At 37.4% G+C, this 51,986-nt stretch carries 40 protein-coding genes, 4 rRNA genes and 2 pseudogenes (1 of these 46 running past the window's edge); 16 read left to right on the top strand and 30 right to left on the bottom strand.

Translation table 11 applies throughout. The features are described from left to right. Nucleotides 1-16 (bottom strand): 5S ribosomal RNA (rrf, locus tag FHY60_RS01050) (it extends 101 nt beyond the left edge of the window). Nucleotides 17-191: 175 nt separating this feature from the next. Here rrf (FHY60_RS01050) and cls point away from each other — a divergent pair. The 3 genes from cls to FHY60_RS01035 all read left to right on the top strand — a co-directional run bounded on the left by cls (nucleotide 192) and on the right by FHY60_RS01035 (nucleotide 3,854). Next, nucleotides 192-1,616 (top strand): cardiolipin synthase, encoded by a 1,425-nt coding sequence (gene cls / locus FHY60_RS01045; protein WP_139902342.1) that lies wholly within the window; start codon nucleotides 192-194, stop codon nucleotides 1,614-1,616. A 173-nt stretch (nucleotides 1,617-1,789) separates the two neighbouring features. Then, nucleotides 1,790-3,154 carry an MATE family efflux transporter gene (locus FHY60_RS01040; RefSeq protein ID WP_139902339.1) on the top strand — a complete coding sequence of 455 codons (1,365 nt, stop codon included), beginning with the start codon at nucleotides 1,790-1,792 and terminating at the stop codon, nucleotides 3,152-3,154. After that, nucleotides 3,135-3,854: an MBL fold metallo-hydrolase gene (locus tag FHY60_RS01035; RefSeq protein ID WP_139902336.1), complete on the top strand. Its 720-nt coding sequence runs from the start codon at nucleotides 3,135-3,137 to the stop codon at nucleotides 3,852-3,854. Before FHY60_RS01040 ends, FHY60_RS01035 begins: the two co-directional genes overlap by 20 nt. Before the next feature lie 376 nt (nucleotides 3,855-4,230). Here FHY60_RS01035 and FHY60_RS01030 read toward each other — a convergent pair whose 3' ends face one another. The 9 genes from FHY60_RS01030 to FHY60_RS00990 form a co-directional block, all read right to left on the bottom strand. Beyond that, the gene (locus FHY60_RS01030) at nucleotides 4,231-4,668 is read right to left on the bottom strand and encodes a VanZ family protein (RefSeq protein WP_139902333.1); all 438 of its coding nucleotides are present in this window, start codon (nucleotides 4,666-4,668) and stop codon (nucleotides 4,231-4,233) included. A 52-nt stretch (nucleotides 4,669-4,720) separates the two neighbouring features. Next, nucleotides 4,721-7,150, bottom strand: a complete 2,430-nt coding sequence (locus FHY60_RS01025) for a glycogen/starch/alpha-glucan phosphorylase (RefSeq protein ID WP_139902331.1) — start codon at nucleotides 7,148-7,150, stop codon at nucleotides 4,721-4,723. A gap of 86 nt (nucleotides 7,151-7,236) precedes the next feature. After that, on the bottom strand, nucleotides 7,237-8,670 hold the full coding sequence (glgA, locus tag FHY60_RS01020) for a glycogen synthase GlgA (protein ID WP_139902328.1): 1,434 nt from the start codon (nucleotides 8,668-8,670) through the stop codon (nucleotides 7,237-7,239). A gap of 79 nt (nucleotides 8,671-8,749) precedes the next feature. Next, nucleotides 8,750-9,859, bottom strand: coding sequence for a glucose-1-phosphate adenylyltransferase subunit GlgD (glgD, locus tag FHY60_RS01015; protein WP_139902325.1), 1,110 nt, complete (start codon nucleotides 9,857-9,859; stop codon nucleotides 8,750-8,752). Nucleotides 9,860-9,873: 14 nt separating this feature from the next. Continuing rightward, nucleotides 9,874-11,019: a glucose-1-phosphate adenylyltransferase gene (locus tag FHY60_RS01010; RefSeq protein ID WP_139902322.1), complete on the bottom strand. Its 1,146-nt coding sequence runs from the start codon at nucleotides 11,017-11,019 to the stop codon at nucleotides 9,874-9,876. Nucleotides 11,020-11,188: 169 nt separating this feature from the next. Beyond that, nucleotides 11,189-12,769 carry a bifunctional metallophosphatase/5'-nucleotidase gene (locus FHY60_RS01005; RefSeq protein WP_139902318.1) on the bottom strand — a complete coding sequence of 527 codons (1,581 nt, stop codon included), beginning with the start codon at nucleotides 12,767-12,769 and terminating at the stop codon, nucleotides 11,189-11,191. Nucleotides 12,770-12,913: 144 nt separating this feature from the next. After that, the gene (locus FHY60_RS01000) at nucleotides 12,914-13,549 is read right to left on the bottom strand and encodes a DedA family protein (RefSeq protein WP_139902315.1); all 636 of its coding nucleotides are present in this window, start codon (nucleotides 13,547-13,549) and stop codon (nucleotides 12,914-12,916) included. 174 nt (nucleotides 13,550-13,723) lie between these two features. Next, nucleotides 13,724-16,222, bottom strand: a complete 2,499-nt coding sequence (locus tag FHY60_RS00995) for a bifunctional diguanylate cyclase/phosphodiesterase (protein ID WP_139902312.1) — start codon at nucleotides 16,220-16,222, stop codon at nucleotides 13,724-13,726. Nucleotides 16,223-16,469: 247 nt separating this feature from the next. Beyond that, on the bottom strand, nucleotides 16,470-17,168 hold the full coding sequence (locus tag FHY60_RS00990) for a transposase (RefSeq protein WP_139902310.1): 699 nt from the start codon (nucleotides 17,166-17,168) through the stop codon (nucleotides 16,470-16,472). Nucleotides 17,169-17,317: 149 nt separating this feature from the next. Between FHY60_RS00990 and FHY60_RS00985 the strand changes: the two genes are divergently transcribed. Beyond that, nucleotides 17,318-17,833 carry an MATE family efflux transporter gene (locus FHY60_RS00985; RefSeq protein WP_341472552.1) on the top strand — a complete coding sequence of 172 codons (516 nt, stop codon included), beginning with the start codon at nucleotides 17,318-17,320 and terminating at the stop codon, nucleotides 17,831-17,833. A gap of 172 nt (nucleotides 17,834-18,005) precedes the next feature. Here FHY60_RS00985 and FHY60_RS00980 read toward each other — a convergent pair whose 3' ends face one another. The 7 genes from FHY60_RS00980 to FHY60_RS00950 form a co-directional block, all read right to left on the bottom strand. Further along, nucleotides 18,006-18,965: a carbohydrate kinase family protein gene (locus FHY60_RS00980; RefSeq protein WP_139902305.1), complete on the bottom strand. Its 960-nt coding sequence runs from the start codon at nucleotides 18,963-18,965 to the stop codon at nucleotides 18,006-18,008. 88 nt (nucleotides 18,966-19,053) lie between these two features. Continuing rightward, entirely contained in the window at nucleotides 19,054-20,496 is a 1,443-nt protein-coding gene (locus tag FHY60_RS00975) for a glycoside hydrolase family 32 protein (protein ID WP_139902303.1), read from the bottom strand. 16 nt (nucleotides 20,497-20,512) lie between these two features. Then, nucleotides 20,513-22,318, bottom strand: coding sequence for a methyl-accepting chemotaxis protein (locus tag FHY60_RS00970; protein WP_139902301.1), 1,806 nt, complete (start codon nucleotides 22,316-22,318; stop codon nucleotides 20,513-20,515). Nucleotides 22,319-22,362: 44 nt separating this feature from the next. Then, nucleotides 22,363-23,889, bottom strand: a complete 1,527-nt coding sequence (locus FHY60_RS00965) for a glycoside hydrolase family 32 protein (protein WP_139902300.1) — start codon at nucleotides 23,887-23,889, stop codon at nucleotides 22,363-22,365. 157 nt (nucleotides 23,890-24,046) lie between these two features. Continuing rightward, nucleotides 24,047-25,699: an ABC transporter substrate-binding protein gene (locus tag FHY60_RS00960; RefSeq protein WP_139902298.1), complete on the bottom strand. Its 1,653-nt coding sequence runs from the start codon at nucleotides 25,697-25,699 to the stop codon at nucleotides 24,047-24,049. A gap of 29 nt (nucleotides 25,700-25,728) precedes the next feature. After that, nucleotides 25,729-26,613, bottom strand: coding sequence for a carbohydrate ABC transporter permease (locus FHY60_RS00955; protein WP_139902296.1), 885 nt, complete (start codon nucleotides 26,611-26,613; stop codon nucleotides 25,729-25,731). 22 nt (nucleotides 26,614-26,635) lie between these two features. Continuing rightward, entirely contained in the window at nucleotides 26,636-27,580 is a 945-nt protein-coding gene (locus FHY60_RS00950) for an ABC transporter permease (RefSeq protein WP_139902295.1), read from the bottom strand. 657 nt (nucleotides 27,581-28,237) lie between these two features. On the opposite strand from FHY60_RS00950, the gene FHY60_RS00945 reads away from it, so the two are divergent. The 6 genes and pseudogenes from FHY60_RS00945 to FHY60_RS18650 all read left to right on the top strand — a co-directional run. Further along, on the top strand, nucleotides 28,238-29,284 hold the full coding sequence (locus FHY60_RS00945) for a LacI family DNA-binding transcriptional regulator (RefSeq protein WP_139902293.1): 1,047 nt from the start codon (nucleotides 28,238-28,240) through the stop codon (nucleotides 29,282-29,284). A 223-nt stretch (nucleotides 29,285-29,507) separates the two neighbouring features. Further along, nucleotides 29,508-29,792: pseudogene (locus tag FHY60_RS18655) on the top strand (transposase); the annotation flags it as partial. A gap of 117 nt (nucleotides 29,793-29,909) precedes the next feature. After that, on the top strand, nucleotides 29,910-30,218 hold the full coding sequence (gene tnpA / locus FHY60_RS00935) for an IS66 family insertion sequence element accessory protein TnpA (protein WP_139902291.1): 309 nt from the start codon (nucleotides 29,910-29,912) through the stop codon (nucleotides 30,216-30,218). After that, nucleotides 30,212-30,568 (top strand): IS66 family insertion sequence element accessory protein TnpB, encoded by a 357-nt coding sequence (gene tnpB, locus FHY60_RS00930; RefSeq protein WP_139902289.1) that lies wholly within the window; start codon nucleotides 30,212-30,214, stop codon nucleotides 30,566-30,568. Before tnpA ends, tnpB begins: the two co-directional genes overlap by 7 nt. Nucleotides 30,569-30,708: 140 nt before the next feature. Further along, nucleotides 30,709-32,343 carry an IS66 family transposase gene (gene tnpC / locus FHY60_RS00925; RefSeq protein WP_139902287.1) on the top strand — a complete coding sequence of 545 codons (1,635 nt, stop codon included), beginning with the start codon at nucleotides 30,709-30,711 and terminating at the stop codon, nucleotides 32,341-32,343. A 74-nt stretch (nucleotides 32,344-32,417) separates the two neighbouring features. After that, nucleotides 32,418-33,088: pseudogene (locus FHY60_RS18650) on the top strand (transposase); the annotation flags it as partial. 48 nt (nucleotides 33,089-33,136) lie between these two features. Here the strand turns inward: FHY60_RS18650 and FHY60_RS18390 are convergent. The 6 genes from FHY60_RS18390 to FHY60_RS00890 form a co-directional block, all read right to left on the bottom strand. Then, complete coding sequence (locus FHY60_RS18390; protein WP_279230385.1) at nucleotides 33,137-33,271, bottom strand: hypothetical protein; 135 nt, start codon at nucleotides 33,269-33,271, stop codon at nucleotides 33,137-33,139. Next, nucleotides 33,261-34,568, bottom strand: a complete 1,308-nt coding sequence (locus tag FHY60_RS00910; protein ID WP_139902280.1) for an IS91 family transposase — start codon at nucleotides 34,566-34,568, stop codon at nucleotides 33,261-33,263. The genes FHY60_RS18390 and FHY60_RS00910 overlap by 11 nt, the downstream gene beginning before the upstream one ends. A gap of 118 nt (nucleotides 34,569-34,686) precedes the next feature. Further along, nucleotides 34,687-34,803, bottom strand: a 5S ribosomal RNA gene (gene rrf / locus FHY60_RS00905). Between the two features lie 46 nt (nucleotides 34,804-34,849). Further along, nucleotides 34,850-37,800 (bottom strand): 23S ribosomal RNA (locus tag FHY60_RS00900). Nucleotides 37,801-38,288: 488 nt separating this feature from the next. Continuing rightward, nucleotides 38,289-39,789, bottom strand: a 16S ribosomal RNA gene (locus tag FHY60_RS00895). The 16S, 23S and 5S rRNA genes sit together here, the layout of an rRNA operon. A 536-nt stretch (nucleotides 39,790-40,325) precedes the next feature. Further along, nucleotides 40,326-41,255 (bottom strand): GNAT family N-acetyltransferase, encoded by a 930-nt coding sequence (locus tag FHY60_RS00890; protein ID WP_139902278.1) that lies wholly within the window; start codon nucleotides 41,253-41,255, stop codon nucleotides 40,326-40,328. A gap of 156 nt (nucleotides 41,256-41,411) precedes the next feature. Between FHY60_RS00890 and FHY60_RS00885 the strand changes: the two genes are divergently transcribed. After that, complete coding sequence (locus FHY60_RS00885; RefSeq protein ID WP_139902276.1) at nucleotides 41,412-42,608, top strand: class I SAM-dependent methyltransferase; 1,197 nt, start codon at nucleotides 41,412-41,414, stop codon at nucleotides 42,606-42,608. Between the two features lie 44 nt (nucleotides 42,609-42,652). Here FHY60_RS00885 and FHY60_RS00880 read toward each other — a convergent pair whose 3' ends face one another. Together FHY60_RS00880 and FHY60_RS00875 are read right to left on the bottom strand one after the other, a co-directional pair. After that, nucleotides 42,653-43,411 carry a tRNA threonylcarbamoyladenosine dehydratase gene (locus FHY60_RS00880; RefSeq protein WP_139902275.1) on the bottom strand — a complete coding sequence of 253 codons (759 nt, stop codon included), beginning with the start codon at nucleotides 43,409-43,411 and terminating at the stop codon, nucleotides 42,653-42,655. Nucleotides 43,412-43,472: 61 nt separating this feature from the next. Beyond that, on the bottom strand, nucleotides 43,473-43,952 hold the full coding sequence (locus tag FHY60_RS00875) for an S-ribosylhomocysteine lyase (RefSeq protein WP_139902273.1): 480 nt from the start codon (nucleotides 43,950-43,952) through the stop codon (nucleotides 43,473-43,475). A 278-nt stretch (nucleotides 43,953-44,230) separates the two neighbouring features. Between FHY60_RS00875 and FHY60_RS00870 the strand changes: the two genes are divergently transcribed. After that, a complete protein-coding gene (locus FHY60_RS00870; RefSeq protein WP_139902271.1) occupies nucleotides 44,231-45,094 on the top strand; it encodes a DNRLRE domain-containing protein in 864 nt (287 codons plus the stop codon). Nucleotides 45,095-45,134: 40 nt separating this feature from the next. Here FHY60_RS00870 and FHY60_RS00865 read toward each other — a convergent pair whose 3' ends face one another. Then, nucleotides 45,135-45,488: a DUF6385 domain-containing protein gene (locus FHY60_RS00865; RefSeq protein WP_139902269.1), complete on the bottom strand. Its 354-nt coding sequence runs from the start codon at nucleotides 45,486-45,488 to the stop codon at nucleotides 45,135-45,137. 199 nt (nucleotides 45,489-45,687) lie between these two features. Here FHY60_RS00865 and FHY60_RS00860 point away from each other — a divergent pair, with 199 nt between their 5' ends. The 3 genes from FHY60_RS00860 to FHY60_RS00850 all read left to right on the top strand — a co-directional run bounded on the left by FHY60_RS00860 (nucleotide 45,688) and on the right by FHY60_RS00850 (nucleotide 49,158). After that, on the top strand, nucleotides 45,688-46,455 hold the full coding sequence (locus tag FHY60_RS00860; RefSeq protein WP_139902267.1) for a hypothetical protein: 768 nt from the start codon (nucleotides 45,688-45,690) through the stop codon (nucleotides 46,453-46,455). Between the two features lie 59 nt (nucleotides 46,456-46,514). Beyond that, nucleotides 46,515-48,299 carry a tetratricopeptide repeat-containing glycosyltransferase family 2 protein gene (locus FHY60_RS00855; protein ID WP_139902266.1) on the top strand — a complete coding sequence of 595 codons (1,785 nt, stop codon included), beginning with the start codon at nucleotides 46,515-46,517 and terminating at the stop codon, nucleotides 48,297-48,299. A gap of 166 nt (nucleotides 48,300-48,465) precedes the next feature. After that, a complete protein-coding gene (locus FHY60_RS00850; protein ID WP_139902264.1) occupies nucleotides 48,466-49,158 on the top strand; it encodes a 5'-methylthioadenosine/adenosylhomocysteine nucleosidase in 693 nt (230 codons plus the stop codon). Nucleotides 49,159-49,178: 20 nt separating this feature from the next. On the opposite strand, the gene FHY60_RS17670 is transcribed toward FHY60_RS00850, so the two are convergent. Together FHY60_RS17670 and FHY60_RS00845 are read right to left on the bottom strand one after the other, a co-directional pair. Continuing rightward, nucleotides 49,179-49,316, bottom strand: coding sequence for a hypothetical protein (locus FHY60_RS17670; RefSeq protein ID WP_163216088.1), 138 nt, complete (start codon nucleotides 49,314-49,316; stop codon nucleotides 49,179-49,181). Between the two features lie 30 nt (nucleotides 49,317-49,346). Beyond that, nucleotides 49,347-49,697: a hypothetical protein gene (locus tag FHY60_RS00845; protein ID WP_139902262.1), complete on the bottom strand. Its 351-nt coding sequence runs from the start codon at nucleotides 49,695-49,697 to the stop codon at nucleotides 49,347-49,349. 150 nt (nucleotides 49,698-49,847) lie between these two features. Between FHY60_RS00845 and FHY60_RS00840 the strand changes: the two genes are divergently transcribed. After that, complete coding sequence (locus FHY60_RS00840; RefSeq protein ID WP_139902260.1) at nucleotides 49,848-50,504, top strand: hypothetical protein; 657 nt, start codon at nucleotides 49,848-49,850, stop codon at nucleotides 50,502-50,504. Nucleotides 50,505-50,859: 355 nt separating this feature from the next. Here FHY60_RS00840 and FHY60_RS00835 read toward each other — a convergent pair whose 3' ends face one another. Next, complete coding sequence (locus FHY60_RS00835) at nucleotides 50,860-51,204, bottom strand: hypothetical protein (RefSeq protein ID WP_139902258.1); 345 nt, start codon at nucleotides 51,202-51,204, stop codon at nucleotides 50,860-50,862. Then, nucleotides 51,173-51,694, bottom strand: a complete 522-nt coding sequence (locus tag FHY60_RS17665) for a hypothetical protein (protein ID WP_163216091.1) — start codon at nucleotides 51,692-51,694, stop codon at nucleotides 51,173-51,175. The genes FHY60_RS00835 and FHY60_RS17665 overlap by 32 nt, the downstream gene beginning before the upstream one ends. Between the last annotated feature and the right edge of the window lie 292 nt (nucleotides 51,695-51,986).

Raw genomic sequence — 51,986 nt, 5'->3', positions numbered from 1 at the left:
CGCTATCATCACCAGATATTTAACAGCACTATTGCGCTATTACATTTATTAATTATAGTGGTATAATGATTAACTGTCAATATTTTTTTAATAATTTTTTGTACTTTTTTATAATGGCTTTTGTATGATAAATTATTTATTGAGGACATAATAATTAAAGCAATGGTTTATTAGGTTAATGGAGGTTAATTATGCAATTTATACTAACCCTCTTCTTTGTTATCTATGTTTTATTGACTATTACATTGATAATGCTTGAAAAAAAGCAACCAGAAAAGACTATAGCATGGCTATTAGTTTTTATCCTTCTACCTCCTGTAGGCATATTCTTATATCTTTTTCTAGGCCGTAACTGGAAAGTTTACAAACTCCGTGAAAGTTTTTCTCCTGATGTTCAGGAACTCATATTTAATGCTATGCATCGTTTAGAAGGCATGGAGTACTTCCACTTGATTGAACTTCTTGCAAACAACAGTGAATCACCTCTATATGTAAACAATGAAATTACAGTTCTAAAGAATGGCGATGAAAAATTCCACCACCTGAAAGAAGAATTAAAAAAGGCTAAGCATCATATTCATTTGGAATATTATATAGTTAAAAGCGACACTATTGGAAATGAAATAAAGAACATACTGATAGAGAAGGCCAGGCAAGGTGTAAAGGTAAGATTCATAATGGACAGGGTGGGTGCTATAAATATTAAGAAGAGTTATTTAAGGGAATTGGCTGAAGCCGGCGTAGATGTTGTTCAATATTCGTATTTCCTTGCCCCTCTGCTGAAAACTATAAATACTCAAATTAACTTTAGGAACCATAGGAAGATTGTAGTTATAGATGGGGAGGTTGGATTTATCGGCGGAATAAATATCGGGGATGAATACCTTGGCAAAGGAAAGCTTGGTTTTTGGCGGGACACCCATCTTATGGTTAAAGGTGACTTTGTTCTTGGCTTACAGGCAGTATTTATTGATGACTATATCACATTAAAAGACGCAAAGAAAAAAGTATCATTTCATGGGGAAGATTTTAGAGACTACTTCAAGGCTGTAGACAGAGAAGGCGGGAAGATAATGCAGCTAATAAGAAGTGGTCCTGACTCAAAATATCACTCTATAGAGCAAGGTATACTGAAAATGATAAGCTTAGCAAAGGATCATATTTATATAACCTCACCTTACTTTGTTCCCTCAGAAAGTATTCAAGAAGCTTTAAAAATTGCTGCCCTGGGAGGAATAAACGTAAAGATATTATTCCCTGGCCGCTATGATCATCTTCTCGTATACTATGCTTCAAGAACTTATTTGGCCGAATTGTCCAAGTGCGGAGTTGAAGTTTACTTATATAAAGATGATGCTTTTATCCATTCAAAGGTGGTGACCATTGATGGTAAACTATGTACCGTTGGTACTGCCAATATGGATAGGAGAAGCTTTGAACTGAACTATGAAATAAATGCAGTAATATACGATACCGAAATCACTAAGCAGCTTGAGGGGCAATTTACGGAGGACTTAGCACAAAGCAGAAGAGTTCATATTGAGGAATGGGACAATATCTCCCGTCCCCTGAGGGTTTGGGAGTCCTTCTGTAGAATTTTTTCTTCACTGCTTTGAGAATTGTGATGAAAGATTTTCTCTCAATTCTCAAAGCTTTTATTATTCCTCATTACTATAAAATCTGCGGAGTTTTTCCTTCTAAAATTCCACATCCTTATTGTTATATAACCGAAAATAACTTATTATAAATACTGCAGATGTTTGTAACCTGGATAGACTTGAGGTGTAGTATGATTAAGAAAAGTATTGTAAAAGATGTGGCGTCTCTTGCCTTACCTGCAGTAGGTGAGATGATACTATATATGATGATTGGTGTTTTTGATACCATGATGGTTGGACAATACGGGGGAAATTTAGCAGTAAGCAGTGTAGGTTTAAGCGCTGAAATAATAAATACCTTTAGCAATATTTTTATTTCCGTTGGTATTTCCGTAGCCGTTACCTCTCTGGTGGCACGCCGTATTGGGGCAAAGGAGCACAGTAATGCGGAGGAATACGCCTCCTTAGGCTTTATGGCAGGGATTATACTGGCTCTTTGCATATCTGCCTTATTATTTGCCTTTAGCGGCAAGATACTTTCTCTTGCCGGTGCTACTGATGAAGTAATAGCTGTAGGAACTGTATATATGAAAATTGTTTCCTTAGGAATATTTTTCAATATGATGATGAATATTATGAATGCAATACTGAGGGGTTCCGGCAATACAAAGGTCCCTTTGCTGGCATCTCTTGTAATTAACTTTATCAACATATTTTTAGACTGGGTCCTGATATTCGGTAAATTCGGAATGCCGGAGCTGGGAATAAAGGGAGCAGCCATCGCTACTGCTATAGCTCATATCAGCGGCTTTATCTTTATTAGCCTATACATAAGAAGCAAGTCAGCTATAAGTATTCGTCTAAAATACATAAATGGCTTTAGTGTTCATAAGATAAAAGATCTGCTTAAGCTTGCTATTCCCTCTTCCATGCAGGAGGCAGCCTTTAGCATCAGCAGGCTCTTAAGTACCTTTATTATAATGAGAACCGGAACTATAGCCTTTGCTTCTAATCAAATTGCCAATACGGTGGAATCTGTTTCTTTCATGCCCGGTTGGGGAGTTGCTATTGCAGCAACCACACTGGTAGGTCATAAAATAGGAGAAAAGGATTATAAAAAAGCTAAGGATTATGCCAATACTTCAATCTTTATAGGCGTTGTTATAATGCTTCTTTGCTCCCTTATATTCCTGCTCTTCCCCGGCTTCCTGATCAGGCTGTTTATAGGTGAAAGTGAAAAGGAAGTAATCGGTCTTGGAACTCTTTGCCTGAAGGTTGCATCAATTGAACAGCCATTTCTTGCAGTTTCCATGATTGCCGGTGGTGCCTTAAAGGGCTCAGGGGATACAAAGACCCCCTTTATGGTATCTCTTATTTCCTGTTGGGCAATAAGACTACCACTAATGTATTATTTAATATATATCCTGCGCTTGTCTGTAGTATTTGTCTGGCTCATTACTGCAATTCAATGGTCTTTTGATGGTATTCTGCTATTTATCTTGTTTAAAAGAAAATTCAAAAAAGGAGAGGTAAGTCTTGAATCCACTAGCCACTAACGGGTTATTAAACTTTATTGGAACTGGAAGCGCCTTTAATTACAAGCTGGGCAATAACTCTGCCTATATAAAAAGAAAGGATGCTATGGTTTTAATTGATTGCGGCGGCACCGTGTTCCACAGAATTCGGACCTTAGACTTATTGAAAGATGTGAAGAAGCTCTATGTACTAATTACACACATGCATCCCGATCATGTGGGGTCTCTGGGGGACCTGATATTTTATACCTATTACATGAAACAGATGAAGACAACCCTTATCTATCCGGATCTAGGTACCTTGACCCAGTTTCTAAATTTACTGGGGGTGACCTCAGAATTCTATGATACCCAAATTATTAAAGATGGAGTTGGTCTGGTGAATTCATTTCTTGACCTAAAGCTTGAATATGTTGTTCAGCAACATACCTCTCCCCTTAATTGCTACGGATACTTAATTACCCTAGATAAGTACAAATTATTTTACAGCGGAGATTCCAGCAGTATACCTGACAGGGTACTTCAAAGCCTGTCAAACAATGAGATAGACTTTCTCTATCAAGATACCTGTAGCTACGATGGCCCAGATATCCCACATCTATCACTGAATAGGCTGTCCCACATAATAGAGCCGGGCCTGCGCAATAAGGTTTACTGTATGCATTTGGATGATTCCTTTGATCCAAATAAGGCTAAAAGCTTAGGCTTTAACGTAGTGTAGATTCTTATTTAAGTGAGCAATGAGTAATTACTAATTACTCAGGTTGTTGAAAAAGTGGCTGACGCATTAGCAATTTTTAATCGCTAATGCGACAGCCACTTCCATATAATGTTTATCAACAGTCTGGGCTATTTGATATAGCTCCTTTTATTATCCCCTGCTGTTTATTTTGAGGAGTTCTTTTTGAAGATGGAATGTATTTTGAGTTTAATATAAAGTCTTGCTTCCTACTCCTTCTTTTTCTCTTGCTAAAACCTTGCTAAGTCCTTGCAATACCTTGCTTTAAACCTTATTTCTCTTTCACCTTTATGCTACTATCCTAACGACCTTAAACCTACTCCGTCAGAAGTTTATTTGAATTTAGAAGAAGTTTATTTTATTTTGCGGAGCTTTTTTTGAAGGTGACAATATAAACCGTAGTAAGCGCCACCAGCCCACCAGTGGTATCTATAAGAACGTCCACCGCCTTACCTGATCTCCCAGGCACAAAGAGTTGATGAAACTCATCAGTGCAAGCATATAAAAACACTCCAACCAGCGAGTAAATTAAAGCCCTTGTTAGACTATACTTTTCATTAAACACATTGAAAAATAAAATATAAAGTATAAAATACTCAGTAAAATGCGCTGTCTTTCTAATTGCGAAATCCGTAAAAGCCCCAAAGGCCCCATTTAAGTCTATACCTAATAAATCAAATATATAAACGATAAATTCATTATTTTCATTAGAAACATCCGCCGGCTGCTGAGAAAATAAGAATATAATAATCATCCATGCAATCAGTAACAGTACTTTCATTTTCCTTTTATTCATGCTTTGCTCCCTTTCGTGTTGAGAATACATAAGCGGTAAAGCCAAGCTTTTTCTATAGAATTATAGTTGGTTTTGTATTCCAAATTCCCTTGCTATAGTGGATAATGGTATGGTCACTGGAGAATTCCCCGGAATTTGCTATATTGCAAATGCACATTTCCTGCCACTTTGCCTTATCCTTATACAGCTCATTTATTCTGTTTTGGGCATTTACATAGGAATCAAAGTCCTTTAGTACAAAATACTCATCATTTTGATATAGCAAGGAATCATATATCATCTTAAACTCATTATAGGATACGTTGAAACTTCCGTTTATAAGACTATCTACTATTCTGGTAAGTCTGATGTCATTTCTGTATACCTCCATAGCAGAGTATCCGCCATTTCTGTAGTAGTTCAATACTTCGTAGTCTTTCATACCAAAGATTACTATATTGTCATCTCCGACCTCATCCCTTATTTCTATGTTGGCCCCGTCAAGGGTAGCTATTGTTACAGCACCGTTCATCATGAACTTCATATTGCCGGTACCTGAAGCCTCCTTTGTGGTTGTTGAGATCTGCTCGCTGACATCTGCAGCAGGGATTATCTTTTCTGCCAGTGACACCCTGTAGTTTTCCAGAAATACTACCTTAAGTTTGCCTTTTATAGAAGTATCCTTATTAACCTTGTCTGCTACAGTATTAATAAGCTTTATTATCTGCTTTGCAAGATAGTAGCTTGGAGATGCCTTAGCCCCAAAGATAAAGGTTCTTGGCACTATATCCAAATCAGGATTTTCCTTTAGTCTATTGTAAAGGTCCATTATGTGGAATACATTTAAGAGCTGTCTCTTGTATGCATGTAGTCTCTTTACTTGAACGTCAAATATAGAGTTTGGATCTATGTCTACATCGTAGTGTTCCTTCACATAGTTGGAGAAATCCACCTTATTATCATACTTCACTTGACTGATCTTGCGCTGGAAGGAAGCATCCTTGGAAAAGCCCATCAATCTTCTGAGGTCTGTTGGCACGTATATCCACTTGTTTCCTATAGCACTGCTAATAACTGATGCCAGTCTTGGATTTGCTTGGATCAGCCATCTTCTATGGGTGATACCATTTGTCTTGTTATTAAATTTATTTGGATAGTACTGATAGAAATTAGCTAATTCCTGCTTTTTAAGAATTTCCGTATGAAGCTTGGCAACTCCATTTACAGAATGGCTTCCTACTATAGCTAAGTGTGCCATTCTAATATTTCCGTAGCCTATGATGGCCATATTTCTTATTCTTTCCTCATCACCGGGATATCTTGCAGAGAGTTCTTCCACAAATCGTCTGTTAATTTCTTCCACTATCATATAGATTCTTGGAAGTATATTTCTAAACATATCTATTGGCCACTTTTCCAAGGCTTCGGACATTATTGTGTGGTTAGTATAGGCCATTGTATTTGTAGTTATTCTCCAGGCTTCGTCCCAGGATAAACCCTCAGCATCAACCAATATTCTCATTAATTCAGCTACAGCCACTGCAGGATGAGTGTCATTGATGTGTATGGCAATATACTCGTCAAACCTTTGAATAGGCACTCCCAGCTTCTTGAATCTTCTTATTATACTCTGAATACCTGCACTTACAAAGAAGTACTGCTGCTTAAGTCTTAAAATTCTACCTTCTTCTCTTGAATCATCCGGATATAATACTTGGGAAATTGCCTCTACCCAGGACTTATACTCAACTGCCTTTGTGTATTCACCCTTACTGAAGGAGCTAAAGTCAAATTCTCTGCCTACGGGCTCAGCACTCCAAAGTCTTAAAGTGTTTACCGTATTATTATGGTAGCCTACTATTGGAATATCATAGGGTACAGCAATAATTGGCTCATAATTGCGGTGATGGAAGGTAAGCTTATTGTTCTCAAAGGATGTTTCTACATATCCCCCAAACCGAACTTCTACAGCCTTATCTTCTTTACGGGTTTCCCATACGTTCCCGTCTCTCAGCCAATTATCCGGAATTTCTACCTGATATCCGTCTACAATTTTCTGCTCGAATAGTCCGTAGTTATACCTTATACCACAGCCATGGCCGGGTATTCCCAAGGACGCCATAGAATCCAGGAAACAGGCGGCTAATCTTCCAAGTCCACCGTTACCCAGTCCAGCATCTACTTCAACTTCTTCTAATTCCCCTAGATCAATTCCTAAATCCTTTAAGGCCCTTTCGCATTCATCCTTTATACCAAGATTTATAAGATTGCTCATAAGCAATCTTCCGATCAAAAACTCCATAGAAAAGTAGTATACTTGCTTTTCTTTTTTCTCGGTATACTGCTTTCTGGTCTTCATCCAATTCTCCGAGGCATATTCCTTCACTAGTGCACCTAATGCCTGATATTGATGAAGCGGTGAAGCATCCTGTACTTCTTCCGCAAACATTGAGGTCAATTTCTTTTTAAAATCTCTTTTTATAGTTTCCTTATCGATATACATCGTAGCCCCCCTATGTTCTATTCTAAAATAGAAATTCGGGGCATAAAGCCCCATCCAGAAAAATTATTAATTACCTTTTGACCATTTTACATTATACTTGTGTAAAGTTCAATATATTTGTATGCAGATCTGGTCCAGCTATTGTCTTCGTACATGGCTCTCCTTACCAGTTCATTCCACACATCTTTCCTATCATAGTAGAATTGCACCGCACGTCTTATGGTATAGAGCATGTCATGAGCATTATAATTGGTGAAGGAGAAGCCGTTTCCCTCTCCGGAAAATTCGTTATACGCCTGCACCGTATCCTTAAGACCACCGGTTTCTCTTACAATAGGAATAGTACCATATCTCAATGCTAATAGCTGGCCTATTCCACAGGGTTCAAACTTTGAAGGCATAAGGAACATATCTGAAGAAGCATATATCTTCTTGGCTAAACTGTTATTAAAGTAAATATGAGCCGAAACTTTAGACGGATACTTCCAGGCAAAATGCTTCATCATATTCTCATATTTGGGGTCTCCAGTTCCTAAAACAACCAATTGCAGTTCCATTTGAAGGACTTCTTCAATGACATGTTCCAAGAGGTCCAGCCCCTTTTGGTCTACCAGACGAGTTACCATACCAATCATAGGAATATTTCTGTTAACAGGAAGGTTAAGACTTTTCTGAAGCTCCTCCTTATTTCTCATCTTATTTTCTAAGTTTCCGCCATTATAATTAAAGAATAGCTCACTGTCTGTTACCGGGTTAAAGATCTCCGTATCTATGCCGTTAACGATACCCCATAAGTCCCAGCTTCTTGCCCTCAGTAATCCATCAAGGCCTTCCCCGTAGTAAGGGGTCTTTATTTCCTCAGCGTAGCTGCTGCTGACTGTAGATATTTTATCGGCCATAGTAATTCCTCCCTTCATGAAGGACACAGCATCATAATATTTCATCTTGTCTTCAGTGAAATACTCCCAGCCTAAGCCCAGTAAATCACCCAATATTTCCTTGGGGAATACCCCTTGATATTGAAGATTATGTATTGTATATACTGTTTTGATTCCTGAGAATTGTGCATCCCAGCTAAAGTGTGCCTTCAGTATAGGAATAACTGCACCGGTATGCCAATCATTACAGTGTATGATGTCTGGTGTAAAATCGTCCATGAATCTTATAGCTTCCAATATGGCTCTGCAAAAATATGCAAATCTCTCTCCGTCGTCGTAGTAGCCATAGGCATTTTCTCTTTTGAAGTAGTATTCATTATCTATGAAGTAAAAAGGTATGCCGTCATACTCCATATATTGAAGTCCCCCATATTGATTTCTCCAGCCTACCGGCACATTAAAGGTCGCAAGGGTGTGCATGGAATTTCTTAGCTGTTCAGCTATTGTCCCATACTTAGGTACTATTACCCTGGCATCTATTCCTGATTTTCTAAGCGCTTTGGGTAGAGCATATGCTACGTCTCCCAGGCCCCCAACTTTTATAAAAGGGTGGGCCTCTGATGCTGCAAACAATACTTTCATATAATCACTCCTATATATAAGATAATACAGTATAAAACCTAAGCCCTATACTGTATTTCTGTTCTCAATATTTTAACTTCTATAATACACTTACTTTTTCAATAACCAGAGGTATTTCCTCATCTCCTCTGAGTACTTTCTCATTACCTACGGTTATGTTTTTATCAGTAATGATATTAGTCAGTTCTGCACCTTCTCCGATGATAGAATTCTGCATGATGATGCAGTTCCTAACCACTGCACCCTTTTTAATCTTTACTCTTCTGAAGATCACTGAATTTTCTACTGTCCCCTCAATTATACATCCATTTGCTATCAAGGAGTTTGTAACCTTACAGCCTTCTGAATACTTTGTTGGTGCTTCATCCTTCACTTTAGTGTATATGAGTCCGTTGTTAAAGAATAATTCTTTACTAACCTTCACATCAAGACAGTCCATGTTAAATTTATAATAGGATTGCAAGGAGTTTATACATGCAACATAACCTTTGAATTCATATCCTCCTACCTTATATTCGTTCAGGGTTCTATAAATGGCATGCTTTACTTTTCTGCAAATACCTGTGGTTATGCACTTGTATATGAGCTCCACCAACACCTGCTTTTTCATTATGAACATTTCCATGGCAATATTATTGCTGTCGTGTACTCCAACATTCTTCCCCACACTGAGCACTCTATTGTCCTTATCCATATTGAGTACATCACAGTCCAAAAAGTTTACTGCGCAATTCTTTGCCTTCTTGTATATGATTGTTATATCATTTCCGGACTGTTCATGATACTTTACGGCTTCAATGTAGTCTATATTGCATATCATATAGGATGCAGAGAGTATTACGTTATTTTCCTTGCTCAATTGCAGATAATCGATATTGTTTCTGAACATCTCTACATCTTCTAATGACGGATTTCCATAACCAAAATTAAATACAAACATTCCTCCGTTTTTCCTATCCAGGTCCCAGGGCTTTCCTCCACCCAGGTGATCTATTAAAGATCGGGACTTACTTTTTGTAAATACACCTATATTCTGTATGCCTGCATTTACCATATTGGATATTACGAAGTCAATTATTCTATATCTTCCTGCCACCGGTATAGAAGCCACCGTTCTATTCCTTGTCAGATTTTTTATATTTTCTTCCTTTTCATTTAAGTTCAAAATTCCCATATAATCTTTTAACATATTGCCACCCCCAGCTACTCAATAACAGTATCTTTCTTAATATCCTGACCTTCACCGATCAAAGTAATTTTTGAAGAATTTCCAATTTTACATCCTTTTCTTATAGTAGCATCGGAGCCAATTATTGCCCTCTCTATGGTTACATTGTCACCTATCTTTGTATTGGGCAGTATTACGGAATCTATAATCTTGGAATTTTTACCTATATAAACACCATGGAATAGTACGGAATTCTTAACTTCACCAAAAACCACACAGCCTTCAACTACTATTGATTTTTTTACATCTGCCTGGGGCCCAACATATTGAGCAGGTCTGATGGGATTTGCAGAATATATCTTCCAGCTGTTGTCATGAATATTAAGTTCATTATCATCATTTATTAAATCCATATGAGCTTCCCATAAGCTTTCTACAGTACCAACATCCTTCCAATAGCCCTTAAAAGGATATGCTACAAGCTTCTTATTAGCAGCAAGCATATTGGGAATAATATTCTTTCCGAAGTCATTACTTGAGTTTTTATCCATCTCATCTTCTTTTAGATACTTCTTAAGAACCTTCCAGTTGAATATGTATATTCCCATAGATGCAAGATTGCTCTTTGGGCTTTTGGGTTTTTCCTCAAACTCATAGATGTTATTGTCAGAATCCGCATTCATTATTCCAAATCTGCTGGCTTCTTTTAATGGCACTTCAAGAACTGCTATGGTAGCATCAGCACCTTTTTCCTTATGATAGTCCAACATTTTTGAATAATCCATTTTATAAATATGGTCTCCGGATAATATAAGAACATATTCTGGGTCATATATGTCCACAAAACCGATATTTTGATAAATAGCATTAGCTGTTCCCTTATACCAGTTTCCACCCTCTTCATTCATATAAGGTGGCAATAAGCTTACTCCTCCGTTTCTCCTATCAAGATCCCATGGACTTCCTATGCCTATATGGGTATTTAATATTAATGGCTGATACTGGGTTAGTACTCCTACTGTATCTATGCCGGAGTTGGCGCAGTTACTGAGGGCAAAGTCTATTATTCTATACTTCCCTCCAAAAGGTACTGCAGGCTTTGCAACCTTTTTTGTCAAAATCCCTAACCTACTGCCCTGGCCTCCTGCCAGTATCATAGCAATCATATCTTTTTGGGCCATATTTAATCCCCCCACTATATATTTATTATAAATTTGAAATTTTTTTAATATTCAATTTAAGTATATTATACATTATTTGCAATAACTTTCATACTGTGTTTTTATAAAAGCACCTTCTTATATTATGCAAGCAATAATGATTGTATGAATGCTTTAAAGAAACCTATCTTCAGTAAACTACACTCCAATTATTATTGACCTCCCCGTTAATATTTCTTCTTTCAATTATATAATTGGCAATGAGCTCTGATACATCAGTAGGAATATCCTTTATCACGGGCTTATCCTTAAACATTTTATACTCGCCTCCTCCCGCAGCCCTGTAATTATTCATGACAACCTCGTATTCCTCTTCCATATCCAGCTGTTTACCACGATATTTCAAATCCTCTATCCTGTTTCCCTCTTCTTTGGATATATTTATTTTATATTCAATGCCCTCCCACATATCGTAGTTATAATGGTGAAAGGCATTAATCCCATCCTTACCTTTTACTCTGACTGCCTTTCCATCATATCTTTCAAAGTAGGTTGCACTTCTTTCCAGGGCGTCCTTAATGTCCCTTCCCTTGACCTTTAGTACCCTCAGGGTATTGGGATATATATAATTTGAAACAATATCCCTCATGGTAATTTTCTCTTTTATGCTCTTAACATCTTCTATAAATAATGAAGCACAGGATATAGAGGCCCCGGAGGCTTCCATCTGAACTTTATTTATTAATTCTACCAAGGGAGTTTCCCTAAGCCTAGCCTCTATGGGATTTGTAATTTTCATGCCACCTCTTATTGTCCCTATAGGTTTATCAAGCCATTGCTGAGTATCTCTCTCGTAATTACTTATAATAGCAACTACCCTTTGATCTACCGCTGCCTCCTTAACAGGCTCAACTCTGGAGCTTTTACTTTTAACCTTCCATTTGTCTTTACGCTGCATAGTTATATTTACAATTCCCAAGTACTTGCCATGGCTGCCCGGCTGGAGAACTAGAACATTATTAATCAGTTTATTCTCTATAACTCTATGCTGATGTCCTGTTAACAATACATCTATGCCTTCAACATTTTGACAAATCTCATAGGCCTCATTTTCCCCGGTTATCTTCCCTATGGGCTCACCACTTTCCAGATCTTTTTCAAAACCCCCATGATAGCAAACGATTACAATGTCTACGTGCTCAACCTCCCGCAAATGTCTCACCCACTTTTGTGTTGCAGTAACAGCATCTTCAAATATAAGACCTTGGATATTCCGATAATCTTCCCAACAGGGAATATATTGTGTGGTTACACCCAATACTCCTATTTTTATACCGTTTTTTACTTCCTTAATAAGATAGGGTTTACCGAAATAGCATTCCCTGTCCTGGGAGTTCAGAATATTGGCTGTAAGCCAAGGGAATTTAGCTTCCTGCTTTGCCCTGTTTAGAATTTCTGTTCCATAATTAAACTCATGATTACCTACTATTAAAGCATCATATTCTAGATAATTCAATATTTCTATAATAGGATTTGGTCCCTCATTATTAATCTTGCAGTAGTGATATGTAAGGGGAGTTCCCTGAATCAAGTCACCGTTATCGATCAATAAATCTATCCCCTTCTTTTCGCGGATTTTATTTACTAAGGCCGCTATCTTAGCCAATCCATGGGGCTTATAACTATTGTCATTATAACTTATAGGCAGTACATTTCCATGTATATCACTGGTCATTACTATTGTTAACCTGACACTGTCCTCCTGCTTCATGATACACCTCCTGATTCAGTGCCTTTACTATAACCTTTTCATGGCTACCGGCCCGTTCTGATAGTAGTCACTGCTAAGTACTTTTCTTCATTAGAATCCGTTGCTTATCTTTATAGGTTCTTTTAGGATACCCGGAATCTGTAACTATGGTTTTACCCTTTGACTCTTATGACGCTTTTTCAGCTTGTATACTACAAAGGCGATAATACAGCCTAAAAACAATACAAGGGCAACAGTGTTATAGGTAGATAGAAATTTATCTATTTTATCTAAATTATAACCAATTCCCTTGCCTATAAGGAAAAATATGAAGTTATGTACCAGAGATGAAATGCTTATAACTATTAGGGTTGCTAAAGGACTATACTTAAATATTCCTCCAAATACAATGGTTATAGAATTTAATCCCGGTATAAACTTGCTAATGAAAAATATAAAAATGCCATATTTCCATATAAGCTGCTTGACTTTGTCTTGTCTTTCCTTATGAAAATACTTTTCTACCAGCTTATAGTTTAATACTGCTTCACCATTCCTTAGGCCTAGTAAATACAGTGCATAACTTGATACAATGGTTCCAATTACATATGATGCAAGTATTGGTGCATTTCCGCCTTCCATTCCAAGACTTAAAAGGCATCCACTCAACACTAATATAGTATCTCCCGGGTAGGGGGGGAATATCATTTGAAGTACCCCCGAAACAAGTAATACAAAATATTCAACCCAAGGCGAAACATGAGTTATTTCCTTTAATGCTGCTTGAATGATGTCATTCATAAAATTAAATTACCCCTCTTTCAGCAAAACTCATGGGTCTGCTTTTTACATTTCATCTACAGTATTCCCCTTTTGTAAAAGTATAAAAGGTTTAGTTCATAATTACATATCAATTATATCATTACTATTTGATTTAATATACGAAAAAAGCCTAAGATGTAACACTCAGCCTTTTTATGTAAAGATTCCACTTATCATACTTTCCGGCAGTGGTTTGCTCAATAAATATCCCTGAACCCTATCACATTGCTGGGCTGATAAAATATCTAATTGTTCCGGAAGTTCTACACCTTCAGCCACCACATACAGATCCATAGTATGAGCCATATCAATTATGGACTTAGCCACTGCCTCCTCCTTGTCACTTAGAGATATTTCATCTATAAAGGACTTATCCATTTTTAGTGTAGTTATAGGCAGCTTCTTTAAGTAATTCAGTGAGGAATACCCTGTACCAAAATCATCTAAAGCAACATTAATACCCATAGCTCTAAGCTGACTGAGCATGCTGACACTATAGTCTATGGATTCCATAAGAATGCTCTCTGTGATCTCCAACTCTAGGTTTTGAGGAGAAATTCCGGTTTCTTTTATTATTTCTTTAATTTTATCAAGAAATTCCGGATGTTGCAATTGGACAGAGGAAATATTAACACTCAAGGTATCATAATTATATCCTAACCTTCTCCAAATCCTATCTCTGGTGCAGGCCTCCCTTAAGGCCCACTCTCCTATAGGTACTATAAGCCCGGTTTCTTCAGCAATAGGTATAAATTCTGAAGGTGCTATGGCTCCATACTTTTCCTCGTCAATTCTCAGCAGGGCTTCAAAGCCTACGATTCTATTGCTGGCAATATCATATTGGGGCTGATATACCAGATAGAAATCATTTTCTATAAGGGCCCTCCTAAGGATATCTTCTATTTTTAGTTTTCTCTCTAATATATCATACATTGAATTATCAAAGAGTTCATATCTGTTTTTTCCCTTTTCTTTTGCATGATTCATGGCTGTATCTGCACTCTTTAATATAAGCTTGGCAGAATTGCCATCCTTAGGGTATTCAGCTATTCCTATGCTGCCTGATATATAGATGCTCTTATCCGCCAGAGTGTACTTCTCACTGATCACATCTAAGATTCTATTGGCAAACTCTCTCACATCTTTATAAGCCTCTTCTGAATTTCTTAAAATAACATACTCATCTCCGCCAATTCGGTATAGCCTATCATCCTTATCCTTTATACTATTGAGCCTTTTTGCAAGCTCCTTTATCAGCAGGTCTCCATAGTCATGTCCAAGTGTATCATTGATATTTTTAAAATTATCCAAATCTATAAGCATAACTACACCGCTGTAACAACCCTCTTTAAAGTTTGATAGTTTCTCATCCAACTCACGAATATAAGACATTTTATTAGGCAGTTGAGTCAATACATCATAGTATACCATAAACTCTAATTTTTCTGCATTCTTTCGTTGAGCTTCTTCACTAATCTGCAGTTCCTCATACTGGGCCCTCAACTCTTCTTCTGTGGCTGAAAGTTGCTCATATAAGGCAGAAAGTTCATCGTAGCTTAGATTCAGCTTTCCTACCATCATATTAAAGCTATTAGAAAGCATACCCAGTTCATCCTTGGAGTCAATATGGCATTGAACTGTTAAGTCCCCTTCTTCAACCATTTTCATATTATACATTAAATTTTCTATAGGTTTAGTAATAGACCGTGATATTCTTATGCTGATAAAAGCACCTCCAATAACAAGCATAATTGTGGCCACATTAATGATGTAGAAGGAAATAGAGGCTGGCTCCTTGATTTCAGCCATGTCTTCAGTGGCTACTGCCACCCACTTTAGTCCGGGAATAACTTTATATGCCATGAATTTTTCCTTGTCCTCATATTGGTATTTATCTACCCTGCTTTGTTGAATATCACTATTATCAAGCTCACTAAGCACTTCAATCAATTTAGCATTTTCAGTCTTAATGCCGATTTTTTCAGGATCAGGATGTCCAATAATGATACCCTCCGAGTCCACAAAGTAGAAATATCCGCTGTTATCGAATTTGCTTTTCAGTACTTTTTCGGCCAGGGAACTTAAATTTATGATCTTTCCCACTGCACCAAGAATATCCCAATTTCTATCATATACAGGTTCAGTAATGACCAAAATGTTATTGAAATACAATTTCCCTTGAAATATGGTACTTTTACCACCATAGACCATTACAGAGGACCTTTCTATATCCCACATTGCTTCTTGCCCGGCTAATTCATACCCGTTATCTAAATCTACTAATACCTTTCCTGAGCTGTCTGTTAAAAATATATCCTGTACCAAGTTATAATCCATTACACCGCTAGCAAAAGATTCCTCAGCCCTTAAAATAAGCTCTATGTCAATAGTACTTTCACTGCTATTTCCGTCTTTGTGATTCAATATATCTTTAACTACACTTTCTTTTGTAATTAATCTAGTCTGCAGTCTTTCATTTTCAATGGCATCCATTATATAATTAGCCTGAATTTCTGCTAAAGCCTTCATTTTTCTTTCGCTTTCATCCACTAATATCTTATCTAAATATGAATAAATAATCCTGCCTAATACTATTAACGGTATAGATACCAATAGTATAATGTCCGCTGGAAGACGTTTTTTTATATGCAAAATCACACCTCAAATCTATGAAATAAATAATTTCTGCAAAAATCTACAAAATAATCTAAATATTATTTTATTATTACAAATTTTATTTTAATTGTTTTTCCAAAGTTTTGCAACTTATATAAAATATATAATTCAATTAATTTTACAATAAAAAAAGTGGCTTTCGCCACGCCCCCTTTGGGGAATAATTTATATAAAACGTTTCCACTTTAGGAGCATATGCGTCAGCATACTCCTAAAACTTTTTTTAAAACTCGTAAGTTATCCCGTGTACACCCTCGTATTTTGCGGGTCTCATTATTCCTCCGCAAGACCCACAGCTAAATGTTGGTGGCTCATTAATATCTCCATCATCAACTATATCAAAATATTGTACAATATCTTCAGGAATAAGTTCCTCAGTTCCACAGTTTGTACATATATACAAGATTCCATCGTTAACTTCATTTTGCTTTTTCTCAGCAACTGCCTTTTGAGTGGTAACTTCCCCTTTAGCATAGACATAAAATCCTGAATTATAGTTGCTATAAATCTTGTTTATTAAGTTTTTTAACTCCTTCTTATTGGTTTTGACTTTCATTTTTAACTCATCTAATAAAAGTTTTTGCCATCTTTTTCTTAGAGATTCATAGTGAAAGTAATTTATATTCCTCCATGCAGTCTTTTTGCCAGCACTACCCTCTGTAACAAGAGCGTGTACATGAGGATTCCACTTTAAGTCTCTTCCGAAAGTATGAATCACTGCCACTATACCTGGAGTAAAACTCTCACTTTTATTTAGTTCTATCATCCAAGTCTTTATAGCGTTAGCGACACATTCTGTTAAAATTGATAATAGCTTTCTATTCTGCCCAAAGTACACTCTAAGTTGCTCTGGAATAGTAAAAACCATATGCCTATGTTTTGTTTTTATAAACTTTCCTTTATCCAAATCTCCACAATACATTATTTTGTTTACCTCTTGTTAAACAACCTTTCTGATCTTGTGACCATAAAGTCTTGTAAATCCCCCCCAGTGGTCTTTGAAGATTCTCTTTATAATATCGCTTTTCAACAATATCACCCAATAAATTATTGTAATAAAAAGTCTGCCAAATTTCACTAACATTATTTTACTTAACCCGTCAGGGCAGAAAAACAGAGCCCTCCCGGGCTCTGAAAAATTATAATTTCCTATACAAGAACGAAAAGAAGCTGCACCAGGTATCGATTACTGTACTACAAATGGCTATAGCTGTTATGACTATAACCGGAACAATACTTTTTATATTCCCCGACACCATGATGTCTATCTTTACCCAAGATCCTGAAGTAATTAAAGCCGGCGCCTCAGTCCTAAGGATTGTAGCTGTTTCTGAGCCCATGTTCGGTGCCCTCATTATCTTGGAAGGTATTTTTAACGGTGTGGGGGATACGAAGGCCTCCTTCTTTCCATCGGTGGTGAGCATGTGGGGTATCCGCATAGTGTCTACCTACATATGCGTTTCCCTCTTAGGCTTTGGCCTTAATTCAGTATGGATTTGTATGGTGGCAGATAATGTGCTGCGCTTTATTTTGCTGTTGATTCGATTTATCAGCGGACGGTGGAAAAGAAAGCTGCAGTTTAATTAAAAATTAAGAGTTAAGAGTTAAAAATTATGGTAGGAATTCAGCGGAGCTGAACTCCTACCAACTTTATAATTTAAAGTTTTTTTGTAGTTAAGTGGAGAAAAATCATCCATAATTATTCATTATAAATTCAATACAATTTGATCAAAGGTTACACCTGGGTTAAACCATTATTCTAATTGTACTTTTCAACTTCCTCTATAGTAGGCAATGCGGCTATAGCTCCCATTTTTGTGCATACTATAGCTCCAACTTTGTTACCAAAAGCAATTATTTCCTTGAGCTTTTTAAAATTATTTACCAAATTTTTAGGATCTTCTATCTTAGAAATTTGATAAAGTGACGCTCCTACGAAGGCATCTCCTGCTCCAGTAGAATCTATTGTTTTAATTTTTATGCTTCCTATAGTAGCCTTCTCTTTTCTATTAGATATAAAGGTCCCTTCTTTTCCCAAGGTAACCGCCACTACCTTGGCTCCTAAATCATGGAAAACCTCCACTCCTGCTTCAATATCTTCTTTTCGGGATATTGTTTTCACCTCTTCATCGCTTACTTTTACAAAGTCCGCATACTTCAAGCATTGCCTGCTAACCTCTATAAACTCCTGCATTCTTCCCTTCCATAAATCAACTCTAAAATTTGGATCAAAGGAGATAAATATTCCTTTACTTCTTGCAAGTTTCATTACCTTAAGATAGGTGTCCTTTGAAGGTCCGCCAAGTAATGCAGTAGCAGAACCAAAATGAATTATCTTGGAAGCAATAATCTTATTCTCATCTAACTCATTATAATATAACAATTCATCTGCTCCCCTATTAAAGACGAAATCTCTCTCGCCATCTGACTTTAGAGAAACAAAAGCAAGTGTTGTCTTTGAATTATTGTCTAAAATAAGCATAGACGTGTCTACTTGAGCCTCATCCAAGGTTTTCTTTAGAAATCTCCCAAAAGGGTCTGTCCCAACTTTTCCTGCAAAGAGAGCTTCTCCTCCAAGCTTAGCTATAGCTGCTGTAACATTAGCAGGTGCCCCTCCGGCTTTTTTTATGAAATTTACCCCCTCCGTTAAATCCACATTTATGTCTGAACAAATAAAGTCAATTAACAATTCTCCAATACATAATATTTTATTGCACATAACAAATCCTCCCTAGAATAAGCTCTTCATACTATTTAATCATAAAAAAGGCAGTACCTCTACTACCTTTTTTATAATGAACATCAATTTATATTCCACTTAGACTTTCTATTTGGAATTCTCTAATTTCTGTTTTATTATCAGAATATACCTTAACCATACTAAATTCCTCTGTTGGGAAAATAATCTCTGTCATTACATACTCTCCACCGTTAAAAAACACTTCTACAGAAGACTTGTCCACAAATATTTCCATGTCTAATTTGTCTAGTCTTCTTTCCAGCTTTGCCTTGTGAAGTTTATTTAATATTGGTGCATAATCCACTTTCCCAGAATTGCTTCTATCAACGTAAAGATACCATTTAGCTAAGTTATAGCCAATCCTTATGTTTTCACCCACTCTATTGCTAAATTCAATTCCAACGTCACTAACTTCATCGATGTCTACTTTCATTTTTATTCTGCTGCTTGATAGTTCTTTCCCCACTTTAATATCACTGTTAATTTTGACATCAGCAGTTGTAGCTATTGTGTGTTCAAATTTCCTTTGTAAAGCTTCAATAGGTTCACTAGTAACTATTATATCCCCTTGAATATTTTTCAATTTCAGTTCTCGAGGAATAGTCATTGCTCCACGCCAATTCTCAGTTGGCACCTTATCTGCATAAGACCAATTACTCATCCATCCAATAGAGATAACCTTATTCTGTATATTAAACCAAGTAACCCCAGCATAGTTATCAGTTCCATAATCAATCCATTTCTCATCCTTTTGGTCGCTTATAAAAGTCAACTTGCCATCTGCTTCTTTAAAATCTCCAATAAAGTATTGAGTTGCAGACCCACCATTTGGTCCTCCTGGGTTGATACTTACTATCAGTACCCATTTTTTATTATTTTTATCCCCATCTACTTCAAGTTCAAAAAGATCCGGACATTCCCAAACACCATTATGACTTCCGCTGCCATGTCCAAATTCGCTTTCTTTCTCCCAATCTTTTAGGTTACGAGAGGACCAAAAATCTATGTGGTCTTGTACCGCTAGAGACATAATCCATTTCTGGCTATCTTCATGCCATATCACTTTTGGGTCTCTAAAGTCATTCGGGATATTGCCACCTTGAACGTTTTTAATTACTGGATTCCCACTATATTTGGTCCAGGTTCTCCCTTTATCAGTACTATAGGCCATACATTGCTGCTGTCTTGGATTTGTACTAGTATAAAAAGCTATTAAAGTATTCGCACCAAAACCAGCACAATTATTCTTATCTACAACTGCACTACCAGAGAAAATCATTCCCAATCCGTCATCATCCGGCACTATTGCCTTAGGATATTCTTCCCAGTGAACAAGATCTGTGGAAATGGCATGTCCCCAGGACATATTCTGGAAAACTCTATCATAATTATCATGTTGATAGAACAAATGATATTCTCCATCAAAATATACTAAACCATTTGGGTCATTCATCCAACCTTTCCTTGGAGTATAATGAAAGCTTGGACGATATTTTTCTACTATTGTCATTTCTACACATCCCTCTTTATAATTTAAATTTATGAATTATTACATTAAGCCTTTCTGCCAACTCTGACTGCTCAACTGCTGTCTTTGATATTTCATCTAAGGCCCTTGTTGTTTCATTAATACTGCAAAATATTCCTTCTGATTTTCTTGCATCTTCCATTGAGCTTGCAGCTACTTCTTGCATGACCGCTTCTATTTGATTCATTGTGGCAACTATATCAGTAGTGGACGCAGCAATAGTATCACTAACTTGTTTAATTTCATTCGAATCCTTAAGGTACTGCGTGCTGGCATTGGCAAAATACTCATAATTAGGTTTAGTACTAGACATCATAAAATTCAGCATTTCCTCAGCGGTATGTGATAAATTATTAAAAGCATGTTGAACCTGTTCTACCACTGTTTGAATTTTATTGGTGGTCTTTGCTGATTCATCCGCCAACTTCTTAACTTCATTTGCCACAACAGCAAATCCCCTTCCATTCTCTCCTGCTCTAGCAGCTTCTATTGATGCATTAAGAGACAACAAATTTGTCTGCGAAGCAATAATTCCTATAGTCTCTGCCATCCTTCTTACTTCAGATACTATTTGACCTTCACTAATTGCCTCCATTATCTTCTTTCTATTAATTACAAAAAGTTCATCAGCTGTTTTTATAGATTGATGGCTTTTATCTTTGATTACTAAAGCTCTTTCTTCGATTTCCATTGATGTACATTTACCTAATTGAGCCTTTTGCGCCAAACTCCCTAATGTAGAATTTGATTTCATTATGGACGTGCTTACTTCTTCTGTTAAAGTTCCTAATTTTTTAGTATCTTCAACAATAACTAGGCTATCTGAATTTATCTCTTCCATCTTTGCTGTTATTTCTTCAATGGTTGCAGACAACTCCTCGCTAGCAGCACTCATATACTCTGACATCATGGCCATTTCTTCCAAAATTGTTTTAAAACTATGGCTTGTATCATTTAATGCTATTAATATTTGAGCAAACTCATCCTTACCTTCGATTTCAATCTTAGTGCTAAGATCGTTATTCTTAAGTGAATTTGTAAATGCAAGAATCTTCTTAATGTTAGAACTCAAATTGGTAGATATCATTAATGATATGCCTATAGATAAGATTATTGTAATTCCTAACAAAATAGAAAAACCTACAATACTTCTCTCATATGTTATATTATTTTCTACAGCAACAAGTTCGGCATGTTTTTCATGATACTCAATTAAAGTGTCTACTATATTATTGTTAGAATTTCCGGAATTCTTTACCGGTATAGAATATGCACTTAACAATCTCTTAGGATCTTTTGATGCTTCAAAGAGTCTCTGCCTATGTTCTTTATATGTGTTATAACTATCTAGCATAACTTGTATTTGTTTTTGATTAGCTGTTTCTTTGGAAATAGTAACGAACTCCTCTAATAAAGCATCAAGATTTTTCGCATCTCTTTCCATCAACATTATTACTTCTGATTTATTATTCTCTGTTAGACCCGTGACTCTATTAATATCTGATAAATAAGCTGCTCTTATTGAATGCAATAAATTAATACTTCTAAGATTATCCTCGTACATTAATTTAGCTTGAAGGTTCATCTTTCTCATATTATTAATTCCCATAAGGCTCATTACTAAACTGCATATAATTATTATAGAAAAACTGAAAAATAGTTTATATTTTAGTTTCATAGAGTTTATAAGGAAGAACTTCACTTTTCTTTTTTTAGTTTGATTTATTGCCGACTCATTCTTGATAGTAGGTTTAATTTCTGCCAAGATATTATGCAATAGTGACTTTAGTGAACTTGTTTTCATTCCTATCCTCCAATTACTTACGTATAATTTCTAAATCTTTTCTGCTATTTCTTCCAGCTACTGCGTAGTTTATGAAACTCTAATTTTTCTACCCTTACATCTCCCCCTATAGAAAATAATTCTAAATCTTTACTATTAGGATCGGGAAAAATCAGATTGGTCATTACTACTTCTCCATCATTTGCAAAAAGTTCAATAGAAGAAGCATCAATAAATATGTGCATTTTTACCTTATTATCCAATGGATTCAATTCTGCAGTGAATTTACGTTTGAAATTTTCATTAAAGGATACATTTCCTGAATTTGCTCTATTTACAGATATATTTTTTAACTTTGTGTTATAAGAAACCACCGTTTCTTCACTGTCAGATTTCCTTAACTTAAAACCAAATTCTTCTGCGGTACCCAGTTCAAACTCAGCTATAATTTCGTAGCTGTCTCCGGAATACTTTTTCAGGATATTTTTTTCCGGTGTTATAGTTTCATCTTTAATAGTTTTTGAACCGTATCTCAAGGACTTCAATTCTTCTACCGGAGTTTGTACAAGTCTTATACCCTCAGGAAAGCTCTTAAGACTCACTTTACGAGGTATAGACATTTGACCCCTCCAAACTCCAGTAGGTATAACGTTTGCGTATTTCCAATTATTCATCCAAGCAAGCCAATAGTAGCTTCCGTCTGTTGCTTTTGCATTAGACCAGCTTTGCGATGCGTAAAAATCCGCTCCATAGTCTAACCATAGAACAGTGTTCTTTGGATTATCATTTATGAATTCAGTTCCATCAAAATGTCCTATAAAGTATTGTCCTCCAGAACCTCCTGCTACAGCACGATCCCCTAAATCTACCTTTAACACCCATTTCATCTTTGACATATCTCCATCCACAGGAAGCTCGAATAGTTCCGGACATTCCCATACACCACCACGCGCACCTACATAAGGACCAAACTTACTTAGATACTGCCAGTTTTTTAAATCACTGGAGTTATAAAATTCAACTCTGTCTCCAACAGCAAGAACCATTACCCACTTTTGAGTTTCCTCATGCCAAAACACTTTAGGATCTCTAAAATCTATAGAATAGTCACTTTTCAACACCGGATTGCCTTCATACTTATCAAAGGTTTTTCCACTATCTTTACTAAAGGCTATACTTTGGGTCTGACCCTCTTTATGGTTGGTATATATAGCCACGATTCCTGAACCGTTGTCAAAAAATCCTGAGCTATTGTTATGGTCAATAACAGCACTTCCAGAAAATATTGTACCTAAATCATCGGGCTCTAAAGCTATAGGTAAGTGCTTCCATGTAACCATATCCGTGCTTATGGCATGTCCCCAATGCATAGGGCCCCAAATGGTGTCTTCTGGGTTGTGTTGATAAAATAAATGATACTTTCCTTCATAATAGACCATTCCATTTGGATCATTCATCCACTTTTCCTCCGGTGAGAAGTGGTATTGTGGTCTATACTTTTCTTTGTAGTAGTTATCTTCTTTAGCGCAACCAGTTACCCCTATCACTAGTACTGTCATTAATGATATAGCATGTTTAAATTTTTTTTGCATAATCAGACCTCCTATAAAACATTGGAGTATATTAATTATCTTTATCCTTGTAATGTTTATAGCTTTTTGAAAAAGAGTAAGTATATCTGTATCTTAGAAGAGACTTCTATACTTACTCCTTTAATTTAAATAACCCTATAAATTGTATACAGAAATATTACTTATAATAGTTGTCAAAAGCTTCCTGCTTAATTTCTAAAAATCTTTTCAGTCCAAGGTTCTCAAGTTCAGCCAAATAGTCATCCCATTCTTCTTCAACTCCACCTTTAGACATCCACTCTACTGTTTTTCTATCTGTAAATTGATTTATAAGTGGTTCAAGCTGTGATAACTCATCTGCTTGGTCAATAGTCAAAAATACTCTTGGATACACATTTTCAAAGCTCATAAATGGAACTAGCTTCTTAATTCTTTCAAGTCTTCTTGCAGCATCATCTGGCTTAGTAACTTCATTGCCATAGTATGTATCCAGTATAGCCAACGGACCACCAACAGAAGTCTTTCCTCTTAATTCTCCCGGTGCAGTATCTCCTAGATCTAAGTGCTTTAACTTTCCATCAACTAATTCAAATATATTTTGTTGATTTGGGTCACCATAGGTACCCCAGTTATTTTGGGCTGATTGAAGTGGCTCATACATTTTATCAAACCATTTTGCAGTTAATTCAAGGTTTTGGTTTGCACTTGTAATTACCGCTCTTGATCTATCCAATCCAAAACCGTTACATCTTGCAAGGTTAGCCATACCATTGGGCCCCTTTAATGGAGGCATCAATTCATACTTGTCATTATTACCGGTAACATTATCTTTATCCCATGTGAAATACACGCCAAAACGGTCATCCTTACCCTTAGCAGTAAAAGTTGGCCAATCTTGAGTATAAGCTTCCGGATCAATTAAACCTTTTTTGTTTAAGTTGTGCATCCACTTCATTGCTTCTTTGTATCCTTCATCAGCACGGGTATAAACTACTTTCTTATCGTTTGTAACTACAATGTGATCCCAGTTATCACCAAGTCCAAAGGCGCCAAATAGATATTGTGGTCCTTCATTACCATTGTTTGCTATGAAAGATAATGGAATTTCATCCTTTTTCCCATTACCATTAGGGTCTTGATCTCTAAAAGCTATTAATACTTTTTCGAATTCTTCAATAGTTGTTGGCATTTCCAAGCCTAACTTATTTAGCCACTCAATGTTAATAAATGCCATATCGGATATAGAATGAATACTTTCTTTACCGGAACCTAACTCTTCAATCCACGGAAAACTATACATATGTCCATCCGGAGCAGTTGAGAAAGCTTTATATTCTGGATACTTATCATATATTGCCTTTAAGTTAGGCATGTATTTTTCAACCAAATCTTCTACAGGAATAATAACTCCGTCTTTTGCATACTTAAGAAGATCATAATCGCTCATTCCAGCATTAAAAAATGCGTCTGGCAGATCGCCACTGGCAAGCAATAGATTCTTTTTATCTCCAAATTGATCGTCTGTATAATTTATCCAGTCAATATGGACATTGGTATCTTCCTCAAGTCTTTTAAATATTAATTTATCATTAGGATCTGCTGGTGCTTGAATTGAACTGCTAGTAACCATTTTTAAACTTACCTTTTCTTTTAATGGGAACTGTACATTTGAAAGTCCATAGCCCGGAGATGAGTTTGCTCCTTTTGCTTTAGTTGTTCCACTGGGTGTATCAGATTTACCTGATTCATTATTAGTGGAACCAGAGCCACATCCTGCTACTAACATGCTTGTAGCAATTACAACACTTAAAAGTTTGCTAATCTTTTTCATTTTTTACCTCCTAATAAATATATTTTTTATTAACCTTTGATGGATCCTATCATCACACCTTTTTCAAAGTATTTTTGGAAGAAAGGATACATTAAGATTAATGGTAAACTTGAAACTACAATGGTTGAATATTTTAAAAGCTCAGCAACTTCAGCCTGATAAGCAATGGCTTGGATGTCTGATATCATTCCAGGTGACGGCTGATTCATAATTAGTATTTTTCTAAGCACAAGTTGTAAAGGCGCCATTTTTTGATCATTTAAATAAATCATGGCATCAAACCAAGAATTCCATCGGCCAACAAACCCCCACAAGCTTAATACAGCTATTATAGGTTTGCTAAGAGGTAACAATATCTTAAAAAAATATTGCATATCTGTAGCTCCGTCAACCGTTGCAGCCTCTCTCAGTTCCTGTGGAATTCCTTGATAATAGGTTCTAATTAAAATTATGTTCCACGCACTTACTGCTCCCGGTAAAACTAAAGCCCAAACTGTATTTAGTAACTTGAGGTTTTTTATTGTCATATAGGTTGGAATGAGTCCTCCACCGAAGAACATGGTGATAACGAAGTAAATCATAATGTACTTTTTACCAACAAAGTCTTTTCTAGTTAATGGATAGGCTGCAAATAAACATACAGTAACTGAAATAAAAGTACCAAATGTTGAATAGTACAATGAATTTAGAAATCCTCTCCAAATAGAATCATCTTCAAAAATACGCTCATATCCGTTTATAGTCCAATCCTTAGGATTAAAACTCAAACCATGATTTCTTAGCATTGTAGGGTCCATGAAGGAGCCTATCAATACATATATCAGAGGCAAGAGCACTGATAGCACAATTAATGCTAAGATAACTCCATTAGAAATTAACAGGATCTTATCCCCTGTAGACTCTCTTTTGAACATTTAACCTAACCCCCTTCCGTCATTATAGTCCTTGTCCGTCATTTAAGCGTTTTGCAATTCTGTCAGCAGTGATAAGCAAGATTAAATTAATTACAGTATTGAATAATCCTATGGCTGCTCCATAACTCCAATCTGCTCTTTCCATACCTATCTGATAAGTGTAAGTTGAGATAACAAGTGAAGTAGGACTGTTCCCAGCTTTATATAACAACAGCGCCTTTTCACCTCCGGCATTCATTATGCCTCCCATTGCAAATATGAGCTGTATAACCATAATAGGTTTAATTGTCGGTAAATCTATGTGGATGATTTGTTTAAATATACTTGCACCATCAATAACAGCAGCATCAACTAAATCTTGAGAAACATTTGAAAGCGCAGCCATATATATGATGGACGCCCATCCAGCGCTTTGCCATATACCACTTGCGATAAAGATTGTTCTGAAATACTTGGGCTCAAGCATGAAATTAATTGGTTTCCCCCCAAATGCAGTAACAATTTTATTAACAATACCTACTGGTGATAGAAACAAGAAGATCATACCTGAAATAACTACTACTGAAATAAAATTTGGGGCATACAAAACAAGTTGAACATTTTTCTTAATAAATTTGCTTTTTAATCTATTTAGCATAAGAGCTAAAATTATTGGCGCCGGGAACCCCCACAGCAAACCATAAAAACTAAGCTTCAAAGTATTGGTAAATACCTCAAGAAATTTAGGCGAATCTATAAATCTTTCAAAATATTTAAACCCAACCCAAGGGCTATCTATAATACCTTTTAATACATTAAAATCTTTGAAGGCTATTACAATACCATACATCGGTAAGTAGGCAAATATAAATAATAGAATTATTGCAGGTAAAATAAAAAGATATAATTGATAATTTTCTTTTATATACCTTAAATTTTTCAATAGTTTAGAATTGTTATCATTGCTAGATGCTTTTATCGAAGTCATCTTACTCCTCCCCCAGTAAAAACTTATTTATGGTTTTATTATTAGTCTAATCGTTATAAGTATACCCCCCTGATAAATTCTTTAAATGATTACTTTTTCTATTTATAACTTGCACAATTGCACACATAGTAATTGTTATTTGTTCACTATGTGTTGATTACATTTTATCAAACCCCAATATTATTGTCAACGATTTCTTTTTATTTTTTGTTTATTGTTATCAAATTATATTGTTACATTTGTTTACTTAAAGCCTGTTCATTTGTCACTTTTTAGTATTAATTACCGTAATTTATATTTATTTGTATTCAAATAATTTTAATTTATATATAGATTATCCCAATCTCACCTCACACTTCCGTCTATAACTATTTGTGCTTTTGATTACTTTTTAGTAAACATTTTGTTGTTAGAAATGATCAATCTAATCTATGCTGATTAATATCTTTCTTTATTTTTTCATTTTCTTCTTGAAATTCAAAATAAACTGTTGTACATTTACATTAGTATGCATATATTGCATAGTTAAATATTAAACAATTATGTATTATGGATTGAGTCAGAATATTGGCATTAGAAATATGAATTTTAAGATTAGATTTATAAGGATAATAAATCTGTGAAAAATGACACATAGTCTATGGAGGCAAAAATGCTATGAATAAAGAAAAGGTAACAATACAAGACATTGCACATGCATTAGGTTTGTCTAGGAATACTGTATCAAAAGCTTTAAATGGTCATAAGTCTATACCCGAGGCAACGAGAAGTAAAGTTATAGAGAAAGCGATAAGCTTAAAATATAGACATTATGCATTAATGGACACTAAAAATTTGACACAAAAGCGAAATTGTAACATCGCCTTGATAACACACCATATGCCTTACGCCAATCATTTTGGTAATGCGCTTTTAAATGAACTAGAGAGAAAAATCAGCGCTGAAGGATTCACTCTTTCAATTTATGTGGTTAGGGATACGGAAATTGACTCTTTGATCTTTCCTAACAATTTCGATGAGAAAAAGGTAGATGGAATTATATGTATAGAGTTGTTTAACAAAAAATATACCGAGCTGATTTGTAAACTTAATTTACCTACCATTCTCATTGACTGCGTTTATGATATATCCTTCACTGAACTTAATGCAGATATAATATTAATGGAAAACGAGCACAGCACCTATGCTTTGACAAAAAAATTAATAGCTGATGGGCATACCAATATTGGTTTTATTGGCGACTTTAAGCATTGCAAAAGTTTTAATGAGAGATGGTTAGGCTATAACAGAGCATTATTTGAATGTAAACTTCAGCTAGATTTATCTTCTTGTATATTAGAAGATGACGACAAATACCCCTATAACGATTATATATGGATAGCAGAGCAAATAGAAAAGATGAAAGTACTACCTTCAGCCTTTATCTGCGCAAATGATTTTATTGCTGTTACTGTTATGCAGGCATTGAAACACAAAGGCATTGAGGTCCCAAATGAAGTTTCTATTTGCGGCTTCGACAATGCTCTCGAATCACGGATTATAGATCCCCAACTAACCACTGTCCATATATATAGAAAAGAGATGGGATTAATGGCAGCTGAAATGTTACTTTCAAGATTAGAAAATCCTTCAAAACCATTTCAAATTACCTATGTAAAAACTGATCCAATCTTTAGAGAATCCACTGCAAGTTATATCAAATAAAAGGATATTAACTTACTTATGTAGTATAAGAAAACTCATTGAGACAACAATGACAAATTGCTGGTTCAATGAGTTTATATAATTAATTCGGGAGCCTCCATGGGGCCGTCGCACTAACTAAAAAAAGAGCGGCAGTTCTTTTTTATAAAACTATAAATCCCCCACTTCAAAAAGTGAGGGATTTATGGTGAAATATTAGTATGCAAAAACATAACATTTTACAAAAAATTATACACTTAATCAAAGATATTTTCAATTAAAACTTCCATTCGATATGGATTGTATAATCCCAGTAAATGATTCAGTAAGTTTGCTAAGTCAGTTTGTGGAGGAGATGGATTTAGAAGATTTATATTAGACTTATTCCCGAGAACCGAGGGAAAATCAAGCAACGCCACGACAGATGCTGAAGATTGTACTTTATGCTTACATGAACCATATCTATTCATCACGTGCTATGGAAACAGCATGCCGCCGTGATATCAACTTTATGTACCTTCTTGAAAATTAAGCAAAGCCAGATCATTCAACCTTTGCCAGAGTAAGCGTCAAACTGTCCACACATTTTATGAATATAAATCTTGTGAGATAATACCTCTAGAATAAAATTCCGGAGGTGTTTTTATTGACAAAATTAAATATGGAAGATTGGCAGCAGCTCATTGCTGATTATAGATCTAGCGGCCTTACCGGGCCGGTATGGTGTCAGCAAAAACAATTGAGTATACACAAATTACGCTATTGGATTAACAAATTCAACAAAGCAGAGTTTAAAGAAGAACCAAGACAGCAGTGGGTTTCAGTAAAAACAAATTTATCTATAACAACAACATCTATTACTGTAAAAGTCGGTAAGGCTGAAATTTCAGTTTCGCAAGACTTCGATAAAGAACTCTTTGCAGATGTTGTCCAATCCCTATTAACTTTATGTTAAACCTAAAGCAGACTTCTAATGTATTTTTGGCTGCTGGAAGTACTGATATGAGAAAATCTATTGACGGTCTCGCCATCATCGTTCAGATGAATTTTAAGTTAGATCCATTCTCTGATGCACTTTTTGTATTCTGCAACGCTAAACGCGACAAACTCAAGTTGCTCTATTGGGAGCGGAATGGATTCTGGCTTTACTATCGCCGTTTGGAAAAAGGTCGCTTTAAGTGGCCTAATAATTCTAAAGACAAAGTTATACATGTAACGGAGCGGGAGCTCCGCTGGCTTTTAGATGGACTGGATATTAACCAAAAGGGAGTACATCGTGATATTATGCAGAGAAAAATCATTTGATTTTTTGTGGATAACCCTAAAAAATTCAATCAAAAAGTGGATAATTTCCAACTCTTTAAAACTTCTAAAACCGTTGAAAACACTAGCTTTTTACGACTTTTTTTCTTGATAATTTTGTATGAAAAGTGTATAATATAAGTATGAGTAAAACAGAAGTAAAATCATTTAACTTAGAGAATTACAGTCGTAAAGAGCTAGAGGATGCCTTCATAAAACTCAGCATTGAAAAGGAGCAGGCTGAGCTTAGACTAAAATGGTATGAAGAGCAATACAAGCTCAACAAGCAGAGACTATTTGGTAAATCCAGTGAAAAGAATATAGATGGTCAGATTAACATGCCAATATTTAACGAGGCTGAAAGTGAGCGACAGCCTTTTACTGCTGAGCCTAATTTAGATGATTGTGCAAAGCAACAACAATCTTCATCCAAGGCTAAAAAGCTTAAAGGAAAACGTGAAAAAGATCTTTCAGATCTTCCTAAGCAAATAGTTGAATATAAGCTCTCAGCTGAAGAACAGGTTTGTTCTCAATGTGGCGGTCAACTCCATGAGGTGCGTTCCGAAATCCGCAGAGAGCTGGAGGTCATCCCGGCACAAATTATCGTAAAAGAAATCCACAGCATGATTTATTCCTGTCGGAAATGTGAAAAGGAAGATATAACTGTCCCAATGATTTCGGCGCCAACCCCTAAGCCTGTCATTAAGGGAAGTATAGCATCCCCTTCTATAATAGCATATATCATGACTAGGAAATATGTAGATGCTACTCCTCTTTATAGGCAGGAACAAGAATACAAGCGGCGTGGTTTACCAGTTAACCGTCAAAACATGGCTAACTGGATTATTCGGGCTGCACAAGATTGGCTGAATCCTTTGTACCTGCGTCTACGTAAATACCTTACGGACTATGATGTAGCTCATGCGGACGAAACAGAACTAGAAGTTCTCAATGAGCCGGGCCGTGAGGCCACAACAAGGTCTTATATGTGGATGTACCGTACAGGCAATGGGCATGAGCCTATTGTTCTATACGATTATCAGCCATCAAGGGCAGGAGATAATGCCAAAACCTTCTTAAATGGATTTAAGGGTTATCTTCATGTTGATGCCTATGACGGTTATGACAAACTTTTGAAAGATTCCAAAGCCGGCGGTGCCATGGAAGTTACTCTCGTAGCGTGCTTCGCACATGCAAGGAGGTATTTCACTGATACCTTAAAGGCAGTGACTGATAAAGAAAGCTACATGTATACCTCTGCTTATCAAGGAGTCAAATATATTGATGAAATGTTTAAGCTTGAGGAAGAACTATCAAGTTTGTCATCTGAAGACCGGTATGATGAACGCCTTAGCAAACTTAAACCAATGCTAGAGGCTTATTTCTCATGGATTGAAAAGGAACACGCTCTTGCACTACCCAAATCAAGTTACGGGAAAGCTGTCAATTACTCATTCAATCAGAAGGATAAACTGATGAGTATACTCAAAGATGGCAGGCTGGAACTTAGCAATAACCGCGCCGAAAGGGCAATAAAGCCATTTGTCATTGGGAGAAAAAATTGGCTGTTCGCCAATACTCCGCAGGGAGCAAAGGCAAGTGCAGTTACTTATAGTATTATTGAAACTGCAAAGGAAAATGATCTTAATCCTTTTGAATACTTAAAGTACTTATTTGAGCAGTTTCCAAATGTTGATATAAATGATTCTGAAGTTTTAGATTCTTTATTGCCTTGGTCATCTACCTTACCTAAATACTGTAAATCAAAACAAGTATAGCAGAGTCCCCATCTGAATAATAGGTGGGGACTATTTTACGCTTACTTATGTACCTTCTTGAAAATTAAGCAAAGCCAGATCATTCAACCTTTGCCAGATTTAGAAGTTTACACTTTCCGCCTTGTGCTGAAAGAATTATGGCAGAAATGACAAAATTTCTATATAACCTCAATGAAATATCTGGTGAGTCCATATTTATTGATGGCACTAAAATTGAAGCTTGCGCTAATAAATATACCTTTGTGTGGAAAAAAGCTGTAACTAAGAACCTGGAAAAATTACTAACTAAGATGGCAGACTTAGTAGCAGAATGCGAAGAACTATACGGAATAAAGATTGCATATCAGAATGAGGTAAAGATGAAGCATATAAAAAAGCTTCGAAAAAAACTGTATGCATTGAAGCATGAGGAAAACATAGAGTTCGTGCATGGGCCAGGAAGAAAAAAACTCCGTTGCAGCGTTCTATTGAGAAGCTCGAAGAATATCTCAATAAGTTAAAAGAATACACTGAAAAAATACATATTTGCGGTGAACGTAACAGCTATTCAAAAACTGATAAGGATGCAACTTTCATGAGGTTGAAAGAGGATGCCATGAAAAATGGCCAGTTAAAGCCGGCTTATAATTTGCAGCACGGAGTGGATTCTGAATATATAGTATGGCTCACCGTGGGCGATCAGCCCACAGATACCAATACACTTATTCCTTTTCTTAAAAGTATGGAGGAAACTTTGGATTTTAGATAAAAAAATCCCCTAACGGGGACTCTCAATAGAGTGGCTAACGCCACTCTATTGCTTTTCAATGTCACCGGTAAAATAAAAGTCTGCATTACAACGAGGGCATACCAAAATAGGCATTCCCAAATCTTCACATTTAGAGTCTTCCTCAAGAATCTCATCCATGTATGCAATCTCATCTACCACAAAGGCTGGGGCCCACTCTTCGAAACAGCACTTGCAGCATTGATATTTGTACACAATTTCTTTCTCTATTGGATTGAGTTCGTAATAATATTCGTCTATTGGATCCATCTGGTTTATCCTCCTTATAGGTTGATTCCCTTATATCATATATCAAACCATAGTCATCATGCCAGATTTTCCATAATTCCATTTCTTTTTTACACTTTCTGCATTCTAATGGATTTCTATCAAAAGTCTCTATTATTCTCTGCTTCCACCTCTTTTTTTCTTGTTTCTTTTTTCTATTTAGAATATCTGAAATCTTTAACTGTTTAACAAACTTATACAAGTGTATTATTTCTTTAGCCAAAGCATTTTTCTTCCTTGAATATAGACCATACCTTCTAACGCACTTAAAGCCTTTTTTATGAATTTGTTGTACCAGCTTTCCAATGAACGTTAATACATCCAATGTAACTTTTATATGTTCACCGGTATCATGGTCTTCGTACCAAAAGGTTACATTCTCACCATCATAGCTTTCAATTCTATACTCTGCTATCGCAGCTCTTGCAAGATATCTCCCTATGTATTTAGTGGCTTTTTTCATATCTGTAAGGGCTCTGTCTGCATTAACATAAAAACCATCTTTATATACCCTGTACAAGGTACTAATTAATTTTCTAGTTTTATAATCCTTAAAATATTTCTTTATGATATCTAAAACAATTTTTTGCCAAGACTTCCTTAGGTATTCATATGGTATATATTCTACCGGCTTCCACCAGCTATATTTATTGTTAATAGCCCCTTCCGTAACAAGTGCATGCACATGAGGATTCCATTTTAAGTCTCGTCCAAAAGTATGAATTACCGCTATTACACCCACCTCATAACTCTTGCCCTTATGTTTTTTGTACCAATAGTCAATTACTTGATAGACTCCGTCCATCAGGTCTTTAAGCATCTCTCTTCTTTTATAAAAATAATTTCTAAGTTCCTCAGGTATAGTAAATACGCTATGTCTATGTACTACATTTAGCATATTCTCTTGCTGCTTTTCTACCCATTTCAGCGTGTATAGCCTTCCACATTTCACACAGAACTTACTTTTACAAGTGAACCCTGCTTTAATACTCTCTCCACAATTGAAACACATGTACTCAGCGTAACCTTTATTAATTTCTCCACAATGAAGAGATTTTTCAACGACATTAAAGATATGCTCTCGCATATCTTTAGGCAATCTATATGATAACTTATCTTTGAATTCATACCATTTATGTTCCAGAATCATTTTTATGGTTATCTTATTCATAGCAATCACCTAGATAAATACAGATACACTTAAATAATCGAAGTTATCCACAATTTCTTAAATACATAATTTCCTATAGAGCAAAAAAGCATCAAGCCTACGCTTGATGCTTTTCGTAACCTGGCAACGTCCTACTCTTCCACTCAGTCTCCCGAGCAGTACCATCGGCGCTGTGAGTCTTAACCATCGTGTTCGGAATGGGAACGGGTGTAACCCTCACGCTATCATCACCAGATATCAGAGAAGTTTGTTCTCTGAAAATTGCACATAAGAATGTGTTTTAGGTCAAGTCCTCGACCTATTAGTACTAGTCAGCTGCACACATTACTGTGCTTACACCTCTAGCCTATCAACCTTGTGTTCTTCAAGGGGTCTTACTGACTTACGTCATGGGAAATCTTATCTTGAGGTGGGCTTCACGCTTAGATGCTTTCAGCGTTTATCCCGTCCCGACATAGCTACCCAGCGGTGCTCCTGGCAGAACAACTGGTACACCAGAGGTCAGTCCATCCCGGTCCTCTCGTACTAAGGACAGCTCCTCTCAAATTTCCTACGCCCGCGACGGATAGGGACCGAACTGTCTCACGACGTTCTGAACCCAGCTCGCGTGCCGCTTTAATGGGCGAACAGCCCAACCCTTGGGACCTACTTCAGCCCCAGGATGCGACGAGCCGACATCGAGGTGCCAAACCTCCCCGTCGATGTGGACTCTTGGGGGAGATCAGCCTGTTATCCCCGAGGTAGCTTTTATCCGTTGAGCGATGGCCCTCCCACGAGGTACCACCGGATCACTAAGTCCGACTTTCGTCCCTGCTCCACTTGTGGGTGTCGCAGTCAGGCTCCCTTCTGCCTTTACACTCTACGAACGATTTCCAACCGTTCTGAGGGAACCTTTGAGCGCCTCCGTTACTTTTTAGGAGGCGACCGCCCCAGTCAAACTGCCCACCTAACAATGTCCCGTCACCAGCTTCATGGTGTCCGGTTAGAATCTCAGTATCATCAGGGTGGTATCCCAAGGTTGACTCCACAAAGGCTGACGCCCTTGCTTCCAAGTCTCCCACCTATCCTGTACAGATAATACCGAAACTCAATGCTAAGCTACAGTAAAGCTCTACGGGGTCTTTCCGTCCAATCGCGGGTAGCAAGCATCTTCACTTGCACTACAATTTCGCCGGATTTGCAGTTGAGACAGTGCCCAAATCATTACGCCATTCGTGCGGGTCGGAACTTACCCGACAAGGAATTTCGCTACCTTAGGACCGTTATAGTTACGGCCGCCGTTTACTGGGGCTTAAGTTCATGCCTTCGCTTGCGCTAAGCAATCCCCTTAACCTTCCAGCACCGGGCAGGCGTCAGCCCCTATACATCAGCTTACGCTTTAGCAGAGACCTGTGTTTTTGCTAAACAGTTGCTTGGGCCTATTCTCTGCGGCCTACTCGCGTAGGCACCCCTTCTCCCGAAGTTACGGGGTCAATTTGCCGAGTTCCTTAACTGCAATTCTTCCGCTGGTCTTAGGATTCTCTCCTCACCTACCTGTGTCGGTTTGCGGTACGGGCACTACTTCACTCCCTAGAGGCTTTTCTTGGCAGCGTGGAATCAGATACTTCGCTACTAAATTTCGCTCCCCATCACACCTCAGCATTGAACAGACGGATTTGCCTATCTGTTCTGCCTAGATGCTTAGACCCACATCCAATAGTGGGCACATCCTATCCTCCTGCGTCACCCCATCGGTAATAACGCGTCATAGTGGTATCGGAATATCAACCGATTGTCCATCGCCTACGCCTCTCGGCCTCGGCTTAGGTCCCGACTAACCCTGGGAGGACGAGCCTTCCCCAGGAAACCTTAGGTTTTCGACCAAAGAGATTCTCACTCTTTTCTCGCTACTTATTCCAGCATTCTCTCTCCTGTACAGTCCACCACTCCTTTCGGTATGACTTCAGCCCGTACAGGATGCTCCTCTACCGCTGACGCGCAAGCGTCAACCCGTAGCTTCGGTGGTAAGTTTGAGCCCCGGACATCTTCGGCGCAGGATCTCTCGACTAGTGAGCTATTACGCACTCTTTAAATGAGTGGCTGCTTCTAAGCCAACATCCTAGTTGTCTTAGAAATCCCACATCCTTTTCCACTTAACTTACACTTAGGGACCTTAGCTGACGGTCTGGGCTTTTTCCCTTTTGACTACGGATCTTATCACTCGCAGTCTGACTGCCGGTATACAAGTATATGGCATTCGGAGTTTGATAGGGTTCAGTAAGCGCAATGCCCCCTAGCCCATTCAGTGCTCTACCTCCATTACTCAATTATCCGACGCTAGCCCTAAAGCTATTTCGAGGAGAACCAGCTATCTCCGAGTTCGATTGGAATTTCTCCGCTATCCACAGCTCATCCCATGGTTTTTCAACACCAACGTGGTTCGGGCCTCCACGGAATTTTACTTCCGCTTCACCCTGTCCATGGATAGGTCACCCGGTTTCGGGTCTACAGCATGCAACTATCCGCCCTGTTCAGACTCGGTTTCCCTTCGGCTCCGTACCTTAAGTACTTAACCTTGCTACATGCCGTAACTCGCTGGATCGTTCTACAAAAAGCACGTCATCACACAGATTAAGGACGGGGGACACACCTAAAGGTGAGTCCCGCCCAGAATATAGTGCTCTGACCGGTTGTAGGCACACGGTTTCAGGTTCTATTTCACTCCCCTCCCGGGGTTCTTTTCACCTTTCCCTCACGGTACTTCTTCGCTATCGGTCATCAGGTAGTATTTAGCCTTGGGAGGTGGTCCTCCCTGCTTCCCACAAGGTTTCACGTGTCTCGTGGTACTCTGGATCAGATCTTCACTTTGACAGCTTTCACTTACGTGGCTGTTACACTCTGCGGCTTAACTTTCCAGAAATATTCAGTTAACCATCTCAGTGAGTTATGATCTGTCCGCAACCCCAGAAACAAGTTTCTGGTTTGGGCTCTTCCGCTTTCGCTCGCCGCTACTGACGGAATCGATTTTTCTTTCTCTTCCTCCAGGTACTTAGATGTTTCAGTTCCCTGGGTTTACCTTCCTTAAGCTATGGATTCACTTAAGGATACATGGGGTTACCCATGTGAGTTTCCTCATTCGGAGATCTCCGGATCACAGGCTATTTGCGCCTACCCGAAGCTTATCGCAGCTTATCACGTCCTTCTTCGGCTCCTGATGCCAAGGCATTCACCATGCGCCCTTTATAACTTGACCTTACTCGTCTCACGATAAGCGGCGCACTGCGTTGTTGCCGTCGTCGCTCCGGTCCTCATTGGCCTATCCAGCCAACTCCGGTCCTCACTCCTAGGCGCCTAGCATTGCTTGCTTCTCCTGAGACTCGTTGTCAGTGAATGGCGAGTCCATTCAGCTAAACAACTTTGTTATAAAGAACAATAATTGATATTATTCTTAGCTTTACTCCAGATATCCTACGGAAACTTAATTTAAACTTGTTTGAAAATCCCGAATCTTCAACGGGTTTTCAGGCATGTTTAAATTATTAGCTGTAGTTGGATATCTGCTTAATTTCTTATGTGCAATTTTCAAAGAACAACGGAATACTATTTTACACCGCTGACGCGTTGGCGTCAACCTGTAATTTCTTCCACTTGAAAGACGTTAGTCTTTCAAAATTGAACAGAGATTGGTCAGACCTGCGCTCTAAGTATCTCTTGGATATCTTTAGAGCAGGTTCTCCATAGAAAGGAGGTGATCCAGCCGCAGGTTCTCCTACGGCTACCTTGTTACGACTTCACCCCAATCGCTGACCCTACCTTCGGCCGCGTCCTCCTTGCGGTTAGACTACGGACTTCGGGTATTGCCAACTCTCATGGTGTGACGGGCGGTGTGTACAAGGCCCGGGAACGTATTCACCGCGACATGCTGATTCGCGATTACTAGCAACTCCGGCTTCATGCAGGCGAGTTTCAGCCTGCAATCCGAACTGGGACGAGTTTTATAGTTTTGCTCCGCCTCGCGGCTTTGCCTCTCGTTGTACTCGCCATTGTAGCACGTGTGTAGCCCTAGACATAAGGGGCATGATGATTTGACGTCATCCCCACCTTCCTCCGAGTTAACCCCGGCAGTCTTGCTAGAGTGCTCAACTTAATGGTAGCAACTAACAATAAGGGTTGCGCTCGTTGCGGGACTTAACCCAACATCTCACGACACGAGCTGACGACAACCATGCACCACCTGTCTTCCTGCCCCGAAGGGCTTCCCGCATTACCGGTAATTCAGGAGATGTCAAGTCTAGGTAAGGTTCTTCGCGTTGCTTCGAATTAAACCACATGCTCCGCTGCTTGTGCGGGCCCCCGTCAATTCCTTTGAGTTTTAATCTTGCGACCGTACTCCCCAGGCGGAATACTTAATGTGTTAACGGCGGCACAGAAGGTTGGACCCTCCTACACCTAGTATTCATCGTTTACGGCGTGGACTACCAGGGTATCTAATCCTGTTTGCTCCCCACGCTTTCATGCCTCAGCGTCAGTTACGGTCCAGAAAGTCGCCTTCGCCACTGGTGTTCTTCCTAATCTCTACGCATTTCACCGCTACACTAGGAATTCCACTTTCCTCTCCCGCACTCTAGATATCCAGTTTGAAATGCAGCACCCAAGTTAAGCCCGGGTATTTCACATCTCACTTAAATATCCGCCTACGCATCCTTTACGCCCAGTAAATCCGGACAACGCTCGCCACCTACGTATTACCGCGGCTGCTGGCACGTAGTTAGCCGTGGCTTCCTCCTCTGGTACCGTCATTATCGTCCCAGAAGACAAGAGTTTACAACCCGAAGGCCTTCATCCTCCACGCGGCGTTGCTGCATCAGGCTTTCGCCCATTGTGCAATATTCCCCACTGCTGCCTCCCGTAGGAGTCTGGACCGTGTCTCAGTTCCAATGTGGCCGATCACCCTCTCAGGTCGGCTACGCATCGTGGCCTTGGTGAGCCGTTACCTCACCAACTAGCTAATGCGCCGCGGGCCCATCTCATAGCGGATTGCTCCTTTAAAGTTGCCATCATGCGATGGCTGCTTATTATGCGGTATTAATCTCCCTTTCGGGAGGCTATCCCCCTCTATGAGGCAGGTTACCCACGTGTTACTCACCCGTCCGCCGCTGGGGACCGAAGTCCCCCGCTCGACTTGCATGTGTTAGGCACGCCGCCAGCGTTCGTCCTGAGCCAGGATCAAACTCTCAATTTAAAAGTTTGAACTCTAGCTTATCGCTAAATTTGTTTTTCAGACTTTCGTCTGTCAAAGAAATCGCTGACCATGATTTATTCTTGTAAAAGAATTATCTTTATCTCTGTTCAATTTTCAAAGACCAACTTGTTATTATTTCGCTGTCGTCTGACAGCTTTTATATATTAACACGTTTTGTTTATCGTGTCAACATACTTCTTTTATTTTTTGTCGTTTCATTTAATGCTTTACCGAAGCGACTTGATTATAATAACATGAAGTCGTAACAGAGTCAATAGAAAACTTATAGGTAAATTATGCCACTGAACCATTGTCTCATATAAAGTAAGTGTATGGTAATCAATGAGTAATGAGTAATGAGTAATGAGTAATGAGTAATTAGCAATGAGTAATTTAGGATGAAATTAAGCGGAACTGAATTTCTATAAATTATTTTGCCTAAGCGTTAGCGCCAATTGACTAAATTAAAATATAAAATTGAAGATTTTTCGTAGCACAGCTGAGAAAAATCCTCCACAATTACTAAATACTCATTACTAATTATTAATTATATAAAAAGTCTTATGATCTCTCCATGCTCCGTTAATAAATAAATACTCTTTATTTATGCCCACTTCCTTAAAGCCACAAGACAGCAGTACTCTTTGAGATTTTATATTATCTACCAGTGTAGATGCCTCTATTCTGTGTAAGTCCATTTCATTAAAAGCATATCCTAAAACCAGCTTCAAGGCTTCTTTCATATAGCCTTTTCCTTGAAAGTCCTTATCTATAGAATAGCCCACAATACCGTTTCTAAATATGCCCATTACAATGTTGCTCAATTGAATCTTACCAATGAGTTTATTGTCCTTATAAATTCCAAAACTTAAAGCTATGCCGTTTAAATACTGCTTATAGCTCTCCATTAATATTCTTTTTTGAACCTCCGTAGTATAGAAGGTTTCCTCTCTGGCAGGTTCAAAATCTTGGAGATAGGTTTTGTTTCTTATATAGTAATCTGTCATATCTTCTGCATCTTCAGGAGTGAGAATCTTCAGTTCGATATTGTTTCCCTTGAGCCTTAATACATTTGTCCTTTGGTTGTTCTCAAACTCCTCCGCATTAATTCCAAATAGCAGCTCATTCTTATAATAACCATTTGAAATAATGCTCTCCTCCAGGACCCCCTCAAGCATAAACCCTAAATCCGTGAAGGGTCTTATATTAGCTTCTTCACTTATGAGTATATTTACTTTAAAAGCATTGGTAGATGAAAATATTTTTCTTAAAAGGATTTGAAGGGCCTCTCTCAGAACATCGTAATTGCCTGCATCGTAGTAATTAACCCTGAAAATACAGCTTCTGTTCTTTGCCTGATAATCTATTAAAAAGAATCTTCCGGCGGTGATTCCATTATGATCCTTTATTATATATTCCCCTTCTCTTCCAGTTACGTTTTCAACGGTTACTAGCTTTTGTACCATATTGCTTCTCTCCCATGCAGTTAAGACTCAATTAAAATAATCTAAATAAAATGATATAACTATTGAGAATTATATTCAAGCAAAAACGTATATATTGATAAAAATTGCTAATTATGATTATATAGAAATATATTTTTCAGAAAGGTACGTGTTTATATGAATAAACAAAGCATAAATAAAATTAAGCTTTTCCTCATGGGTTTGGATAGCAGATTTAGTGAAAACAGTGCGATTTTCAAGGGCATATATGTGACTTACACAGCCGGCTTAAAGGAATTTAAGGGTGCCGGTCACTTCGATGGTGGTAAAATACGTTTCAACTTTGGCGGCAAAACTGAGCTCATTGATATGAACTCACTCTGTAATAAGCTAGCTGAAAATTGTGAGCAATATGATTCCATATCAATACTTTACAGAGAGAGGGGTACGGACCTTCTTATTTCCGGTGATAATAAAAATGTTAAGATGACCACAACGGAGGTTAAGGATGAGGATCTGGATGAGCCCAGGAAAGCTGACACTCATATAAGCGAAACCTCTACACTTTTAAACAGGGACTATTACATAAAACCGGGTAAGGCCGATGCCCTGTTAAAGGAAATCGGCATAATGAGCAAGGAAGGTAAAATTAAGAACGATAAAATAAGAAAGTATAATCAAATAGATCATTATGTGGAATTGCTGGAGGGTATTCTGGATAAGCTCCCTGCTAATGAAACAATAAACATCATAGATTGCGGTTGCGGAAAGTCTTATCTCACTTTTGTTTTAAATTATTACCTTACAGAAATAAAAAAGAAAAAGTGCCACTTTATAGGCCTTGATTATTCTTCAGGAGTAATAGCAGCCTCCAAGAAGATGGCTGAAAATCTCGGTTACAGAAACATGGAATTCCACGCCATGGATATTAAGGACTTCATAACAAATAAAAAGATACACGTTGTCATATCTCTCCACGCCTGCAATACCGCCACAGATATGGCTTTGGCCTTCGGTGTAAGGATAAACTCCGATGTGATCATAGCGGTACCTTGCTGCCAGAGAGAACTTTTAACTCAGTACTCCTACGAACCTTTTAAGGGAATACTAAAGCACGGCATACTTAAGGCCAGAATGGCAGATGTACTTACAGATGGTATGAGAGCCCTGATGTTAGAAGCTAAGGGCTATGATGTATCCGTTGTAGAATATATATCTCCTTTGGAAACACCAAAGAACCTGATGATCAGAGCCATCAAAACCGGTAAAGAAAACCAAGCAGCCATGGATGAGTACGTAAGCTTGATGTCTCAGTTGAACGTATACCCTTCCCTCTACCAATACCTTAACGAAATTAAGGAAATTCAGCCCTGAATGCTGAATTTCCACCATAATTGCTCATTACTAATTACTAATTATTAATTGATCCCGATTATGTCTTTAATCACTTCTCCGCCAATTATCATTCCTGCTACAGGCGGAACGAAGGATATGCTTCCCGGAATTTGTCTTCGGATTGTACATTTTTTTGTACCCCCGGTGCAAATACAGCCGGTTTTGCAGGTTACAACCTCTTCTTCCTTGGGTTTTCTTGGAACCTCTTCTGAGTATAAAACCTTTAAATTTTCTATTCCTCTTTTTCTGAGTTCATATCTCATGACCTTGGCTAAAGGACATACCTTAGTCTTATATATGTCTGCCACTTTGAATTGGGTAGGGTCAAGCTTGTTTCCTGTACCCATACAGCTTATAATCCTGATATTGTGTTGCTTACACCATACTATCAGTGCAATCTTAGATGTTACTGTATCAATGGCATCAATTACATAATCCGTATCTTCAGTAATTATGTCACTGATATTGTCTTCGGTCACAAAGGTTTCGAAGGTGGTTACTTCACACTTTGGATTTATCAGAAGTACTCTTTCCTTCATTACCTCTACCTTGCTCTTGCTTATAGTCTTCATAGTTGCATGTATCTGCCTGTTTATGTTAGTGAGACACAGGGTATCGTCATCTATGAGAACCAACTTGCCAACGCCGGACCTTGCCAATGCTTCCACTGCAAAGCTTCCTACTCCGCCTATTCCAAACACAACAACCTTGCTGTTTCTTAGTTTTTCTAATGCTTCTTTACCTATCAATAACTCAGTTCTTGACAGTGAATGCTGGGCCATTCTATCTCTCCTTTTTCATCAATAAGTTTTTTAAGATCTGTCGTAGTATATTTTCTATCTACTATTTAGGATAATTAAGGTTCTTTTCACTAAGGTTATCTAATACCTCATTCAAAAACTTCTTAGCCAGATATTTTGCCATTGGCAGGTTCATGTCTAAGTAGTTTCCACAGTCCCTTGGGGAAGCCCCTGGTATTTCGCCCTCATAGCCTGCAATGAACTCAAACATTTCTCTTATTAAACCCACCACTTCCCTGGACTCATAGTCTGCACCCAGAAGCAGATAAAAACCGGTTCGACATCCCATAGGTCCAAAGTAAACTATTTTGCCGCCAAAGTCACTGTGGTTTCTCAGAAATGTAGCTCCCAGGTGCTCTATGGCATGTATTTCAGCAGTATTCATAACTGGTTCATAATTAGGTCTTGTCATTCTTATGTCAAATGTGGTAATAACAGCGTCATTGATATTATCTTTACGGGATACATAAATCCCAGGCAACAGCTCTAAATGGTTAATAGTAAAGCTAGTTATTTTTTCCATCTCATTCCCTCCATTTAGTTTTATAAATAAAATATGCATCTATATATGATGATAGTACCAAAGTATAATCATCCCATTCTCTTTGCAATATTCATGTATAAACAATATCATCAATATAATTTTATTTCAAGAACTATAGATATCCAAATGCAAATTTCTGACCTACTCCAGGTATCTGACACCATTATTTTATTTTCTGAATATTATATAGTGTCTATTAACATTTAAGCATAGGAGAAAGCGCTTATTTTATTCTTTTGTAATATGAGGTGTGTATTATGGCTGTCTTATCGTTGCCGGCAATACAAAATACTTTTATATCCAGGCTATACCCTAAAAGATGCTATGGTAAATCACCGGTTCTATTTATCGGAAAAAGCCCCGTGCACAACAGCATCTGCAGGTGCTTATTAAAATTCGACATAAAATCTATCCCAAGCTCCGCAAGGATTAACAGCTCCTTTCTAAAGTTATATTTATACAGGAACGCTGCTCCTACCACTAAAAAAATAGCATCACTGCATAACCTGCTGGCTCCTTTTAATGAAAACAGAGTAAATTACTCAAATCAACCTGATTTCCAGCAGACTCCGTCAGCAGTTATAAGCATATCTGATCAGTTGAACACATTTATATATTGGGACATAACAGAATTGGTAACTGATTGGCATAAAAGAAAAGTTTCTGACTACGGATTAGTTCTTACAGGGTTGGAATCTTGCTATTCATTGGTAGGTTTCCTTAGCAATTACTCTATGGATTGTTTACTCCATCCGGCACTGCTTGTGGATTATTCACCGGATGCCAATATCATCCAATATCCGCCGGAAGTGGTTACTAGTTCCGATACTTGGAGCTTTACCAAAAGTCTTCCTCTGGGAGGAGGAGTTGGGACCTTTGGAATACAAAATAAATGCACATGCAATAGTGCCTATGTAAAGTTACAAATCAGCCCAGACGGTGTAAACTGGATTGATGATTTTCCCACTTACATGTCAATTACTGAATTTGCTCCGGGAGATAATGCTGTATTAACCACTTCAGGACATATGGCCTATGTAAGAGCTGCCTATAAATCCGTTAAGTCTGGAGAACCTTCAAAGTTAACGATCTATGTTTCCATAAAAAAAGCCTTTTATTAATGTGACCATGCTTTTCAAGGTAGTCACTTGAATAGCATGGTCATACCCATCCTTGTACTATAATTTTCAAAATAGTACTGTTACTTCCCGATGATTTATAACATAACCGGGTATACTTTGCAAATATCATGGGAACAAAAGCCTTCATTTCACCGGGTTTTATAGCAACCTGCTCTCCATCATCTATATATAGAGAGTTATTTGGACTTATTTGGAGCTTCACTGTAGCACAGTCTCCCCCTTCGTTCACGGCAAAAAAAGTGATTATGGAATACTGTGACGTGTTTACTTCTTTAGAATTACAGTAATTTGCCGAAGTGGTAACCTTGTAGGAACTTTCCTTAAACTGTTTCCCCGCATCTCCTGTATATATAATGTTCTTTTTTGTAAGCATACAGACCCTACCTCTGCCAATTAGTTTATATTAAATCCCCCTTATATATTCTATGTTGCTAAAGGCACAGTGTGTTATAAATACGACCATGTATTTATTTTATTTTCTAATCTGTAAACACTCTTCGATTTATTTCTGCATATAATGTACTGAATGGATAAATCTTTTTTCATTTCTAATGATTAAGGAGTGATCAACTTTGGCAAATAGTATAGTATTCCAGCATTCTGCTGAGCAACTAAAGACCGCTGTATATGGTTATGACGGTACTGATTTTCAGCCCATTAAGGTCAATACTGACGGTGAATTACAGGTTAGTGTCGGTACTATAAGCAGCCTGGGAACCGTTAATTATGTAGTTAATCTTGGCACATTAAATACTGTTGGCACTTTGAACAATGTAACCAATCTTGGTACCTTGAACACAGTAGTTAATGTTGGTACCTTGAGTACTGTTGGTACTTTAAACAATGTAACTAATCTTGGTACCTTAAACACAGTAGTTAATGTTGGTACCTTGAGTACTGTTGGTACCGTAAACAACGTAACCAACCTTGGCACATTAAATACTGTAGTTAACCTGGGTACCTTAAATAGTATCGTTGGTACTGTGAACGTAAACTTAGCAGATAGAACCTTTACCTCTACTACCTTTACAGTTGCAGTTGCCGGTAACAGTTCAACCTATGTATCTCTGATAGATGTATCCAAGCATCAAGACACCTCTTGGTATCTAAGAAATATAACTGCCCCGGCAAACAGGCAGGAGATAAGGGTACAATTAGCGGTAACCCCAAGCGACAATATAACCTTATATCCTCGTGTACTAATCAATGAGACTGCTACCATAAATGAAAATCCAAAGGTTATAACCAATGATTACTACATGAGATATATAACAGCACAGGTTTCCAATGAAACTACTACAAGTCAAACCGTTGTTATAGTCTTTAACGGAAGATATTAACAAAATCATTAGGAGTTCCTGCAAAGAACTCCTAATCTTATGAATAGGACGGTGTTATTATGAGCAATGAAATAAGTCTTTGCATGATAGTGAAAAATGAAGAAAATAATCTGGCCAGATGTCTTAACAGTATCACTGATCTTGTAGATGAAATAATTATTGTTGATACCGGGTCTACAGACAGAACCGTAGAAATTGCCAAAAGTTTTGGGGCAAAAGTTTACCATTATCAGTGGACAAACAGCTTTAGTGCAGCTAGAAATGAATCATTAAAGTATGCCACTAAGGATTGGATCTTAATACTGGATGCCGACGATGAATTTTGCAGTGAAGATAAGGACCTCTTTAAGGAATTAGTCAATAAATCTTTGGATGAGAATAATCTATACTTTTTTGAAACCCTGAATTATTGCGGTAGCTTTCCGGATATTAATAATATAAGCATAAATCTAAATCCCAGGCTGTTCAAAAACAACTTTGACTATACTTATGCAGGCACTGTCCACAATCAGCTGATCAATACTAAAAACAAGATTAAGGACGTAAAATATCCCATAAGAATTTATCATTATGGTTATTTAGATACCACCATTAAGGAGAAGGATAAGAGAAAAAGGAATATCTCCCTGCTGGAAGATCAATTAAAAGAAGATCCTAATAACAAATACGCTCACTTCAATATAGGTAATGAATACTTTGCTTTAGGGAATATGTCGAAAGCTTTGGAGCATTATTATAAATCCTATGAGGACTTCAACCCTTCTGTGGGCTATGGCTTTATTCTTATCATAAGAATACTATTGGCAAATCACAATATAGGCCAATATGATAGGGCTTTACAATTTGCAGATATTGGACTTAAATATTATCCGCGTTTTACGGACTTATACTTTTTTAAGGCCATCATATACACCGGCTTAAGGCGCTATACTCTGGCTATAAAAGCTCTGAAAAAATGCCTGGAGCTGGGAGAAGCCCCTGCAGAACTGAAATTTTTATATGGTACCGGAACCTTTAAAGCCGCTTATGAATTGGGCAATATCTATTTGAAGCTCAAGGATTATGCTACAGCTTTTGAATACTTCGTAAAAGCCATCAAGTTTAATCCAAACTTCATAGCAGCTTTAAACCCTATAGCCCATATCCTTAAGGAAGAAAATACACCTATGGATAGCTTCAAAAAAGTTTTAGAGAGCTTCTTCAACAACAATTCCGCATCGGATGCTGCTATTGCAAATTTATTCTATGCTGAAGGCTGCTATGATACAGCCCTGGAATATATCAGAAAGTGTGAAGACGCCGGGTATACTCCGGAGGACATCAGGTTTTTAAAAACAAAGGCCCTGGCAAAAGCCCTCCTGCATGAAGACTGCATCAATAACAACACCATAAAAGAAGATAGCAACCTTTATGTTCACAATTCCATGTATAGGCTATTAAGTTTATTGATAACTGAAAAGTATGATAAAGCCATAGATCTTATAAACAGTTTTGATAATAATGCCCTATCAACCAATGACAAGTGGATGCTGTTGGTTTATACCCAATTAGTAAATCTCTACATGAAAAAGCCTGCCCAAATACTGTCAGAGGATGAAAATGAAAAGCAATATACACCAATAATCTTTGAAATCTTGGAGATACTCCTGATAAATAAGCGTTTTGACGAATTTGAGATGGCCTTAGAATTGCTAAACCTAATCAGCGATAAGTCTGTCCTTCTTCATCTTGGAAAGCTGTATAATAAACATGGCTTTAAGGCTATGGCAAAGAAGGAGATAATACGGTCTATCAAGGAGTTTGACATATACGATTGGGATGGGCTGGAGATATTGATTCAATAAATCTAATGTCAGCTTTTCGTAATGTAGTTGAAAAAAAGCCTCCTTAATTGTCCATTGTCAATTGCCAATTAAGGAGGCTTCCTCTATAGAAAACTTGACTTAACTAGTTATTATGCTACTATATAATTTAGTATTAAAAGCTAAACTACTGGAGGTAGGTTTTTTTATGATAATAGGAATAATCGGTGCTATGGATGAGGAAGTTAGAAAACTTAAGGATGAAATGAAAATAGAAAGTAAGATGTCTAAAGCAAAAATGGACTTCTTCGCCGGAAAGCTATGGAATAGAGATGTTGTGGTAGTAACCTGCGGTATCGGCAAGGTTAATGCTGCGGTTTGTGCTCAGATCTTAGTGGATGATTTTAAGGTTGATAGGGTTATAAATGTAGGTGTTGCCGGCGGAATTGGTGAAGATATCGTTCCCGGTGACGTGGTTATAGCCTCAAATTTAGTGCAGCATGATATGGATACTACAGCCTTTGGAGACAAGGTTGGTCAAATTCCAAGGATGGATACCTTTGACTTTAAATGCGATTCCTCTATGATTGAGGCTGCTAAACAAGCATGCGGTAACATAAAAAAACACAATAGCTTTGTTGGCAGAATCGTCTCCGGTGATCAATTTATTGCAGATGTAGAAAAGGTACGCTGGTTGAAGTCGGAATTTGATGCCATGGCCTGCGAAATGGAAGGTGGAAGCATAGCCCATGTATGCTACTTAAATTCCGTCCCCTTTGTTGTAATACGTTCCATTTCAGATAATGCAAATACGGGAGCACATATGGACTTTGAAAAATTTGTGCCTATAGCCGTAGATAATTCTATACATATTCTAAAAGGCATGCTAGCCATCATATAATTAACAATGAACCTTTGATGTTAATGGACAGCTAAACCCCCTTTTGTGGACAATGCGCAAAATGTGGTAGATAGAGCCAGTAAGGCCGTTGCAGCCCTTGACAAGCTGACTTCTTTAAATAAATCCATGAAAAAGCCGGGGGCTCTTAGTATTTTCAATAAGCACTCCCGGTATATTGTAATAGTCTTCTATTCTTCCTCTTCTTCTTGAGTATCCTGCTCATATTCATCAAATTCCTTAATTACAGGCTTCATTTCTTCACCAATTATCTTCTCAGACTTGACTCCTCTGTAATAAATCTTCAAAGTATAGCTTTTGTTTTTAGCTAATCCATTAAAGGAAACTTCTCCTTCCCTATTTGTATACCCAATTGCTAATGTTTTTAGCTTCTGATTTTCTCTGACCTCATATAAATTCACTTCTGCTTCCCGTGCAGGTCGTCCATTCCAATCCTTAACGTTCACCGTGATCCTTCTCTTATCCGGCCTATCTTCCTCACTTTTAGTAACAGCTACATATCTCAGCATTGGTACAGTCATTCCAATCCCCCCAAATACTTTCTCTGACTCGTCATAAGTAATCCACACTATAAAATATGCAACCTTCAGCTAATAAGTTCAAGTTTATGAATAATATGGAATTTTAATTAATATATATAATGAGAAGTACTTATAACGAGGTTGTTAGTAGTGTTACGTAATTTTATAAGTGTAACAGGGATCACACCGGAAAGTAAACTTCCAAAAGAGATTAAAGGAGAGTTACTCCAGCATTCAGATATAGACTATATATTTATTCCGGGCAGCAAACCTAAAGCAAAGGAAGTGACCCACGTAGGAATACAGGTTGAAATAAAAGATCAGAGAATAATTAAAGCTCCTACTGGTACTATTGTCATTGTGGATGGAGTGAAAAAACTCAAGTTATCTTACGTACCCTTAGGTCATTCCAAAAGAAACATCCAATTGGAACTTGAGCTCCCATATAATACTTTTATTGAACTTCCCGAAGGTGTAGAAAAACTAAAGGGTATTGATCTGTATGTAGCAGACGCCTGCTTTGAGCTGGTAGAAGGACGAAAGATTTATAGTTATGTATTTTATATGCTAAATATAGATTTTCTTAACATAACAACCTTAGATGCCCCCGAAGAAGAGGAACCTATGGAAGAAACTACTGCTAAAGAGGAAGGTGAGGTACCTGAGAGGGAAGAATATAAGGAAAATAATGCTCCCGGTGAACCCCTTTTAAGCCAGTTAAGAAAGGCCTTATCCCCTTACATTGGAGATGACTTTGAAGACCAAGAAAGTGATGTAAAAGTTGAAGATGAACCTGATAACAGTTAAAGTAGGGGGTATATAACTCCCTATTTTATTCCCTTCATCTCTATTGCAGTAATTGCTAATTCAAGATACTTTGAATGTTCAAAGGTAGACACAATACACATATGATTATCTCCAATACACTTATTATCTGGCATTTTGAACCCATCACTTTGGTAATCTCTTTTTAAAAACTTAGCCTGTTCCCAGTCATATAATACATTGATTCATAGTAATTGCCCCTAATCTTTAGCATTCATATCTAATATTTTAACCATAACTTCAATCTATATGCCTTTAAGACTTATACACTAAAAGCTCAGAACCGTAGCTCTGAGCTTTCTATAATAAAATTTGCTGTTATAAAATGCTACTATTATTATCTCTCATCATGTTCTTCTTCATCGTGCTTTCGTACTGGTCTCTCCGGTCTGTAGAAGAATACCTTTAGTACATACTCCTTAAATGGCTCTACACCGAATAAAAATTGGCCACATTCATCTGTAAAAGTAAATGTAACCGGTATTAATTCACAGTCATTATGACGGTTTTTTACAAAGAGTTTTACCAATGCATCTTCTACAGGCCTTCCATTTGGAAGTAATACAACTCCGTGAATTGCTGACCTATATTCTTTTTCCAATACAATTTCCAAGTCCTTTTCTTCATTTGGGTATACTCTATTGCGTCCATCAAGATCTATTCTCTTTAATTTGTATCCCATTATCTTCACCTCCTTTACTTATGTAAGAAGGAGGTGTAACCATAATTTTCAACTCCACAACATTGCTTCCCTGTAGTTTTATTACTTGGTCGTCAAAGCTAACTTCTTTATCTTCAGCAACGCTCTCAATATCGATACTGGCTATATTTACTTCTTCAATTTCCTCTTCTTTAGTTTTCTCTTCTTCCAAATGTTCTTCCTGCTGTATCTTTTCTTCTTCTTTTTCTGTGTCCAAATTATTATTTTTATCAGAAGTATTATTTTGTGAACATATTTCCTTTAAAAAATCTAATATTATCCTAATTTCTTCTTTATTCTTATCAGGATCTGAATAATATTTAATAACAGCATCTGCTACTTCATAGGGACAGGTTTTAAAAACCTCATGAACCTTTATTATATGCTTTCCTTGGGGCTTACCCATTACTTTATCCTTCAAGTATTCAATCTTTATATTTCCTTTGAAGCACAATTCCTCCAACCAGCTCATATTTTCTAAATCCTCCGTAAAACCACTGTAAACTCTCTTATATTAAACATACTATGCCTGTAAGCTTCATAACGTACAATATTTTTATTGATTAAATTTTACTTATTTTTGCATTAAAAAACAATTTATTACATTTCCATCCATCAGGACTTTTTTACAGCAACTTTATACACAAGTATCCCAGTATTTTCATATTATAGTATTGACCTATGGTTTTTTATTATACTAATGAAAGGAGAAATAACATGTCTAGATATCCAGATTATAACAGAGATAATGAGAGAATAAGTGA

Origin of the sequence: Clostridium thermarum (assembly GCF_006351925.1) — a bacterium.
Classification (GTDB): domain Bacteria; phylum Bacillota; class Clostridia; order Clostridiales; family Clostridiaceae; genus Clostridium_AU; species Clostridium_AU thermarum.
The sequence above is the reverse complement of the archived record's forward strand: the minus strand, read 5'-3'. Positions and strand labels throughout refer to the sequence as shown.

Excerpts from the sequence above, each read along its gene's own strand:
- FHY60_RS00865 (WP_139902269.1), bottom strand. The coding sequence starts at position 45,488 with ATGCTTACAAAAAAGAACATTATATATACAGGAGATGCGGGGAAACAG.
- FHY60_RS01040 (WP_139902339.1), top strand. The coding sequence starts at position 1,790 with ATGATTAAGAAAAGTATTGTAAAAGATGTGGCGTCTCTTGCCTTACCT.
- FHY60_RS00855 (WP_139902266.1), top strand. The coding sequence starts at position 46,515 with ATGAGCAATGAAATAAGTCTTTGCATGATAGTGAAAAATGAAGAAAAT.
- glgA (WP_139902328.1), bottom strand. The coding sequence starts at position 8,670 with ATGAAAGTATTGTTTGCAGCATCAGAGGCCCACCCTTTTATAAAAGTT.
- FHY60_RS17665 (WP_163216091.1), bottom strand. The coding sequence starts at position 51,694 with ATGAGCTGGTTGGAGGAATTGTGCTTCAAAGGAAATATAAAGATTGAA.
- FHY60_RS01025 (WP_139902331.1), bottom strand. The coding sequence starts at position 7,150 with ATGTATATCGATAAGGAAACTATAAAAAGAGATTTTAAAAAGAAATTG.
- FHY60_RS01005 (WP_139902318.1), bottom strand. The coding sequence starts at position 12,769 with ATGAAGCAGGAGGACAGTGTCAGGTTAACAATAGTAATGACCAGTGAT.
- FHY60_RS00880 (WP_139902275.1), bottom strand. The coding sequence starts at position 43,411 with ATGGCCCAGCATTCACTGTCAAGAACTGAGTTATTGATAGGTAAAGAA.
- FHY60_RS00850 (WP_139902264.1), top strand. The coding sequence starts at position 48,466 with ATGATAATAGGAATAATCGGTGCTATGGATGAGGAAGTTAGAAAACTT.
- FHY60_RS00910 (WP_139902280.1), bottom strand. The coding sequence starts at position 34,568 with ATGAATAAGATAACCATAAAAATGATTCTGGAACATAAATGGTATGAA.
- FHY60_RS00890 (WP_139902278.1), bottom strand. The coding sequence starts at position 41,255 with ATGGTACAAAAGCTAGTAACCGTTGAAAACGTAACTGGAAGAGAAGGG.
- FHY60_RS00950 (WP_139902295.1), bottom strand. The coding sequence starts at position 27,580 with ATGACTTCGATAAAAGCATCTAGCAATGATAACAATTCTAAACTATTG.
- FHY60_RS00970 (WP_139902301.1), bottom strand. The coding sequence starts at position 22,318 with ATGAAAACAAGTTCACTAAAGTCACTATTGCATAATATCTTGGCAGAA.
- FHY60_RS01000 (WP_139902315.1), bottom strand. The coding sequence starts at position 13,549 with ATGAATGACATCATTCAAGCAGCATTAAAGGAAATAACTCATGTTTCG.
- FHY60_RS00955 (WP_139902296.1), bottom strand. The coding sequence starts at position 26,613 with ATGTTCAAAAGAGAGTCTACAGGGGATAAGATCCTGTTAATTTCTAAT.
- glgD (WP_139902325.1), bottom strand. The coding sequence starts at position 9,859 with ATGTTAAAAGATTATATGGGAATTTTGAACTTAAATGAAAAGGAAGAA.
- FHY60_RS00835 (WP_139902258.1), bottom strand. The coding sequence starts at position 51,204 with ATGGGATACAAATTAAAGAGAATAGATCTTGATGGACGCAATAGAGTA.
- tnpC (WP_139902287.1), top strand. The coding sequence starts at position 30,709 with ATGAGTAAAACAGAAGTAAAATCATTTAACTTAGAGAATTACAGTCGT.
- FHY60_RS01030 (WP_139902333.1), bottom strand. The coding sequence starts at position 4,668 with ATGAATAAAAGGAAAATGAAAGTACTGTTACTGATTGCATGGATGATT.
- FHY60_RS00845 (WP_139902262.1), bottom strand. The coding sequence starts at position 49,697 with ATGACTGTACCAATGCTGAGATATGTAGCTGTTACTAAAAGTGAGGAA.
- FHY60_RS00875 (WP_139902273.1), bottom strand. The coding sequence starts at position 43,952 with ATGGAAAAAATAACTAGCTTTACTATTAACCATTTAGAGCTGTTGCCT.
- FHY60_RS00945 (WP_139902293.1), top strand. The coding sequence starts at position 28,238 with ATGAATAAAGAAAAGGTAACAATACAAGACATTGCACATGCATTAGGT.
- tnpB (WP_139902289.1), top strand. The coding sequence starts at position 30,212 with ATGTTAAACCTAAAGCAGACTTCTAATGTATTTTTGGCTGCTGGAAGT.
- FHY60_RS00870 (WP_139902271.1), top strand. The coding sequence starts at position 44,231 with ATGGCTGTCTTATCGTTGCCGGCAATACAAAATACTTTTATATCCAGG.
- FHY60_RS01010 (WP_139902322.1), bottom strand. The coding sequence starts at position 11,019 with ATGGCCCAAAAAGATATGATTGCTATGATACTGGCAGGAGGCCAGGGC.
- FHY60_RS00885 (WP_139902276.1), top strand. The coding sequence starts at position 41,412 with ATGAATAAACAAAGCATAAATAAAATTAAGCTTTTCCTCATGGGTTTG.
- FHY60_RS00990 (WP_139902310.1), bottom strand. The coding sequence starts at position 17,168 with ATGTATTGTGGAGATTTGGATAAAGGAAAGTTTATAAAAACAAAACAT.
- cls (WP_139902342.1), top strand. The coding sequence starts at position 192 with ATGCAATTTATACTAACCCTCTTCTTTGTTATCTATGTTTTATTGACT.
- FHY60_RS00975 (WP_139902303.1), bottom strand. The coding sequence starts at position 20,496 with ATGACAATAGTAGAAAAATATCGTCCAAGCTTTCATTATACTCCAAGG.
- FHY60_RS00960 (WP_139902298.1), bottom strand. The coding sequence starts at position 25,699 with ATGAAAAAGATTAGCAAACTTTTAAGTGTTGTAATTGCTACAAGCATG.
- FHY60_RS00980 (WP_139902305.1), bottom strand. The coding sequence starts at position 18,965 with ATGTGCAATAAAATATTATGTATTGGAGAATTGTTAATTGACTTTATT.
- FHY60_RS00965 (WP_139902300.1), bottom strand. The coding sequence starts at position 23,889 with ATGCAAAAAAAATTTAAACATGCTATATCATTAATGACAGTACTAGTG.